The sequence below is a fragment of the Campylobacter sp. JMF_14 EL1 genome, assembly GCF_027737585.1.
GTDB lineage: Bacteria > Campylobacterota > Campylobacteria > Campylobacterales > Campylobacteraceae > Campylobacter_B.
In genome coordinates, this window is sequence record NZ_JAOVTW010000001.1 from 1 (window position 1) to 57299 (window position 57299).

Below are 57299 nucleotides of genomic sequence, written 5' to 3' on the forward strand. Positions count from 1 at the left end.
CGCTACCCTCCCCCTTACCAACCCCCACCCCTGTAAAACCTTAGAAGTGGCTAAATTTAGAAAAACTTCGTTTTTCTAAATTTAGCTGGTTTTATTTTTACGGAAATGCTTCGCATTTCTCGCAATGCAGGTTGTAAGCATTGCGAGAAAAAGTAAATTGAAAGGAAGGATACTTTGAGTTCTCCCGCGCTAGCGGGAGGTTGCTGAAATTTATCAAATTTTAAATTTTGGCGAAATTCAGGGCGAAATTTAGTCAAATTCGCCCCAAATTTCACACTTACGACACTAATTTTGTCGCGTCTTGGATATTTATATCAAGACCTAGTTCTTTATCGCTAAGTCCGAGTGCAAGGCCAACGAGCTGAGATAGGTGGATAATCGGCTTGCGGATTTTGCTACCTTGCGCGTCTTGATAGCGGTCTTGGTAGATATCAAGTTGCATTTGACACAATGGACATGGAGTTACCACGACATCTGCGCCGTTTTTATCGGCGTCGCCGACGATCTCGCTAGACATTTTTTGCACTGATTTTACCGCTGGATAGCTAGCGTGGAAACCACAGCAATCAAGCCTTTTTTCAAATGGCACGATTGTAGCTCCAAGCGCGCCAACTACGGCTTCAAAGCTTTTTGGGTTTGTTGAGCTCTCTTTTTTAAGCACTCGCTCTGGGCGCAAGCTGTGGCAACCATAAAAAAGCGCTACTTTTAGCCCTGAAAGCGGTTTTTTCACCTTTGATTTGAGATTGTCTAAATCCTGATAAAGCTCCCAAAGTAGGCTTGTAACCTCGACCGAGCCTTTATACTCCATATTTCCGACTTTCAAAAACTCGTTTATGCGGTTTTTCGCGCCCATATCTAGGGATTGTTTTGCCTTGCTTAGGGTTAGCATACATGTCGAGCAAGTAGTTAGCACAGGCATATTCATACCCTCTGCAAGGGCTAAATTTCGCGCATTTGCTACTAATGAAGCCTCGGGATCGACGCATTGTGCCTGAGAGGCACCGCAACAGCTCCAACCCTTAATCTCATTTAGCTTGTATCCTAAAATCGGCGCGATTGCTTCGATTGAAATTTTTGACTCTTTTGCTGCTTGGCTTAAAACACAGCCTGGGAAAAATGCAAATTCTTTACTCATAATTTATCCTTTTATTTGCTTTTGTTTTGCGCCGCGCGTGCAGCTTCTACCATTTTGACTAAATCGTCGTGTCCTTCGATTTTTTCGCCACCAAAGACATGGAGCGGATTCATCTTGCCAGCCATCATCAAATCCACTGCAATGCCTGTTTTGCCGACATTGCCCCAGATACTCTCTGAGCGAAGGGCTAGTTTGATTTCATTTAGGCGTCCATCGCCCTCGACCATATCAAGTAAGAACGCCTCAGCGTGTCCTGGACCGCTAACATCTGTCATGATATTTTTTTGCATAGCCATTGCTCTTAGCATTGATATATCTTGCCATGCGCTAATGCCTTTTGGACATCTATCCATACACTCTTGGCAATGCACGCAGTTCCACAAACCGTTTGTAATAGCTGGTTTTAGGTGAGTTAGTGGCTCAGACTCGCGTGAATCATAAGCAGAGCGAAACGCATGAACAAAGACAAATGGTTGCATATAATCATTTGCGTCCGCGCCTAGTTTGTTACACTCTGACGCACAGCAACCGCATAAAATGCAGTCCCAGGATTTTTTGATGAAATTTATCTGCTCTTGGGATTGCTCGACACCTTTTTGGCTGTTGTATTCGCTGCCTGGGTTGATTCCAGGGCGAACCTTGCGCAAATTATCAATGCTAGGCTCCCAATCGACTACTAAATCATTAATAACCGTGAAATTCGCAAGTGGTGAAATTCTAAACTCATCAGCGTTGTCGTATTCTTCGAGTAGCTCTGTCATTTTGGTATCACATGCTAGATACGCATGGCCATTTACTCTCACACCACAAGCGCCACATATCGCCATACGGCACGCTGCTGTGAAATTTAGAGTAATGTCTAAATTTTGTTTAATGTATTGAAGTAGCATTAAAAGCGTCATTTCTTTGGCTTTTTCGTTATCTACTTCGTAAGTGCTTACATATTTTTTGGTGCCGTCAAATCTATCAATGATAATTTTCATTAGTATTTCCTTTCTTGTGGTTGAAATTTAGTTATTCTAACCTCGGTGTAATCAACTTGTGGTTCGCCGTCTTTTAGTGTAACTAATGTGTGTTTTAAGAAATTCGCGTCATCTCGTTTAGGGAAATCCTCTCTTGTATGCGCACCACGGCTCTCTTCGCGTCTTAGAGCGCCGATACAAGCACATCTTGCGAGTGTGATTAGGTTGCCAAGCTCTAAATAATCAATCAAAGCTGTATTAAATTTCAAATTTGGATTTGCGATTTTTAAATTAGCATGGCGTTTTTGGAATTCTTTTAGATCCTCAACATGTTTTTCTAGTTTTTCGCCAGTTCTGAAAATCCCCATATTATCCCAGTTTGCTTTGCCAAATTCTTCTCTTAATGCGTAAAGTTCGTTTGCGTCGCCATTTCCGCTTGTGATCTCTTTGATTTTGGCTCTCCACATATCTGCTAGTTCTTGCGCTTTTTTGCCTGAACCAAATGTAGGATTAGCTGCTGCATAATCAGCCGCACCTTCGCCGCCGATTTTACCAGTTACAGCTGCGTCTGTTAGGCTATTTCCTCCCAGGCGGTTTGCGCCGTGAATCGAAGCACAACTTGTCTCGCCCACAGCGAAAAGTCCTGGCATTTGAGTGCTCATTACTTTATAATCAGCAGTTTCGATTCCGCCCATTGAGTAGTGCGCGGTCGGGCGAATTTTGATTGGTTCTTTTACTAAGTCCATGTTTTCAAAAAGCATTCCGACATGGCGAATTTGCGGTAGTTCGTTCATAATCTTTTCTTCGCCTAAGAAGGATACATCTAGCAATACATACGCGCCCATACCTTCGCCAAATGCTCTACCTTCGCGAATTTCAGTCTCGATTGAACGCGCTACGATATCGCGTGGGGCTAACTCTTTTTTAGCCGAATATCGCTCCATAAATCTCTCGCCTTGATTATTTAGCAAAATTCCGCCTAATCCGCGGGCAGCCTCTGTGATTAGCGCGCCACCGTTTCTAACGCCTGTTGGGTGAAATTGAAGCATTTCAGGATCTTTAAAAGCTAGGCCTGCGCGAAGTGCTGCTGCTATGCCATCGCCTGAGGCGTTAAATGGCACAGAGGTGCGGTTGAAAAACACCCTAGTATAACCGCCAGTAGCCAAAACTACGGCTTTGGCTAGCACTGGGACTACATCGCCGGTTTTGATATCTAGCAAGACTACGCCCTCGCATTTGCCATCTTCCACGCTAATGTCTAGCAAATAGTGATCGAGCAAAAATTTCACTCCGCTTGAAATCGCCTGATCTAGGCATGTGTGCATCATACTAGCGCCTGTTTTATCGGCTGCGTAGTTGCAACGCTCGTATTTCGCGCCACCTGCGAAACGGCGCGCAACTGTGCGGTCAGCCATGCGGTTAAATGGCATACCTGCGTTGTTTAGCTCATGGATTGCCTCTGTGGCTTTGATAGCGAAATTTTCGATTGCGTCTTGATCGCCTAGATAGTCGCCTCCCTTGATAGTATCAAACATGTGAAGTTCGTGGTTGTCGCCGTGCTCGAAGTCGATAATGCCGTTGATTCCGCCCTCAGCCATACAGGTCGCGTTGCGAGAAGGCATACCTTTATTTACGACGACGACGCCAAGATTTGGGTTTTTCTTGCGGACTGCGACCGCTGCTCTTAGACCTGCGCCACCTGAGCCGATCACCAAAACATCGACGCTTGGTAGGCCATTAGCGTTGCCAAGTGGTTTTGGGTTGCCATTTTCGTCTTTTGGTGCGTCGCTAGCTAGGCCATTGCTTGCCATACCAAGCGCACCAACGCCGATACAGGCGGATTTGATAAAATCGCGTCTGCTGAAATTTTGCTCTTTCATTATCTCTCCTTACAGGGAATTTTAAATCAGTCTTAAAAAATAAAACTAATGGGCAAAATTTAGCCTAATATTTAATATAAGTCAAATATTATTAATGATATAATCTCATAAGATTTTTTATATCACAGGGGGTAGAAAATGAGATTTAGACGCATGGAACTCGTGCTAAAAGTGGCGGAGCTTAGAAGCTTCACCAAAGCCGCAAATGCACTCAAAATCCCGCAACCATCGCTTTCTCAAAGCATAGCTGCACTTGAAAAAGAGCTAGGGATTGAGATTTTTAATCGCAAAGAAAATCCCATAGCCTTAACCCAAGCAGGTGAAATTTATCTCGAAAAAACAAGGTTGATTTTGGGAATTTTAGATGATTTACACACTGAAATTTCAAATTTCAACTCTTTAAGAAAAGGTAAAATTTCGCTCGGTTTTTCGCAAAACGGCTATATACTTTTGCCAAATTTGCTTTCAAATTTTGTAAAAAAATACAAAGATATCGACGCCAAAATCACGCAGTATGGCTCGACGCTGAGGATTAGGCAGATGATACTTGACAATGAACTAGATGTAGGCATGCTGATACTGCCTATCGATACGCAGGGTTTGGAATACACTGAAATTTTGACACAAAATGTCTATTTGGCTCTGCCTAGCACCCACCCTTTGTCGCTGAAATTTAGGGACGAAAAATACCCAGAGATTTCGATAAATTTGGTAAAAAACGAGAAATTTATCCTGCCAACGCAAAATTTGCGCTCACGAAAGGGCTATGATGAGCTGTTTGCGCAGTGTGAGATAGAGCCAAAAATTTTGTGCGAAATCGAAACCTTTGAGATAGCCAACACTATCGTCGCAAATGGCGTGGGAGCGTGCTTTACGATACCGCAAATGATAAAAAGCGATAAAGCAAATTTGATAAAACTTTTTAAAATTTCAGAATTTAATGAAACGAAAACTTTGGTTTTGGCCTATAAAAAAGACAAAAAATTAAGCAAAATCGAAAAGGCATTTATTGTTCTTGCCAAAGAGCTAGCGGGTAAAATTTAAAAAATTTTGTCTTTTTTCTTGTTGCAAAGAAAAGCAAAGCATTTCCGTAAAAATCAAACCAGCTAAATTTAAAGCTTCGCTTTAAATTTAGCCACCTTAAAAGCGTCGTCGGGGGTTGGGGGTTTGTAAGGGGGAAGGGGCGCGACCTCGCAATTCAAGCCCCCTTCCCCCTTACAGAGAATTTCACGGCACAGGTTAAATTCATAAAATCGTTCAATGCTAAATTTAAGTAGAATTTTGCTCTAAATTTTTCTGGATTGCTTCACTTACTGCGAAAGCTCGCAATGACAGCGAAAATTTAGCGTTTGGTAATTTTGGCTCGTAGATTGCTTCGATTTACTTCGTAAATCTCGCAATGACAAATTATGCAAAATTTGCTTGCCATTGTCATTGCGAGGAGCTGTTTTACAGCGACGAAGCAATCTACGAGTTTTAAATTCCTTACGCTAAAATTTGCAAAAACACTGACCTTAAATTTTAAATTCGTAGATTGCCACGAATTTTTCTACGCAAAATTCTCGCAATGACAAATCTAACAAATTTTAAATTTTAGGGGCGATTTCGGGGCGGAAGTATGCGAAAACGAGCAAAAACACCATTGCTACGAAAAATACCGCGCTAAACCCCTCTGCGCCGAAAACTTTCATCGCCCCGCCTATGATTATGGGCGAGAAAAACGATGAGAGCGAATACGAAAACAAAAGCGAGGCCGAGATTTGCACGCGCGAGATTGAGGAGCTGTTCGTAAAAGAATCGTTCGCGCGCGCGATTGCGAGCGAGTATAGCGGAAAAACGCCAAATCCTAGCAAAAAGGCTAGGGCGCATTTGACCTCGAAATTCCTGGTGGCAAATAGCCCCAGCGCCGAGCATGCGCCGATTGCGCACACTAGCATTATCGCCTTGCGCCTGCCGAAAAAATCAGACACGGGGCTAGCAAAAATCTGCGAAATGAAGCCTCCGACCATGGCTAGCCCCATGAACCAGCCCACTTGGCTGACATTTCCACTGCTTAGCACATACACGCTCGCCATTGAAAAAAATCCGTTTATCAAAATCCCGCCACAAACTGCCGTCGCAAGCGCAAGTGGCGGTAGAACCGAGATTTTTGGCATGCAGATTGTGGCTTTTTGCGCTTTTGCGGGCGGGTTGAAACGCATAAATTTCAAAGGCACTAGCCCAAAAAGTATGAAAAATCCGCTTAGAAAAAAGATTAAATTTGCACTTAAATTTAGCGCGATTATCCCCACGCCCACGGTAAATGCGCCGTAAAATACGATCTCATACACGGCTAGGACGCGTGAGCGGATAGAATTTGTGATTTTGGAGTTGATCCAGCTTTCGATTATCATCAAAAGTGCGTAGTAGCAAAACCCAAGCCCGAAGCGAAGTATCGCCCAAAATGCCAAATTTGCGCTGATATCGTGGGCTAGGGCGCACAGCGCGAAAACCACGCTAAAAATATAATACGAGCGCACATGGGCGAAGCGGCCGATGATCGTTGGCGTGAAAAACACGCTAGAAATGGCGCCTAAGAAGAAAAACGATGAGATAATGCCGATGATTAGGTCGCTTTGGCCTCGCATTTTGAGTATGACGCCGGCTGATGATAGGGCTAGCGCGTCCCCGATAAACATAAAAAAAATCGCTAGAAATAGCGCACTTAGCGTCCTTGCCGCACGCAGGCTTTTAAACATAAATATCCTAAAAATTGAAATTCAAGCTAGTATTTTACTCGAAATTTGAAAAATTCAAGGTTAAATTTGCAAAATTTGCGATTGTTTTAGCGTAGCAAGCAAGCGCAAAATTTTTGCAATGACAAATTTGACGAAAAATTTGCAAAAATACTGACCTTAAATTTTAAAGTCGTAGATTGCCACGAATTTTGCTAACGCAAAATTCTCGCAATGACAAATTGGGCGCAAAATTCTTGCAATGACAGTGAATTTATCGCAAGGAATTTTAAATTCTCGCAATGACAAATTGGGCGCGAAATTTGGGCAAATTTTGCAAAATTTAATCCTTCGCTAGACCCTTTAAAATCCTGTATTCATCGCAATTCGCGCTTAGTGTTTCATCATCTCCCATTGCGATAATCTCGCCGTTTTTGACCACAGCGATTTGGCTGGCGTTTTTGATAGTGGATAAGCGGTGGGCGATGAGTATGACGATTTTATCGGACTTTATCTTTTCTATGACAGATGAGATTTCCTTTTCGCTGGCGTTATCTAGCGCACTCGTGGCTTCGTCGAAAATGAGAATTTGCGGGTTTTTATACAGCGCGCGCGCAATCGCTATGCGCTGGCGCTGTCCGCCTGAGAGGTTTGCGCCAAACTCGCTTAAAAGCGTGTTTATGCCATCTTCCATCTTGGCGACAAATTCATAAGCATTGGCAAGGCGCAGGGCGTTTATGACGCGCTCTTCGTCAAATTCGGCGCCGTAGCTGACATTTGCAGCGATTGTATCGTTAAAAATATAAATTCGCTGGCTCACAAAGCCGATATTATCCCTCAGGCTTGCGATGTCAAATTCGCTAATCTCGTTGCCGTCAAAAAGTATATTGCCGCTTTTGGCGTCGTAGTAGCGCATTATGAGATTTACTACCGAGCTTTTGCCACCGCCGCTATTTCCCACAAGGGCTAAAATTTGCCCCTTTTTGACGCTAAAATTTATATCTTTTAGCGCGATTTTTTCATCATAGCTAAGCGAGACATTTTCGAAAGTCAGCGTGGATATATCGCCCATTTTTAGGCTTCCGCCGATTATGGCTGGCTCTAAATCAATTAACTCGAAAGTCCGCTCAGTAGCGGCCGTGGCGTCTTGCATTTTATTATGCAGTGATGAGACCTTTTTTATCGGCGTATAGACCATAAAAAGCGCGGTTAAAAAGCTAAAAAAGCTTCCTATGCTCATCTTGCCATCGATGACCTCTTTGCCACCTACGATGATAACCACAGCCACGCCAAGTGCGCCAAGCATTTCCATTACGGGGCTTACGAGCGAGTTTGTAATTATTGCCTTTAAATTTAGCTTGAAAAATTTTGAGTTTTCTTCCTCGAAGTGTTTTACCTCGAAATTTTGGGCGTTGCTGGCCTTTACGATTTCGATATTTGTAAAAATTTGATTTAGAGCCGATGTGATATCAGAGGTCTTTTCTAGCGATTGGCGCGAGACCTTTTTCATGCGTTTGGCTAGGCGCGATAGCGGATAAATCGCAGCCGGAAAGACCACGAGCGCAAAAAACGAAAGCTTAGGGCTATTGTAAATCACCACGCCAAGAAGCCCAAAAATAGTGATGATTTGCGTCACAAAATCAGGTATCATGTTTGAAACCACAGTGCGGATTCGCTCGATATCGTTCATCGTCCTAGAAATCAACTCGCCCGTGCTGTGAGTGTTGAAAAATTTCAAATCTAGCCTAATTAGCTTTGAAACGAGCAAATCGCGCAGTCTGCGCACGGTATCTTGCCCGATAAATGAAGTGTAGTATGTCTGGATAAATGTGCCAGCGCTTTTCATCGCAAACACCGCTATAATCGCAAACGCAAGCGGGTAGAGATAAAGGGTGTTTTTCTCGACAAAGATATAATCAAGCACCGGTTTTACCAAATACGCACTCGCTGATGTCGCAAGCGAGGTCATAATCATACCCAAAAATGCCAGCGCAAACTGGATTTTATAATCAATCAAAAATGGTTTAAATCTTGTCAAAATGGTCTTAAAATCGTTCAAAACTCTTCCTTAAATTTACTTATTGCGCGCTTTTTTCCCAAATCGTGCCACTTGGCGTATCCATAATCTCGATTTTCATCGCTGTAAGTTTGGCGCGAATTTCATCGGCTAGGGCGAAATTTTTCTGCTTTTTAGCTTCGCTTCTTTGCTCGATTAGACGCAAAATTTCGGCTCTCTCATCATCACTTACGCCAAATTGAAAATAGCTAACCTCGTCCATATAAAGCACGCCAAGGGTGTTTTTGACAAATTCTAAATTTGCTAAAATTTGCGCTTTAAAAGCCTTATCTTTTGGGTTTTTATCGAGTGCTTCATTTGCGCAAGACACCATTTCATCGACACAGGCAAGCGCGCCAGATGTGTTTAGATCATCATTTAAAAACTCTAAAATTTTGCCCCTAAATTTGGCTTGCTCGCAAGGCAAATTTTGCGCCATATTCACCCTTTTTTTAAGGCGGTAAATTTTATCAAGGCGTTTTTTGCAGGCTAGCAAATCATCGATTGTGTAGTTGAAATTTGCCCTATAATGCGAACTCATCAAATAAAACCTCAAAGCCTCGCCAGGCACGAGGGCTAGGGCGTCTTTGACAAAAAAGCTATTGCCTAGACTTTTGCTCATTTTTTCGTTATTTACCTGCACAAAGCCATTGTGCATCCAGTATTTAGCCAAGGCTCTATGCTCGCTACATCTGCACTGCGCAGCCTCGTTTTCGTGGTGCGGGAAGAGCAAATCAGCCCCGCCAGCGTGGATATCAATGCAAAATTCGGCGTCATGGCTATCTAAATGGGCTAAAATCATCGCCACACACTCGCTATGCCAGCCAGGTCTGCCACGCCCAAATGGCGCCTCAAACCACGCCTCATCGAATTTCCACAGCGCGAAATCTTTTTCATTTTTTTTCTGCTCGTTTGAAATCACGCGCGCAAACTCGCTGTTTTGATCCTCTGCTTTTTTGCCACTAAGGCTTAAATAATCGCTATCTTTGGTGGTATCAAAGTATATTCCATCGCCTGAAATTTCATACGCATAGCCCAAATTTAGCAAATTTGAAACAAGGGCGCAAATTTCATTAATATTTTCGGTCGCTTTGGGCGAAATGTCGGCGTCACGGACATTTAGCGCGCTCATATCGTCCAAATATCGCTTGGTGTAAAATTCTGTAATTTCGCTTAGAGTTTTTCCACTCTCACTCATTTTTTTTAAAATTTTATCGTCGATATCGGTGAAATTTCTGGCAAATTTCACATTTTTGCCCTGCGCTTCTAACGCGCGCCTAAGCAAATCAAAGCTAATCGCGCTTTTAGCATGCCCCAAATGCGCGTCATCATACACAGTCGGCCCGCAGACATAAATTTTAATCTCATCTTCGTTAAGCGGGATAAATTCGACCTTTTTTTTACTTGCAGTATCATAAATTACCATAATATAAACCTTTTAAAACATATAAAATTCCTATTTCAAGCGCGCAAAGCCCTAGAATTAGAAGGATTTTTTTAGCCTTGATTATAGCTAAAAAGTTATTAAATCCAAAAAAATAGAGATTGAAAACAAACAAAAATCCCCCTGTAATCGAGCTAGCAAGCGCCAAACCCACAGCCCCAAATGGTTTAAAGAATAGTGCGCACAAAACTACATTTATAAACACGCACCAAAGCGAAATTTTCGCACTTAGCTTTTGTTTCATGTGCGCATACAGCCAGTGCGAAAAAATGCGCGATAGCCCAAACGGCAGCAGTCCCACCATATACGCTGCCAAAACAGCCGCGCATTGGGTCGTGTTAGTGGCGGTGAAATTTCCGCGCTCAAATAAAATTTTGGTAATCTCGTGTGAGAGCATGATTCCGCCGATTGTGGAGAGTGCCAAAAGTGCCAAAAGCATGTAAAATCCGCGCTCGATTAAATTTAGTGCCTCTTTTTGGTTGTTTGTTTTGATTTGTTTGGTTAGGCGCGGAAAAATCGCCGTGCTAAGCGCGATTGCAAAAAGTGCGAGCGGAAGCTGAAAAATGCGGTTTGCGTAGTATAGATAGCTGATACTTCCGCTGGCTAAAAAGCTAGCAAAAAATGTATCTATAAATGAGCTAAGTTGCAAAGCGCTAGCCCCTACAACTCCGGCAAAAAAGTTGTTATAAAAGCCCTTAGTTTGCGCTTTTGCGCCGTTTTTTAGCCTAGCAAATCCACCCAATAGCACTCTTAGCATACCGGTAAATTTCAGCGCATACACATGCACCAAAAACTGCAAAAACCCGCCCGCTACGACGCCACAAGATAGATACAAAACGATACTTCGCTCATCTTTGCCACGAGCCAAAAGCAAGGTGGCAATCATAGCTAAATTTAATAAAGCGGTCGAAAATGCCGTAGTGGCGAAATGATCGCGGTATTGCAGCATCGAAGCAAAAAGCGTAACGATAAAAATAAAAGCTAGATATATGAAATTTATGCGCACAAATGGCGTTGCCAAGGTGATTTGCTCGTCCGAAAAACCATAAGCTAAAATTTTAGTAAAAAACGGCGCAAACACCCATACAACCGCAGTTAAAAACAAAATAAAAAGAAAAAATCTAATCAGCACGGAAGCTGCGAAAATCCCCTTTTTTTTCGAAGCGGTAAAATTTGGCAAAAACGCCTGCGTAAAGGCACCCTCACCAAAAAGTCGTCTAAATAAATTTGGCAGTTTAAACGCCACAAAAAATATATCGCTATACACACCAGCGCCCAAAATTGAAGCCGTCAGCAAATCGCGCACAAAGCCCAAAATGCGAGAAGCTAGCGTTCCGACGCTGTTTGTAAAAAACCCTCTAAACATAATTCCTCGTTAAATTTTATAAAATAAAAAGATAGATTATAATATAATTTCGCCTATTTTTTGATTTTGAAAGAGGATATTTTGCAAAATTTGCCATTTTCGCTCGATACGCAAAACTTCATCAAAACCCTAAAATTTGAGGGTAGCTGGACATATCGAAGCGGAAAAAAACAGCTTGATTTACTTAAAAAAACACTATCAAATTTAGACAATTTCGTAGCAGATTTTACAAATGTCGAAAAGCTGGATTATTTCATGGCTTATAGCATTAAAAATTTAATGCGTGGCAAAAGCGTGGAATTTAGGAGCCAAAATCCAAAAATAGAGAAAATTTTCGAATTTATTAGCGATGAGAGCATAGACCATAATTTTATGCCAAAAGTGCATGGTATGGGGATTTTGGCTCAAATAGGGCTGTATTTTTGCGCAGGCTGGGCTGGGATTGTAAATCTAGCCACATTTTTGGGCGAGTTTTTTTGCAAGATATTTTCGCTATTTTTGCACCCGCGCAAATTTCGCCTCAAAGAGACCGTAAATTTTATCAAAGATAACGGCATTGATTCGCTTTTTATCGTGGCTTTGACCGCGTTTTTAATCGGCGTGGTGCTAGCTTACATTGGCGCGGACATGCTATCGCAGTTTGGGGCTAGTATTTATATCATCGATATTATGGGCGCTCTAACTATGCGCGAGATTGCCCCGCTAATCGCAGCGATTGTCATTGCTGGGCGTTCTGCGTCGAGCTTTACGGCGCAAATTGGCGTCATGAAAATCACAGAAGAGATCGACGCGATGAAAACAATGGGTTTTGATCCGTTTTATTTCCTCTCAATGCCACGAATTTTGGCTATGGTGATTTGTATGCCATTTATCATTTTTATCGCAAATTCAATATGTATTTTCGCTCAAATGATAGTTTGCGAGGCGTATTTGGAGATAGGATTTTTGGATTATTTGGATAGATTTAAATCAAATGTCGAAATTCGCCACTTTTTCGCCGGCATGATAAAGGCTCCGTTTTTTGGCGCATTTATCGCAATAATTGGCTGTATGAGAGGATTTGAGGTCAAGGGAAATACTCAAAGTATCGGCGAATACACCACAATTAGCGTGGTAAATGCGATATTTTGGGTCATCGCCATAGACGCGATTTTTGCGATACTCTTCTCGGAGATTGGGCTGTGAGCGAGATAATAAGCGCAAAAAATGTAACCACAGCGTATGGTGCGCGCATAATGCACGATAATGTGAGTTTTAGCGTGAAAAAGGCTGAAATTTACGGCTTTTTGGGCGGAAGTGGAAGCGGAAAAACCACTCTAATGAAGACGCTAATTTACCTAAACCAGCCAAAAAGCGGCGAGATTAAAATTTTTGGTGAGGATATTTGGAGCGCGGGTGAGGATAGGCGCAATGAAATTCGCCTAAAATGCGGTGTGATGTTTCAATTCGGCGCGCTGTATAGCTCGATGAATGTGCTAGAAAATGTAGGCGTGCTACTGCGCGAATACTCAAATTTTAGTGACAAAGAGATTAACGAGCTTGCTATGTTTTGGATACAAAAGGTAGGCCTTAAAAAAGAGAGCGCAATGCTAAATCCAAACGAGCTAAGTGGCGGTATGAAAAAGCGTGTTGCGCTCGCTAGGGCATTGGCATTAAGCCCTGAGATTTTATTTTTAGACGAGCCAAACTCGGGGCTCGATCCGCTTAGCTCACGCGCCCTTGATAGGCTAGTGTGCGAGCTAAGAGATAATCTTGGCGTAACCGTAGTAATGGTAACGCACGATGTGGATAGTATTTTTGATATACTTGATAGATTTTTGATAGTCGATAATAAAAAAATCATCTTCGAAGGGGCTTTGAGCGAAATCGAAAAGCTAGAAAACAACCCGCTTGAAGAGCTATTTAAAATGAGAGCGAAATAGGAGCAAAATTTGGAAAATAGAACCTCATATACAATCGTGGGCGCATTTGTTATGGCGTGTGTGTTTGCGCTTACAGCTTTCGTGTGGTGGATGCTAACTCGCACCGATACTAGGGAGACTTACAGATCGTATTATATCCACACCAAAGAGCTTCCGACTGGAATTCGCGAGAATTCAGATGTCAAATTTATCGGCGTAAATGCTGGAATCATCAAAAAAATAGATTTTGTCGATATCGAAAATGCAATAATCGAAATCGAAGTATCGCTTAAAAGCAAACTCCCTATCTCGCGAGATAGTATCGCCAAGGTCGAAACGCAAGGCATTAGTGGAATTTCGTTTTTAAATATCACAAAGGGAAGTGGCGAGCTATTTAGCGAAAATGAAGAAAGGCCAATCATCGAGCTAGATAAAACTTTGCTTGATAAAATCGGCTCCAAAGCAGAAGTTATCACAGATAGTGTAGGGCAGATGATATTTAAAATCAACTCGCTTTTATCGCAAGATAATATGAAAAAAGTCGATGAAATTTTAACTTCGCTTAATAAATTTAGCGCCGAACTTAGCGATGAGAAGAAATTTAACGAACTAAACGCATTAATGGCGAATTTCAACACCCTAATGACGAATTTAAACGAAAGAGAGCACGAATTAGACGAAATTTTGGATAAATTTAATGCTTTTGCCAGCAGTGCGACGCGCCTTTCAAATTCGCTCGAAAAAACAAGTCAGATTATGGCAAAGCGCGTAGAGCGGGGCGAATACAATCTCAAAGCCATACTAGATCCTACCCTAAACGAGGCCAAAACCACGCTAACCGAGTTTAACAAGGCTTTGCGAGAATTTCAAGGCGCGATGTTTAGGCTAGAAGAAAATCCGTATGAATTCTTTTTTAGAGATACCAAAAAGGACTGAAAATGAGAAAAATTTTATGCGTTTTTAGCGCAGTTTTGGCGGGAGCTTTGCTAGGAGGCTGTTTGGCAAAGAGTGCCAAGCCATATACTTATTACGAGCTTAAATACGACCACAAACACTGCGCCGCGAAGTCAAATTCACGCAAAAATATCTATATCGAGAGTGTAACTGCGACAAATTTAGTCGATAGACGCGATATTTTAATCGTGGATTGGAAATCTCGCACAAGATACGCAAGCGACGCTAAATATATCACAATGCCAAGCGAAATGCTCTATAAAGCCCTAATCGACGCGGCGTTTTCGACATGCGCGCTAAATCCGATTTTTGTGCCACAAGAGAGAGATTTGCGCCTAAAAACCACGCTTATCACGCTTCAAGTCGATGGCGATCACGCTAAAATCACGATTGGCTACGAGTTTTTAAACGCTGTGCAAAGCATAAAATCTGGCGTGATTACAAAGCGAGTTTTCGTGCCAGATCCAAGCTCACAAAGCATTTATAACGCGACAAATTCGGCGTTAAATTTGGCAATTGATGAAATTTTAAAGGCAATTCAATGATAGTAGGATTAGAAGGAATCATCACGCACAAAGAGCCCACTAAATGCGTGATAAAATGCGCTAGTGGCGTAAGTTATGCTGTGGCGATTTCGCTAGGGTGCGGCGCTAGGGTAGAGCGGGGCGAGAAGGTGGAATTTTTGATAACTCAGATTATCAGAGAGGACGCAAATTTGCTCTATGGATTTTTGGAGCCAAAAGAGAAAAATATGTTTGAAATGCTAATCAAGCTAAGCGGAATAGGGGCTAGCACGGCAATGGCTGTGTGCTCATCGCTTAGCGCAGAGAGCTTTTCTCGCGCGATTATCACAGGCGATAGCGCGCTACTAACGAGCGTGCCAGGAATCGGCCCAAAGACAGCTAGGCGCATAATCGCCGAGCTAGGGGACGCGAAATTAATGGAGTTTGGCGAGAGCGAAGTGTATAAATCAGAGGCGATGAGCGCGCTTGAAAGTTTAGGCTTCAAACGCGATAGAATCAGTAAAATTTTGCTTGATTGCGTCAGCACAAATACGGCTGATTTGATCAAAGAGGCATTGAAAAAACTAGCATAAATTTAAAATTTACAAGGAGAAATAATGAAATACGGTATAGTTTTTGGTGGTCAAAGTTACGAACACGAGATTAGTATAATCTCTGCAATCGCGGTCAAAGACGCGTTAAAGGGCGAGAATTTGGCGTTTGTTTTTTGCGACAAAGATAGGAGATTTTTCTTAATCGAAGAGAAAAATATGCGCGCAGTGTATTTCAAAAACGGCGAATACACAAAATCAAAAGAGCTAAATATCTCAAACGGCGGATTTTATATGAGCGGGGGTATGTTTGGCAAAAAAAGCATGCTTGAAGTGAGCGTTTATGTGAATTTGATCCATGGTTGCGACGGCGAGGATGGAAAATTCGCAAGCCTTTTTGAGTTTTTCTCAATCCCTTATATCGGCCCTAGAATCGAGGCTAGCGTGCTAAGCTACAACAAAATTTTAACCAAATACCTAGCGCAAATCGCAGGTGTAAAAACCGTGCCATTTGAAATCGTCAATCGCAACAGCTTGCCGAATTTCAACTTCCCAGTCATCATCAAACCCGCTCATTTGGGTTCTAGTATCGGTATTGGCATAGCAAAATCAGAAAAAGAGTTTGACTACTGCATAGATAAGGTCTATGAGCTAGATGATAGCGCAATCGTCGAGCCATATATGGAAAATATCAAAGAATACAACCTAGCAGGGGCTAAAATCGACGGCAAAATCGAATATTCCTTCATCGAAGAGCCGAAAAAAGAGGGATATTTGGATTTTGGTAGAAAATACCTTGACTTTTCGCGCACTGGCGTGGTCGAAGAGGCGCAAATCGGTATGTCAGTCGAGGATAAGATGAAAGACGCGTTTGCCAAGCTTTATAATGTCGGTGGATTTGAGGGGGCGCTGATTAGGTGTGATTTTTTCGTGCAAAATAACGAAGTGTATCTAAACGAGATAAATCCAAATCCAGGAAGTATGGCAAACTACCTATTTAGCGACTTTGCAGAGGTTTTGAGCAAGCTAGCTACTTCGCTTCCGGCGGCTAAGGAAATTCCGATTTCGTATGATTTGATAACAAAAATTTCAGCGAATAAATAAGCTAAATTTAAAAATTTTACGCTAAATTTTGCGTAAAATTTTACATAAGGATTGTTTATGTTAAATAAAGACGAAATTTACACAGCGACGGAAATGGCGAGAAATTTTAGCTCAATTTTAAAAAAACTAAATAGCCAAGAGATTAAAAAGGCTATGATTGTCAAAAATAATAAATTTGAGGCCGTAATGCTTAGCATGAGCGAATACGAGCGCCTAGAAAAGGCAGTCGAGCTACTCAAAGCGATTTATGGTAAAAAGGGTCAAGATGGCCAGTAAAACCATAAAATTTGGTGGCAACGAATACAAAATCAGCTACGAAATCGAAAATTTAAGCGTCGAGCCGTATATTTTGGTTTTGCACGGCTGGGGCGCGAAAAAAGAGCTTATGCAGAGGGTTTTCGAGGCGAAATTTTTCCCAAATTATAGGCTAGTTTTCGTAGATTTGCCCGGATTTGGCGCTAGCTCGCAACCAAAATTTGCGCTTACAAGCGAGGATTATGCGGGCATTATGCGTGAGTTTATCACTGCGCTTGGAGGCGCACCAGAGGCCATTATGGGGCATAGTTTTGGCGGCAAGGTCGCCACACTGCTTGCGCCAAAAAGGCTGATTTTGCTAAGCTCGGCTGGGATAATCGAGCCAAAGCCTTTGAAGGTGAGGGCGAAAATTGCGGTGTTTAAGTGCCTAAAATATATTGGGCTCGCGAAATTTTGGCGATTTTTTGCCAGCAAAGACGCTTCTGGTATGAGCGAAGAGATGTTTGGGACGCTAAAAAATGTGATTCGCGAGGATTTCGAGCCGATTTTTGCCGAGATTAAACTCGAAAAAACGCTGATTTTTTGGGGTATTAGCGATACAGCCACTGCGCTTGGTAGCGGAGAGAAAATCCACTCGCTCATCAAAAATAGCAAATTTTACCCGCTTGACGGGGATCACTTTTTTTTCATAAAACACGCGAAATTCATCGCAGATACAATCACGGCTGAATTCAAATAATCCAAATTTAGTTATTTCTCACTATTTGTCATCGCGAGCGAGCATTGCTCGCATGGCAAAGTGGATTTAAATTTGAAATTTTTACGCTTTCCATTGTCATTGCGAGGAGCAAGGCGACGAAGCAATCCAGAGAAATTTAAAGAAAATTTAAAATTTACTAAAATTTATCTAGAAATGATATTCGCAAAAGTGAAAACGAGAGGATACAACTATGATTTTACAAGCAATTATTGAAAAAGATGAACTTTAAAATAATGAGATCGGATATAAAAGTAAAAATGAAAATTGCAGTTTTCAATACTAAAAATAAAATTTAAAAATACATAAACCTAAAATGTAATCACGCTTCTAATTTTATATTAAATTTATTGCGCTATAATGCCTAGACCAATCAGATGAGAAAGGTTTGACATGCTTTTTGATATCAGTTTAATTGGCGATACAAAAAATTTATATTTAAAGCGGTTTGGTCGCTCGAACCTAAACGGCGTCCCGCACTACCTGAAATTCGACTTTTCTGCGATGTCTTTCGTCAAACTAAACAACAAACTTTCTATCAAATCCACAGGTTGCAAATCTGATTTGGACTACGGATTTTACCTCGTTTTCGAGGACAATAAATTTTTTATAAACAACAAAACCCACCTTTCCAAAAAAGAAATTTTTTATATGCTAAGCTATCTTTTTGATAAAATTTATGACAAAAATGTCAAATACCCGCGCGACAGCTTGCACGCAAAAATAAAAAAAACGATTGAATTTTTAAACAAAATTTACAATTTTACCAAAGAAAAAGACCATAAATTCAACATGCACGCGCAGTATCGCAATGTGTTTGTGGGGTGTTTGAGTATCGATCATCGCGAAAATTTGGCGCAAAATTTAGTTTAAATTTCATTGAAAATTGTGAAATTTGGCTTACAAATTTACCGAGTTTTTACCCAAATTTATTAAAATTATGAATTATATATATGATAAAGGTTTGATATGCTTTTCGATGTTGTAATAATCGGCGATAACAAAAATTTATATTTAAAGCAATTTGGTGGGCGTTCGAATTTCAGGGGCGTTCCGAACTATTTTCAATTCGATTTCAACGAAATGAAATTCGTGCAAATCAAAGAGAAAATTTATGTCAAATTTGACTACAACGAAACCGAGCAAAACACCGATCCTAACTATGGTTTTGTGTTGATTTTCGACGAAAAAGAGTTTTTCAAAAACAAGCAAAATTTAACGCGAAAAGAGGCGTTTATCTTGCTGAATTATATTTTTAACAAAATGTATAGCAAAGATGTCAAGTATCCGCGCGACAGCCTACATTTCAGGATAAAAAAGGCGATTGATTTATACAAGGCCGTCTATAAGGACGATGATTTCGACGGATACAACCTCCACGCCCAATACCGCAATCTCTACGCCGGACAGATAAGTATCGACAAAAGAGAGCGAACGCTCGGCGCAGCGGAATAGTCCGCGTTGCGAGATTTTGCGAGATAAAATTTATAAATTTAAACGCCAAAAACGGCGTTTAAATTTAAAATTCACTCTCTACTGCCATAGCCCATTTATCAGCCCTATTTTTCCAGTTTTCATCACCTTTGAAATCAATAGTTAGACCTAGAAATTTCCCATTTACAAATGCCCTTGAATAGCTAAAATTATATCCATCGGCATCTGTTAGCCCTACGAGTTTTGCGTTGCGCAATATCGGCAAAAACGCACTAAGCCCACTACAAAAATCATCGCCGTGTCGTTCGCAGTTTCCCACGCCCACGAGCCCGACAGGTTTGCCCTTTAAATCAATGCTGTTTAATAGCTCTAATTTGTTTTCAAAATTTGCGAAAATTTGCCCCTGAGCATGCGTAGAAACCGCTAAAATCAGCGCACTAGCCTCCTCGATATCTGCTTGGCAAATCTCTTTTGCGTCCATTATCTTAAAGTCTAGTTTTTCTGCGATATACTCAGCCACAGCCTTTGTATCGCCACTTTTTGAGGCATAAACTAACAATTTTGACATAATTCTCTCCTTTTGTAAAAATTTATTTTAAATGCAAATTTGGATAATCAAAAAGCAAAACTTTCCCGCTATGCTCGCTAATCTCGGCGAAATTTTCAGCTTCAAATTCTAGTCCGAAAATCGCACAAGTTGGAAATTTTTCGATTACTGAGTTGCTGAAATACTCGCACACTGCGCCGATTGTGGGGTTGTGGCCCACTATGAAAACCACTTTGTATTTTTCATCGAGCATGCGCACAAACTCTGCTAGCTCTCGCGCGCTAATGTCGTAAAGCTCTTTTTTTTCTTTTAAAATATCTTTGGCGCCAATATTTTTGGCTATGATTTTGGCGGTTTTTAGTGCGCGTTTGGCAGGGCTAGCGATGATGATATCAGGCATTATGCCCTCTTTTGCCAAAAGCTCCCCTAGCCTGCCTGCGTCATCTTCGCCCTTTTGGCTTAGTTTGCGCTCGAAATCTGTCTGTGCGAAAGCCTCGGCTTTGGCGTGTCTGATAAAATAAATTTGTTTCATAAATTTCCTTTTCGTATAATTTTACGCAAAATTTTACAAAATTTTAAATTTTTGTTGTATCTTGCCGAATCCAAACCCTGCCCCAAACCCTATCAAATGCGCATACCATGCTACATTTGAAGCTAGCAAAAGCGGAGCAAAGCTAATAAGCGCAACCATAGCCAAAACGCTTTTTAAATTTTGCCTCTCATAGCACAAAATCACGCCCAAAAGCGCGCAAATTACGCCACTTGCGCCGATTAAATTTATATTTTGTCCCATAAATTTGTAAGCGCAAAAAATGTAAATCAGGCAGATTAAATTTGTAAAAATTCCAAGCCCGAAATATAAAATCGTAAATTTAACACTACCGAAAAATCGCTCTAAAATAGAGCCGAACTGATACAGCACAGCCATATTCATCGCCAAATGCGCAATTCCAGCGTGCATGAAAAATGATGATAAAATTTGCCAAAAAAATCCGTCAAAAAATAGCAAATTTAGCCCCAAATACGCGCCCAAATTTGGGATTAAATTTGCTAGGACAAAAAGCACGCAGTTTGCGATGATGATAGCTAGCGTGACCTTGCCTGCCTGCCCGAAATTCGCCCTTTGTCCGAAATTTGCCATTTGCATAAATTTCCTAAATTTATTGTTTTACGCGACCATATCCTGCGAAGCGATTTGAAGCTAGGCAAGAAACTTTGTTGCTTCCGCAGCGCACGATATAGCTATTTTCGATTTTTTTGCCGTTTTTGTGAGTATTTTTTTTGTTTAAATTTACAAAATCGACCTTGTTTCTACCGCGCGAATTATGCACGAATTTTATCCTGCCGTCTGCGTAAATTTCGCGGATCACGCCGATATGGCTGATTTCGTTATTTATGCGTTTTTTGTTTGATTGAAGGGTGTTTTGGAAAAATATCAAATCCCCTACTCGCGGGTTTTTGTGCGCGATTAGGTCGCGTTTTTTGTAGTAATTATAAATCGCTTGTGATTTTCTGCCGTTTGTGAAATACTTAGGCAGCTCTTTTGAGTTGAAAAAAATCTCTTTGTTTTTAGAATTTAGCGCTGTGATAAACCCGCTACAATCCCCGCCTACCTTGGTTCCGGTGTATTTATCGACCCATGAAATTAGCGTAGCGTTGTAGGTATTTCCTGGGATTTGCGATGAGCCAGAGTTATCTTCATAAACCTCATAATCCCCTTGCGTAGTGGGGTTTGCAGGCGATGAAAACGGAGCCAGCCACGAGCAGCCACTCATCAAAAACGCCCCTAAAAATAAAGCAAAAATTTTTTTCATAAACTACCTTAAAAAATACAAAATGTGTTTTCATTTTAGCAACCAAATGTAATAAAATAGTAATTTTAAAGCAAATTTATGTATAATCACGGCGAAATTTTTGCAATCAAAACGGAGAGAAAATGCACTATTTACAAATCAAAGGCGAAGCCAAGCTTAGTGGCGAAATAAAAATCTCAGGCGCCAAAAACGCGGCATTACCGCTAATCGCGCTAATTATACTATCCAAAAACCCAGTCACAATTAAAAATTTACCAGATGTTTCAGATATCAAAACCCTAATCCAGCTTTTGGCAAATTTAGGCGCAAAATGCGAGTATCTAGACGCTCACACCGCCATAATTGATCCAAGAGGGATAAACTCAACTAAGGCAGTTTATGACATCGTGCGCAAAATGCGCGCTTCGATTTTAGTTCTTGGTCCATTGTTAGCGCGTTTTGGTAAGGCAGAAGTTAGCATGCCAGGCGGATGTGCGATAGGGGCAAGGCCGATTGATTTGCACCTAAAAGCAGTCGAAAAAATGGGCGCACAGGTAAAAATCGAAGAAGGCTATGTCGTGTGCGAGGGCGCATTAAAGGGTGCGAATATTTCGTTTGATAAAATCACCGTTACAGGCACCGAAAATGTCGTAATGGCGGCCGCGTTAGCGCATGGGGAGACTTGCATAATCAACGCCGCCAAAGAACCAGAGGTCGTGGCTGTGTGCGAAGCCCTAGCCAGTGCTGGCGTAAAAATCGAAGGAATCGGCACTGACGAGCTTAAAATCACAGGCACAGCGGGCGAACTTTTAAATATCAATAAAATCACTGTAATCCCCGATCGTATCGAGGCTGGGACATATCTATGCGCTGGGGCGATAACGAACTCAAAAATTAGCGTTACAAGCGTAAATCCTGCGCATTTGGGCGCTGTGCTAGCGAAATTTGAGGATATGGGATTTAAATTTGAAATTTCAGGCAGCGGTAACGACTCTAAAATCACCATTTTGCCAGCAGACGAAATCAAAGCGACCAAAATCATCACTACCGAATACCCAGGCTTTCCAACCGATATGCAAGCGCAGTTTATGGCGCTAACCTGCGTCGCGCAGGGCACTAGCACGGTCGAGGAAAGGCTGTTTGAAAATCGCTTTATGCATGTGAGCGAACTAAACCGCATGGGCGCAGATATCAAATTAAACGGCAATATCGCTACAATCAATGGTGGCAAACTCGCAGGCGCAGATGTCATGGCGACGGATTTGCGCGCTAGCTCGGCTCTTGTTTTAGCTGCTCTTGCAGCAAGTGGCATTACGCGCGTGCATCGCATATATCACTTAGACCGCGGATATGAGAGCTTGGAGGCTAAATTTAGCGCACTAGGCGCGCAAATTCTAAGGCTAGAAGAATGATTGATATAAACACTGCGCTGGAGTTGATTTTTAGGCAAAATTTAGGTCTTTTTGGCGAAAAAAAGATTGAAATTTCACGCTCTCTTGGGGCTATTTTAGCGCAAGATATAAAAGCGCGAAAAAATGTGCCAAGCTTCGATAATAGCGCACTTGATGGCTATGCGTATAACAGCGAAAAAATCGGCGAGAGTTTGCAAATCGTAGAGCCAACTATCTTTGCTGGTGATCAAAAATTTTATGAAATTTCGCCAAATCAAGCGCAAAAAATAATGACAGGCGCACCTATGCCAAAGGGCGCAAACAGCGTGCTTCGCGTAGAGGACGCGTACATTAAGGACGGGTTTTTGCAAATTCCAGCTATCGCAAAAGCAGGCGATGGACTTCGCAAAATGGGCGAGGAAGTGCGCGAGGGCGAGGTGTTACTTAGCGCAGGAGAGCGGATAAATGCTGCTAAAATCATGCTTTTAGCAGCGCAAGGCATAAATGAAATCCCCGTACGCACCACGCCAAAAATCGCCGTGCTTTCGAGTGGCGATGAGTTAAAAGAGCCGTGGGAAAGCGCAAATGAGCGCGAAATTTACAACGCAAACGCAAGTGGAATTTGCGCACTTTTGCAGAGTGAAAATTTCGCAAACGACTATCTTGGAATTATCAAAGACGAAGCGGACGCAGTGCGAGAAGCCCTAAAAAACGCAGCGCAAAGCTATGATGTGATAATCACAAGCGGTGGGGCAAGTATGGGCGAGGCTGATTTCATGGCGCAAATTTTGTGCGAGCTTGGATTTAGCCCAGTGTTTGAGCATATCGACATAAAGCCAGGAAAGCCGATTAAATGCTACCATGCGGGCAAAAAGCTTGTTTTTGTAATGCCAGGAAACCCGCTAGCGGCGTTTATTCTAGCAAAAATCATAATCTTACCGGTGCTTAAAAAAATGGTTGGTGAAAATTTTAAGGCGCGTGAAATTTTAGCCAAATTTAATGGTGAGCTAAAATTTCGCCCAAATCGCATAAATTTAAGCCTAGGCGTGTATGAAAACGGCTATTTTACGCCGATAAAATCAAACTCGGCTATGATTAAGCCACTATGCGGGGCGACGCATTTTATGCTTTCAAAATTTGAGCAATGCGAGCAAAAAAATGGCGAAATTGTAAAAATTTATGAAATTTAAGCAAAATGGTATTGACAAATGAGAAATTTTAAGCTAAAATCCAAGTTCTTTTTTACTTCGTGCGGGAATAGCTCAGTGGTAGAGCGCAACCTTGCCATGGTTGATGTCGCGAGTTCGACTCTCGTTTCCCGCTCCACTTTTTTAAATCCAAATCAAAAAGTTTGCTTATGAAAATCCTAGTTTGTGTAAGCGGTGCTAGTTTTTGCGAAATTGGGTTAAATTTAATCAAATTTTTATCGACCACGCCAAACGAAATTTACGCAATCATAAGCGAAAATGCAAAAGTCGTCTTAAAATCCGAAAATAATATAAATTTTGCAAATTTCATTAACGAAAATCAAGCTGTGAAATTCTTCGATGATAGCGATATCGGCGCGAGTGTGGCGTCTGGTTCGTTTGGCATAGATGCTACGATTTTTGCCCCCTGCTCTATCAACTCATTAGCGAAAATTCACGCAGGTATCGCCGATACTCTTAGCACTCGCGCAGCAGCCGTCGCGCTAAAAGAGCGCAAAAAACTAATCCTTGGCGTGCGCGAAATGCCCCTTTCGCCTATTTCGCTTCGTTCAATGAGCGAGTTAGCAAATCTCGGCGTCATCATCGCTCCGCCCATTATCGGCGGATACAGCGGTGCGAAAAATTTAGAAGATATGCAAAATTTCATAATCGGCAAATGGTGCGACGCTATGGGCGTGGCAAACAATCTCTTTAAAAGGTGGCAAAAATGAGAAAATGTATCTATCCTGGTACTTTTGATCCTATCACAAATGGTCATTTAGATGTAATCAAACGCGCGCTCGGGCTTTTTGACGAGGTCGTCGTCGCAATCGCGCTTAGCGAGAGCAAAAGCCCTTGTTTTTCGCTAGAAAAGCGCTTAGAGATGACAAGGCTTGCCCTTAGCGATCTAAAAAATGTCAAAGTTGAGCCGTTTTCGAACCTGCTAGTCGATTTCGCTAAATCACACGGCACGAATTTTTGCATTAGGGGACTGCGCGCGGTGAGCGATTTCGAATACGAATTACAGCTTAGCTACACAAATACATCGTTATGGAATAAATTTGAGAGTGTGTTTTTGATGCCAAGCCTGAAAAACGCCTTTATTTCGAGCTCTATGGTTCGCACGATACTGCGCCACGACGGCGATGTTTCGCAGTTTGTGCCAAAGCAAATTTTGCCACTGCTTAAAAAGGAAAATTGATGTTTGTAGCCTTCGAAGGGATTGACGGAGTTGGCAAAAGCACGCAAATATCGCGCCTAGCAGAAATTTATCCTGGTGCGATAGTTACCAAAGAACCGGGTGCTACGAGGTTTGGCGAAATTTTGCGTAGTATAATTTTAAACGAAAATTTCAAATTTAACGGCGATAATCACATAAATTTAGGTCAAATTTGCGGAAGTATCTCAAAAACTGCCGAGATGTTTTTGTTTTTAGCTGATCGCGCCGAGCACCATGAGAAGGTTATTTTGCCAAATTCGCACAATCTAATCCTAAGTGATAGAAGCTTCATCTCAGGTATCGCTTACGCCCTAGCCAACGATGAAAACGCTAAATTTGACGAGCTTGTAATGCTAAATAAAATCGCGCTTGGTGGTGAAATTTATGGTAAATTTGTATTTTTTGAGATTGGTAAAGATGATTTGATTTCTAGGCTAAATACTCGCGCGGGATACGATAAAATCGAGCTTCGTGGCGTGGAGTATCTGCTTAGGGTGCAAGAAAAGATAAAATTTACCTTACAAAAGCTAAAATTAAATTTTTTAATCGTCAATGCAAACGATGATATTGATAAAATAACAAAAAAAATAAAGGAATTTATAGATGATTAAAGCACTGCGTGGTATGAACGACCTAATGGGCTATGAAGCCGAACTTTTCGCAAAAATCGTGCGTGTGTGTGAAAGTGTGGCGAGGAATTATGGATTTGAGCTAATCGAAACCCCAAAACTCGAACAAACTGCCCTATTTCGCCGAAGCGTGGGCGAGAGTAGCGATATAGTCGGCAAAGAAATGTATGAGTTTAGCGATAAAAGTGGCGATAGCGTCTGCTTGCGCCCAGAGGGCACGGCTGGGGTCGTTCGCTCATTTATCGAGAATAAATTTGACAAGGCTGGTGGCGTGCGCAAATTTTACTACACCGGCTCGATGTTTCGCTACGAACGCCCGCAACGAGGCAGACTACGCGAATTTCACCAATTTGGCGTAGAGTGTTTTGGCGAGGGAAGCGTGTATGAGGACGCGAGCGTGATTTTGCTTTTAGCCGAAATTTTGCGCAAACTAGGCGTAAAAACCACGCTCAAACTAAACTCCCTGGGCGATAGCTCGTGCATGCCAGAGTATAAAAACAAACTAATCAAATTTTTAAATGAGCGCGAGGATAGGCTTTGCGAGGATTGCAAAAGGCGCATTATCACAAACCCAATCCGCGTGCTTGATTGCAAAAACGAAGCCTGCCAAAGCGAGCTCGCCACCGCTCCGCTAATCACCGATAATCTAAGCGATGAGTGTAAAGGCGAATTTGAAAAATTGCAAGAAATTTTGCTTGCAAATGGGCTAAATTTCGAAATCGACAAACGATTGGTTAGAGGGCTAGATTATTACTGCAAAACCGCATTTGAGTTCGTCAGCAGTGAGCTTGGCGCACAAAGCGCAGTCGGTGGCGGCGGCAGATACGATAGACTAGTCGAGTTTTTGGGTGGCAAAAGCACATTTGGCGTGGGTTTTGCGATAGGAATTGAAAGGCTAATCGAAATTTTAAAATTAAAAGAAACCCCTAACTCTCGCAATGGAATTTACATCGGCGCAATGGACGAAGCAATCGTGCCTTGTGCGTTTGCTATCGGACAAAAACTGCGCGCAATCACCAAAACTCATATCGCATACGAGCCAAAAAATTTACAAAAACACCTAAAAAGCGCAGATTCAAAAATGGCTAAATTTTGCCTATGTATCGGCGAAGATGAGTTTAAAAACGCTAGCGTATGGTGCAAAAATTTAGAGGATAAAAGCCAAGACATGGTTAAATTTAACGAAATCGAAGACTTTTTTAAGGATAGAGTATGAACGATTATGGACTAAATATTTGGGGAAATTCAAATTTCGTCATTGATTCTGGCAAGTTGTGCGTGAATTCTGACTTCAAACAGCCTCTTGTCGATATGGTTAAAGAAATCAGGGCTGATGGCATTAGAGGCCCTATTTTGCTTCGTTTTCCGCACCTTATCAAAAAACAAATTGTCGAAATTTACTCGAATTTCAACCGCGCGATAAAAGAATTTGACTACAAAGGCAAATTTAACGCCGTCTATCCGCTCAAAGTAAATCAATTCCCAGGATTTGTGAAAAATTTGGTCGAAATCGGCAAGCCTTACGGGTATGGCTTGGAGGCTGGATCTAAGCCAGAATTGCTTCTAGCCATGGCGTATAATAACGACAACGCGCCAATCACCGTAAATGGCTTTAAGGACAAAGAGCTTATCAATATCGGCTTTATCGCCGCTGAGATGGGGCATAATATCACGCTTACAATCGAGGGGCTAAACGAGCTAAAAACCATAATCGAAACCGCCAAAGAGCGCTTTGCGCCAAAGCCATTTATCGGGCTTCGCATAAGGCTTCATAACTCAGGTAGCGGAATTTGGGTCAAAAGTGGCGGAATAAACTCCAAATTTGGCCTTACTTCGACCGAGTTAATCGAGGCTGTAAATTTGCTCAAAAAAAATAATCTAATCGAGCAATTTACGATGATTCATTTCCATATCGGTTCGCAAATCACTGAAATTCACCCGCTCAAAAAGGCGTTAGTCGAGGCTGGAAACATCTACGCCGAACTTCGCAAAATGGGCGCTATAAATCTAAATTCGATAAATTTAGGCGGTGGTTTGGCGATAGAATATTCGCAAGTGAAGGAAAATTTCAGCAGAAATTACACCCTCAAAGAATACGCAAACGATGTTGTTTTCCTTTTAAAATCAATCGCACAGGATAAGAACGAGGTTGAACCAAACATTTTCATCGAAAGTGGCCGTTATGTCGCAGCTAGCCACGCTGTGCTGGTCGCGCCTGTTTTGGAGCTTTTTACCCAAGAATACACAGAGGCCAAACTGGCTTTGAAAAAGGAAAATCCGCCAGTCATCACCGAGCTTTACGATCTTTATACTTCGTTAAAGCCCTCAAACGCCCTTGAATACCTGCATGACGCTATGGCGCACATGGAAAGCGTGCTGACGCTATTTGATTTGGGCTATGTAGATCTCACAGATCGCTCAAATGGCGAAATTTTGGTGCATCTAGTCGTGCGCAAGGCTTATGCGCTTTTGGGAAATAAGCAAGAGTATGGAAATTTCTTAAATTCACTCGGAAACGCGCAAGAGCGGTATTTGGTAAATTTCTCACTTTTCCAATCCTTGCCTGATTTTTGGGGCATTAAACAGCATTTCCCAGTCATGCCACTCGAACACCTCGACGAGCGCGCTACGCTTTCAGCTACGCTGTGGGATATCACCTGCGATAGCGACGGCGAGATTACATTTGATAAAGAGCATAATCCTTTGTTTTTGCACGATATCGACCCAGAAGAAGAAGAGTATTTCCTCGGATTTTTCTTAGTCGGGGCGTATCAAGAGGTGCTTGGTATGAATCACAACCTCTTCGCTCACCCAAATGAGGCAACCGTGATTTTAAAAGACGGCGGATTTGAGATTACGGATTTTATCGAGTCGCAATCTGTCATTGATATTTTAGATGATATGGATTATGATGTAGTCGATATCAGAGAGAGCCTAAATGAACGAATCGCAAACTCGCCATTGCTTTCAGAAAAAGAGAAAAAGCATGTCCTAGGCGAGCTGTATTTGTTCCTAAACGATAATAGCTATTTAAAAACTATCCAATAAGGCGGGATTATGACTTTTTGGCAAACTATAAAACACGATTTTACCGAGCCATCTCGCCAAGATCCGGCGTGCAATAGCGTATTTGAGGTGATTTTTTGCTATCCGGGTGTGTGGGCGCTGATAAATTATCGTTTCGCACACTGGTTTTATGAGCGCAAATTTCGCCTTATCGCGCGCATAATCTCAGGCATTACGCGCTTAATCACCGCTGTGGATATCAACCCAGGGGCGAAAATCGGCAGTGGCGTGTTTTTTGACCATGCGGCTGGTTTGGTTATCGGCGAGACGGCGATTATCGGCGATAATTGTTTGATTTATCAAAATGTAACCCTAGGTGGCGTTAGCTTGGAAAAGGGCAAACGACACCCTACCCTAGAAAACGGCGTAGTCGTGGGAGCCGGGGCGAAAATTTTAGGCAATATCACAATCGGAGCGCACTCTAAAATCGGCGCAAATTCTGTCGTGATAAAAGATGTCCCCGCAAACTCCACAGCTGTGGGCGTGCCAGCTAGGATTTTAGGCGAGTGCGACAGCGATCCGCTAGCGCATAACAAACTCCCAGATATCAACAAAGAGCTGATGAAATATCTAATCAAACGAATTGAAATTTTAGAAGATTGCATACAAAATGGCGATAAAAATCTCTGCGACAAAGAAAAAGAGATCAACCAAGAGTATGAAAACTATCTAAAATCACTTAAATAATTAGGGGGAATAATGAGAAAAATTTTGATTTTGCTTGGAATTTGCGGTGCGTTAAACGCTGGGGAATTTAATAATCTTAAAATAGAAACAGTTAAAAAAATATATCAAAATCAAGAAAATTTTGATAAAATTTGTGGCGAAATTTGCACAAATTCTTTAAAAATCGCATTTTTGAAAGATGAGGAATTCGCAAACGGAGAGATTGGTTGCCTAGATTATGCTCCTACAATCTCTGGGCAAGATGTTTGCGATAACCCAGAATATAAATTTGAAATTTCAAAATTTGGCGATGTAGAGGTGGAGCAAATTTGCAAAGGTTGGACGCCAGAAAGTCAAAAAATAATCTATAAATTAGAGTGCGGTGAAGATGATTGCAAGATAAGTGATATTTACAATACCGCAAACTACGAAGGCAAAGACGAAACTTTCAGCGTCAAAGAGATGATTTATGATTGTTTAAAAACACACCAAAAGGAGAAAAAATGAAACTTGCTTCACGCATAAACAGACTAAGCGAAAGCCTAACAATCGCCATTAGCACACGCGCAAAAGAGCTTAAAGCTAGTGGAAAAGATGTGATTATTTTTAGCGCAGGCGAGCCTGATTTCGATACTGCACAAGCTGCGAAAGACGCAGTAATCGAGGCTATGGAGAGGGGTTGTGGCAAATACACTCCAATCCCTGGAACAAATGAAATTTTAAATGCAGTCGCACACAAACTAAAACGCGATAATGGCCTGGATTACAAACCTAGCCAAATCATCACAAATGTAGGGGCAAAACACTCGCTTTTTAATATTTTTTCATGTTTGATAGATGATGGTGACGAGGTTATAGTGCCAGCGCCATTTTGGGTAACATATCCTGAGATTGTTAAATTTTGCGGCGGCAAACCTGTCATAATCGACACAAAGCCAAAAAATAAATACAAAATCACAGCAGATGAATTAAAAGCAGCTATCACTCCACGCACGAAAGCGCTTAGCCTTTGCTCTCCGTCAAATCCAGCAGGAGCTGTGTATAGCAAAGATGAGTTGGTGGCGATCGCTGAGGTGCTAAAAGGCACAGATATCGCTGTAATCGCAGATGAAATTTACGAAAAAATAATTTTTGATAAAGAATTTGTAGCTTGTGCAAGTATCAGCGAGGATATGTTTAATCGCACTATCACCGTAAATGGCCTTAGCAAATGTGGCGCAATGCCTGGGTGGAGATTTGGCTATACAGCGTGTGCGAACGACGAGCTAAACAAAGCTATGAAAAAACTTCAAAGCCAAAGCACGAGCAATATTTCAAGCATAGTCCAAGCAGGTGCCGTGGCTGTGCTAGAAGGCAAGGCCGATGAGTATATCGCTATGATGAATAAAGAGTATCAAAAACGCCGTGATTACGCCGTAGATGCGATAAATGCGATAGATGGTCTTAGCGTAGTCAAACCTGACGGCGCGTTTTATCTATTTATCAACTGCGCCAAGGTAGAAAAAGATAGCATGAAATTTTGCACAAAACTGCTAGATGAGGCACTTGTAGCGACCGTGCCGGGCGTGGGATTTGGTATGGACGAGCATTTTAGGATTAGTTATGCTTGCTCAATGGACGAGATAAAAGAGGGAATCGCGCGCATAGCAGAATTTGTGAAAAATTATAAATAAGCTAAATTTGCGAAATTTAAAATTTCGCAAATTTTGTAAAATTTGGGAGAAAATATGGCAAATTTTAAAAATTCACTTATGATGACTTTGGTAAATACAGAGACAATCCCTGGAAAAGAGATCGAGCAGGTTTTCGGCGTGGTGAGTGGAAGCACAGTCAGAGCTAAGCACTTCGGACGCGATATCATGGCGAGCCTGAAAAATATCGTAGGTGGCGAGCTAGTAGGATATACCGAGCTACTCGAAGAATCGCGCGAACAAGCAATCGAGCGCATGTGCTCTCAGGCCAGAGCCATGGGGGCAAATGCGATTGTAAATTTGCGATTTTCCACTAGTTCGGTTGCGGCTGGTGCGAGTGAAATTTATGTCTATGGCACGGCAGTTTTGGCAAGGTAAGCTATGAGCGATATTATAATATTTCTTATTTTGCTTGGGGTTGGATATATCTTTGGCAAGCAAGCTGAGGTGCGCCATTTCGCTAGAATTCGCAAAAAAGAGACTCTGTTTTTACACATACCCACCACAAACTCAAAACACCCATTGCTAAATTCGGGCAAAATCGAAAGGGTGAGATTTGTAAGCGGAAATGTGGTTATAAGTATTGATTATTTCAAGCGAATTTACGCCAGCGTGATAAATTTTTTCGGTGGCGATGTTGTGCCGTATGAAAGCCTGCTAGACCGCGCTAGACGCGAGGCTGTGATTAGGCTAAAAGAAAAGGCCTTGGGCGCGGACGAGATTATAAATTTGCGCATAGAAACAAGCTCGATAAATCAAACCACGAAAAATGTCGGAAGCGTGGAAATCCTAGCCTACGCTACGGCGATTTATTACGCCAAAGAGCCAAAACAGGCGAATTTCAATGGCTAAATTTATTCTCTCGCAAAACGAGGGCGAACAAAATTATTCCAAAGAAAATCATGCTATAAATTTCCTAGCCCTTGGCGTGGGGCTTGTCGCAGTTATCGCGTGCGCGTTTTTCGCGCTAAATATTTTCGTGGGCGTGGCTGTGAAATTTATCCCAGAGGGCAAAGAGTATAAAATTTTCAAAGCCAGTGAAAGCGAGCGTGTAATCGAGCCAAAACACGAGAAGCTCGTCAGGCAAATCCGCACCCTAACCTCACGGCTAAATTCATGCGCCAAGGTCAAAAACGAATATTTCATCGTGATAAACGAAAGCAAAATCCCAAACGCAAGCGCAGCCCTAAATGGCGCACTCACGGTTAATACCGGGCTTTTTTCGCATATTAAAAGCGAAAATGGGCTAGCCTTTGTTTTAGCCCACGAGCTAGCGCATTTTAAGCACCGCGATCACATAAAAGGTCTAGGAAATGGCGCTGTAATGGCGATTTTGTTCGGTTTTAGCGATGAGAGACTAAGCCAAATTTTAGGCGGAGCGATTGCTGGCAAATACTCGCGCTCGCAAGAAGCCGCTGCCGATAGCGAGGCGCTTAGGATTTTAAACTGCGCTTATGGGCATATCGGCGGTGCAGATGAGTTTTTCGCTAGCGCAAAAAAGCTTGGTGATAGCGATACCTTTATCAATCTTTTTGAATCGCACCCACTTTTGCAAAAGCGCATTGACGCGATAAAATCATCAAATTTTGGCACGCAAAATACAATCAAACTCAATGAAAATTTAAGCGAAGTAGTGAAATTTAAAAGATAAATTTGGCGTTAAATTTGCAAATTTAACGCCGTTGAAATTTAGCTAAATTTATTGTTTTTTGAAGAGTGCGCAGCTTTTTTCGTTGCCAAGAGAGCAGGCTTTTTGGTGAAAAGCTATGGCTTTTTGATTGTTTTGTTGCAAATACTCGCCTTTGGCAAACATATTTCCGATTAGTCCGCACGCTGGGGCGTAGTTTAGATCGCAGGCTTTTTCGTAGCTAGCTATGGCCTCTGGTATGTTTTGGCGGTATGCGTTGCCTTTTAGATAATAAAACCCTAGATTATAGCACCCGCTTCCCTCGCCTAAATCGCAAGCTTTTTTGGCTAATTCGATAGCTTGGGTTGTGTTGCTATAAACTGAGCTGTCGTAGTAAATGTAGCTTAAATTTACACATGCTGGGGCGTAGCCACTATCGCAGGCTTTGGTATAATACCTAATCGCCTCTGGCTCCATTTTAGCCACGCCAAAGCCGTTGTCAAACATAACGCCTAGATTGTAGCACGCATACGCGCTTTTTAAATCACAAGATTTTTTGAAATACTTTTGCGCTACTGGGTCGTGGCTGTTTTCGAAGTATTTCATACCGACATTTAGGCAGCTTTGAGCATCTTTTGCGTAGCATTTAAGCTCGTCTTTTTTAGCCACGCCCAAAAGCGCTCCCACAGCGCAGAGCGCTAGCAAAACCAAGATAAAAACATATTTTTTGTTCATTTTTATTCCTTACAAATCAAATTTGATAATTTTTTCATATCGCGCGCTAGGCGTTTGTTTAGCCAAATAGCGTTGTAAATCCCATCTTCGCTTAGCGCACCGCGATTGATTGCACGAAAGCTCTCACCCTCACCTATTTCGCGCGGTATTTTACCGCTCTCATCAGCCTCGTAATCACTTAGCCAAATTTTACTAGAATAATATCTGCTAAGTTTTTTGATAAGTTTTTGCGAATTTTTATACTCATCAAGGGCGAGTTCAAATGCGTCTAGGCATCTTTGCACTTTTGCCAAAACCTCGCTCATCTGCTCTACTCGCTCTACTCGTTTTATCGCTTAGCCTAAATTTATTCTACCGGGACAGTGTATTTGCGAGGAGTGCCATTATCCACCTTTGGCTTTTTTTCCGTAGCTGGTGGCTCTTCTCTTTTTAGAGAGTCGATATCCACAACCCAACGCTTCTCTGAATTTTGCGCGATAGGTTTTTTCGTGCTATCTTGTTTGGAGGCGTTTTGTTTTTTCTTAATTCTTTTTGTTTTTTTAGGCGGTTGTTTGGAGCTGTCTTTGACTATCGGATATGGCTCCACGCGCGGTTTTGGCTTGTTTTGGACACACCCTGCTAGCCCTAAACAAACGGCAAAAATAACAAAGGAATTTAAAATTTGACTTCTCATATTTTCTCCTTTTAAAAAGCCTTGATTTTACAAAAAAAGAATTAAAAATTTAATAAGATTATAGCGAGAAATAGAATAAATTTTGCAAATTTAAGAGGGAATTGCCCCTCTTAAATTTGCCTTTTAAATTTGCGCTAGGCAAGCTTACATCATACCGCCCATACCGCCCATGCCACCCATATCTGGCATTGGAGGAAGAGCTGGTTTGTCCTCTTTGATTTCGCTGACTGTCGCTTCTGTGGTTAGTAGCATGCTAGCGACTGAAACCGCATTTTGCAAAGCTACGCGCTCTACTTTTAGCGGATCGATGATTCCAGCGCTATACATATTTGTAAATTCGCCACTTGCAGCATTAAAGCCTTGCGCCTCATCGCTTGCGTTTTCGACTGCGTTTGCGATTACGCCTGCGTCATATCCAGCGTTTTCTACGATTTGGCGAAGTGGAGCATAGAGAGCTCGTTTGACGATATCTGCGCCGATTTTTTGATCGCCACTTAGATCTAGGCTGACATTTTTGCTAGCTTTGATTAGCGCAGCGCCACCGCCGATTACGATACCCTCTTCGACAGCTGCTTTTGTTGCATTTAGTGCGTCATCGACACGATCTTTTTTCTCTTTCATCTCAGTTTCGGTTGCTGCGCCTACTTTGATTACGGCTACGCCACCGCTTAGTTTTGCAAGGCGTTCTTGCAATTTTTCTTTATCATAATCGCTTGTTGTCTCTAAAATTTGAGCTTTGATTTGTGCAATTCTAGCATCTATTGCGCTTTTTTCGCCTACGCCATTTACGATTGTAGTGTTGTCTTTGTCGATTACGATACGCTCAGCCTGACCAAGATCAGCCATATTTGCGCTTTCTAGCGTTCTGCCTAGCTCTTCGCTTACGACTGTTCCGCCTGTAAGGATAGCGATATCTTCTAGCATTGCCTTTCTTCTATCGCCAAATCCAGGGGCTTTTACCGCTGAGATATTTAGCACGCCACGAAGTTTATTTACGACCAAAGTCGCAAGCGCTTCGCCCTCGATATCCTCTGCGATGATTAGAAGTGGTTTGCCTGTTTTTTGCACTTGCTCTAAAACCGGAAGCAAATCTTTTAAATTTGTAATTTTTTTATCGAAAAGTAAAATTAGCGGTGAGCTAAGCTCTACTAGCATTTTTTCAGGGTTTGTGATGAAATATGGGCTTAGATAGCCTCTGTCGAACTGCATACCCTCGACCACATTTAGCTCGTCGTTGATTGATTTTGCTTCTTCGACTGTGATTACGCCGTCTTTGCCGACCTTTTCCATAGCCTCAGAAATCAAATCACCCACGCTCTCATCGTTGTTAGCTGAGATTGTAGCGACTTGGGCGATCTCTTTTTTGCCACTTACTGCTTTTGCAGATTTTTTTAGCTCTTCGATTACGGCTGCGCTAAATTTATCCATACCGCGTTTTACTTCGATAGGATTTGCGCCAGCTGTTACATTGCGTAAGCCCTCTTTGAAAATCGCGTGAGCTAGCACTGTCGCAGTAGTTGTGCCGTCGCCTGCCTCGTCGTTAGTTTTACTTGCGACCTCTCTAACCAAGCTTGCGCCCATGTTTTCGAGAGTGTCTTTAAGCTCGATCTCTTTTGCTACGCTTACGCCGTCTTTTGTGATAGCAGGTGCGCCAAAGCTTTTTTGAATAAGCACATTGCGACCTCTTGGTCCCATTGTTACTTTAACTGCGTCGTTTAGTTTTTTTACGCCTGAGTAAAGTTTGTTTCTAGCTTCGTCTGAGAAAAAAATTTCTTTTGCCATTTTGATTCCTTTTATTTAAGTATTCCTAAAACATCTTCTAAATTTAAGATAAGATATTTCTTATCATCGATTGTGATATCCGCGCCAGCGTATTTTGCGAACGCTACAACATCGCCAAGTTTTACGCTATCGCACTCTGTGCCGACAGCCACGATTTTGCCAGTTGATGGCTTTTCTTTTGAAGCGTTATCTGGGATAATGATACCGCTAGCTGTGGTTTTGGTCTCTTCCTCGCGCTCGATTAAAACGCGTTTTCCAAGTGGTTGAAAATTCATTTTCGTCCTTTCTAAATTAGTTTTGATTTTCTAAAAGTTGTCACTCTGTATCTTTGAGTGCTAGATTATATGCAAAATTTGATTTTTTGTCAATAGTTTTAGGCTAAAATTTTGCTTAAATTTTAGCCTAAATTGCGAATTTTAAATTTTAGTTTAAAGCCGATTTTACCGCTTCGCTTAGGCGTTTGCCATCGACACTGGCGCCGAATTTTTCTTTTGCGGCTTTCATCACGCGCCCCATATCTTTGGCACTCGTTGCGCCAAGCTCGCCAAGCAGTGCGCTCAAAGCCGCGCTAAGCTCGTCATCGCTAAGTTGTTTTGGCAGATACGCGCCGATAATTTCGGCCTCGCCAAGCTCTTTTTGCGCTAAATCCTCGCGCCCACCGGTCTTGTATTGCGCTGCGCTTTCGTTTCTGCGCTTGATTTCGGTTTGCAAAACACTAAAAACCCTCTCATCGCTTAGCGTAATTCTCTCATCAACTTCGATTTGTTTAAGCGTAGAATTTAGCATACGCAAAGCGTCTCTGCGCACCGTATCACCGGATTTCATAGCGGTTTTGATATCTTCTAGAATTTGCTCTCTTACCATTTTTTCTCCTTGATAAAATTTGGGTATGATACTATTTTTGGTTTTAAAATTTAATTCTTAATCGCCAAATTTTGCATTAAATTTATACACACGCCCTCTCGTAATCCATCATCAACGACTATAAAATCCGCGCCGCTACCGCTAAAATCGCTCAAAATCGCTTCTAAAAGTAGCGCCCCAGCCACGATAACCTCCGCCCTATTTTCGCCCATTGCCTCATCGGCTTCGCGCTTTGAGAATTTCAAAATTTGCCCTATTGCCCCAGCAAAATCGCTAAATCTCAAAACGCTTCCATTGATTTTGTCTGCGTCGTAATCTTTGGCACAAATTCCCAATTTAAGGGCGCTTATCGTGGTTGGCACACCGCTTGTGAGCACGATTTTTCCTGCACCAAAACTGCGCAAAAACTCCCTTGCGCTTCTTGTCTGTTCTCTTGCGATTTGGCTAAATTTGGCGTAATTAAATTTTTGTAAAATTTCAGGATTTTCGTTACAAAATCTCACAATGCCAAATTTAAAGCTTTGTCCAAATTTAGCACTGCTTATCTCTGTGCTAGCCCCACCAAGGTCGATACTGACGGCATTTTGCGCTTTGATACCTAAAATTTGAAGTCTGTTTTCGATACCAAGCCTGGTCAAATTTGTCTCTCTTTCGCCGTCGATTATGCTAAATTTTACGCAAAATTCTTTGTAAAGTTTTTCGAAAAATTCTACGCTATCGCTGGCGACACGAAAGGCTTCCGTCGCCACAGCGGCGTAAGGCAGGCTAAATTTGGCATTTTTAAAATTTCGCGCGCAAGTATCATCAAAATCCAAATTTCGCGCGCAGGTATCCCCGCTCTCTAAATTTTTAGCACAACTATCCAAAATCTCTAAATTTCGCTCATAAATCAAATCCGAAAGTTCTTCTAAAATTTCGCCCAAAGCCCGCCAAATACGCTCTTTGGCGTCATTTTGCAAAGGTTTGTTTGCCACTAATCCCCTAGCCGAGCCGACTATGCGCTCGCTAGATTTAACTATCTCAAAGCCCACCCCAGCGCGCTTCATCACGCATGCGCGCAGTGTATTCGAGCCCAAATCAAAGCCTAAAACCATAAATTTCTCCTTACCTTTTTTGGTTATAATAGCGAAAATTTTCTTAGGAGTTAAAATGCTACTTGGAGTAAATATCGATCATGTCGCGGTTTTGCGCGAGGCACGGGCGATGAACGACCCTGATATCTTGATGGCGGCATACACCGCAATCAGCGCGGGTGCAAATCAAATCACACTTCATTTACACGAGGATCGACGCCATATCAACGAAGATGATATCGCCGATATCGTGCGCCACTCAAAGGTGCCTGTAAATGTCGAGTGTAGCGGTGGGAGCGAGCTTTTGGAGATTTTGGTCAAGGCTAAACCATATCGTATCACGCTAGTGCCACACTCTGGCGAGGATTGTGGGCTAAATCTGCACTCTGAGCAAATTGCGAGCGATATCGAGTTTTTGCAACACTCGGGCGTGCGCGTGGGGCTGTTTATCGAGCCTGTGCGCGAAGTAATCGACATGGCAAATGATTTTAATGTCCGCTCGATCGAGCTTCGCACCGGCACATACTCTGCGTTGTTTGCGACGATTAGGTCAAATTTAGCTTTTACGCCACATGCGATAAAGGCGTATAATCTCCCGCTTGATACGCTAAAATCGATGTTAAAAGATGAAATCTCCAAGCTTCGCCACATGAGCGCGTATGCCAAAGGGCTAGGTATGAATGTAACTGCTGGTGGGGGTCTGAACTACCAAAATGTCTCTGCGCTCGTAAAAAACAGCGAAATTTCGCTCGTAAATATCGGTCAAAGTATCATTTCGCGCGCGATTTTCGTAGGGCTTGAAAATGCGATAAAAGAGATGAAAGAGGTGATAAGGTAGCCAAATTTAGGTTACCTTGATTTATAGAATTTTATTCTAAATTTAAAATTTTATTCACCCCAAGCTTTTCGTTCAAATTTGCCATAAAATGGTTTGATTTGCTGTTTGTTAAGTGGGATATCCAAGTCGATTTTGAACAAAATTGCCTCTTTTTTGCTAAAACCTTCGGTTATAATCTCGTGATTTAAGATTTTTTGCGAGATGTCATTATAATAACTTTCGCCACCAATCAAAACACCATTATCTATATTTGCAGTGCAGTTTATTTTGGTATCTGGTGGATAAGCACTACTTTTAATTTCATTTAGTAGATTTCCGTTTAGATCAAATTCTTTAAAATCAAATCTGCCTTCCGTTTCATCATCAAATCTTTCCAAAAATGTAATCAACAAAAAACCGTTTTTAAATTTGGCTATTTTAAATTTTGCAAACTGTCCATGAACTCTATTTTCAGGCACAAATAAAGCGAGTTGTTTTTGTAAAATTTGATTAAAATTTTTATCATAAACTATTAGGTATGGAAAAAATTTATTTGGCGCGGTATATTTGTGTGCAAGAAGCAAAATATGATTATTTTGGCAAATAGCGTCATCTACAATAAATTCTTTATCTAAATTCAGGCTTTTTATCAAAACATTTTGTCTAAACAATTTTTTGGATTTTATATCAATGCGTGTATCGTCGCATAATCTGAGAATATCAAAAATTTTAGGAAATTGAAAATTTTTTGAGATTTTTTTGGTTGAAATAGAAATTTGATTTCCGATTTTGTCTAGTTTGATTGTTTTTTCTTCGCCATTTTCATAATCTGTGATAATCTCGTAGCCTTCATCGTTTGATATTATACTTTTAATAGAACTATAAGAATATCGTTTTTGGTTCCAAAAGATTTTTTTTTGCAATTTTTCTGTTTCTTTTTGTTTTAAAACTATGATTTTTTGCTCAATCTCCTTTTGTTTTAATTCTTGCTCTTTTTGCTTTTGTATTGCAATTTGATTACTATAAAACGAGAAAAAATTAGTTATCAAAATAGCCATAACAGCCAAAATAGATAACAAAATTAGCCCAAATTTTTTGTTTTGATCTTTCATTATCTTATGCTAACTGCGCTTACATAATATGTTCTACCGCCCAAAAATCCGACAAAAAATCTTTGTTTGTCATCGGATAATGCGATATGAGAAGCGTATGCTTGTGGAAAAAGATATGTTTTTAAGACTTCGTTATTTGAATTGAGTAATTCGAGTGCCTCGCTTTCGTATTCATCTCCTACATCATAATGCGAAACATAAAAATAAAAAAGATCTAAATTTTCCAAAATGCCAAATTCTTGATACATAAAACGGTATTTATCTCCAAAAGTCTGTATAATCTCAAATTTATCGATATCAAAAATAACAAATTTACCTATTTCTGCATAATACGCTTTTTTGCCGTCTTTTGAAATTTTCATCTTCCACGGTGAAGATTTGTTTTGTAAATTTTGCTTGACGCATTTTATGTTGTTTGGATTTGAGACATCAAAAATATAAGCTCCACCGTATGTCATAAATAAAATTTCATAATTATTGATGAATTGCAAATCACCATTTGCGATTTCTTGGAGGTTAATCATCAATTTCATGTGGAAATTTTCGCTATCAACATACGAATTTCCGTTTAAATCTGCGCCTGCGTGATATTCATCGAGTTTAATGATATCGTTTTGGATATCCAAGCTAATAAGTCCATTATTGCTCATAGCAAATGCTGTTTGATTATCGTTTGATAATATCACTCTGTGTGCAGTATAAATCGGATAAGACGACACGATTTGCATATTGGCAAAATCTGTTGTATCGATTTTGTAAATTCCACTTTCTGGATCTGCCATAATGATAAATTTACCATCACTAGATGGCGCCAAATCAATACTTGCAATGCGACCGTTGTGTTTGTATTTGAAAAATCCAAGTGGCTGTATATCATCGGGATTGGCAATATCAATTACAGCAAAGCCATCTTTGTTGCTACCTGAAACATATAAAATATCGCCTATTTGCGTAAATTCTCGTGGGTGAAAATGGACTTGGACTGAATTTGCAATTAGCTCTTTGTTGTAAATTTTGGTATAAATTGTTTTGTTTTCTTTTGTGTTTTTACTTAAACTTTCTAACTCTTTTTTTATGGTTTCAATTTCATTTTTTGTATTTAAAATATCATCTTTTGTTGCAGGATTTATAGGAATTTGTCTTTCATAGATTTTTTCGTTATTTTGCTCGTTTTCTTGCACAAAGTATTTGAAAAACAAAAATCCAAACGGCACTATAACTAAAACAAATATCACAAAAAAGACAAATTTTTTAAAAATTAATCTATTTTTATCCAACATAACTAACCTTTAAATTTGCAAATCTAACTCAGCTTTATATTTAGCAATTTTTTCATTTAACTTTGTTTTTTCTTCTAATTTGTGGGTTAAATCTTTGAAATTTGCAATTTCTACTTTTAGTTTTTCGTTGGCAGAATTTTTTAATTCGTCCATTTTATTTATTGCTTGTTCTATTTGTTCAAAAGCCGATTTTAGGGTTTCTAAACTAAGTGTCGCACTCGAAGATAGATTAAAAATTTCCTCTGTTTGTTCGTTCATTGTCTTGGCATTTTGCAAGATTATCTCATTTGCCAAATCAGCACTTTGTTTGGTAGCCGTTGCGACTTGTTTTTGATTTTCTAGCGATATTGCCGTCGCAACACCGATTTCAAGGGCTCTTTTGGTTACAATTTTGATATTTGAGATTGCATCGATAAGCTCTAAATTTGTGTTTATAATTTGATCACTACTTAACAGACCTTGTTGCGTTACGGCTAGTATCTCATAAATACTTCTTGTTTTTTTTCTCAAATTTAAAAGAACATTATTTTCATAAAATTTGCGCTCATCTAGCGAAAATTTATCCAAATTTTCACTTATTGCATCGATTAATTTTCCAAATACAAAACCTTTTCTTTGGAGAGAAATTGCACGGTTTTTGTAAAATTCCCTATCGTTTAGAAGTATCAAATTATCATCTTTTAAGAGTTTCGCTCCATTTTGCAAATTTTCGCAAATTTCTTCTATCGCACCTTTTGCGCTTTGGAATTTTTTAAGATAACGATTTATTGGATTTCCGATAAATGGGATTAAAGATAGAATTTTACTTGGTTTAAATGTGCTTGGATTTAGTTTTGATAATTGTTCATTTAGCTTAATTATTGATTTGCCAATATTCGAAACATCGCTATTTTCTATATTTTCTAGTTTGCCGATTTTAGAAAGCAAAATTTCTGATTGATTTTCCAAATTTGAAACATCATCAATAATCAAATTTTCTAAAATTTGGTGAATTTCACCAGAACTTTTTCCTGATAAAAATGTCAAAAGTTCGGTAGCTTTTTCGTTGATTTTAGCTTTTTCTTCGCTATTTAATTTGTCTTCAAAAACAAAATTTTTATCATCAATCTCTTTGTTTAGTAAATTTTGTTTGATTAATTCTAATTGCATTATTTCTCCTCATTTATTTTTTTCAAAATTTCAGCAGTTCGTTCAAGCTCTATTTCGGTGATTTTTTGCTCTTTTTTATTATTATTCATCTTTAAAAATTCATCGATATAAATATCTAAAAGAGATAAAAACTTTTCATTTTGTTTTTTTATATCATTTGAGGCATGATTTGTTTGACCGACTATACTTTCGCCTTTTGATACAACTATTTTGCGAGATAAATTCGAAATGTAGATTTTTAGTGTTTTGTTTAGCAAAGATAAAATTCTCAGCGAAGCAAGGCTTAATTGAGAAAAATTTTGATTAACAAAAGTGCTAATAATTTCAATTTTTTCAAAAATATTATTGTTTCTATCAAGATTAAAATCATTTATTATTTGATTTTTATAAAGTTCAAATTTTTCTTTTTCTCTTTCAAATTTATATGTTTTTAAAGTCGATTTAAATTTGATATAAAATACAATCAACCAAATCAAACATAGCATTAATAAAATTGTAAAAATATCTTGTCCTAAATTTGTTTTTTCTATGAAATATAGCCACATAAGATAACTATATAAACAAGCAAAAACCACAAAAAAAGTCCAAAAGAAAAATGGCTTTTTTCGCAGAAAAAAGATAAATTGATCAAAAAACATAAAACCACCTTTTTTTTAATACAAATTTTAAAACATCAATCCGTCTTCTGCATTTGTTTCAACCCTTCTTGGAAGTGGGGAAATTTTGGTGTAATACTCATCGCCAGCGCCGTATCTGCGGGTAAATACTCCACTTGGGACGCTGAAATTTCGCTTAGCTTGCGGGTATTCTTTAAGATAATTTTCCAAAAATTTCGCAAACACAGGCGCAGCTGTTCTACCGCCACCTTCTACCTTGCGCATAGGCTTGTAATCGTCGTTTCCATACCAAACAATGATTTGCAAATCAGGCGTAAATCCGCAAAACCACGCATCAATGCTGTCGTTTGAAGTGCCTGTTTTGCCCGCGATTTCGATGCCTTGCACGCGCGCTCTGGTGCCAGTTCCTCGCTGGACGATATTTTTCATCAGCGTCGTCATCAAATACGCCTGTTCTGGGCGCAAAATGCGTCTGCGCTCAGGCTCGATATAGTGCGTAGTGCCGTTATTATCGGTGATTGCGGTGATGAATTTGGACTTCGTGCTAATGCCAAGACCAGGAAACATCGAATACATAGTCGAGTATTCAAGTGGCGAAATGCCATAACTTCCGATCGCCACGGACAGCGCTGGCGGGACATTTTTAAAGCCGTATTCGTTTAGTTTGCGAATCGTGCGCTCAATGCCGATTGATTGCATTAAATTTATCGAAGCGAGGTTGCGAGAGCGTTGCAAGGCCTCTTTTATCGTGATATAGCCGCTGTATGTGCTATCGTAATTTTTCGGTTTCCAGCTTTTGTTGCTTCCATCGTCAAATTCGCGCGCGATATCAGGGACCTCTGTCATCGTCGAATACCCGCTATCTAGGGCGATTTGGTAGATAAATGGCTTGAAGCTTGACCCTGTTTGGCGTCTGCTTTGGCTAGCGCGGTTGAAATTTGACTTGGCATAATCCACGCCACCAACAAGTGCGATAATCTCGCCACTTTGTGGGTGAGTAACGATGATTGCGCCATTTACGTTGCTTGCGTTTGCGTCTTTGTTGCGTTTGAGGATCTCATTATAGCCAAAAATAAGTGCTTCTTGTGCCATTTCTTGCGCTTTTAAATCTAGGCTTGTTTCGATTTTGTATCCACCTGTGCGCACATCTGGCAAAATTTTCTCTGCCTCTTTGACGATCTCATCGACGGCGTATGGAGCTACATTTTGGGTTAGGGTTTCATCATAGACAAACGGCTCTTCTGCCATTGCGATTTCATACTCGGTTTTGTTTATCCAGCCAAGCTCGTGCATACGGTAAATTACATTGTTTGCGCGAGAAAGTGCCAAATCTAGGTGCTTGGTAGGGTCATACTGGCTAGGGGCTTTTGGCAAACCCACCAATATGGCGATTTCTTTGATACTAAGGTCGGCTAAATCCTTTTTGAAATACCCAAGCGCGGCAGTTTTGACGCCGTAATACCCGTGTCCGAAATACACTTCGTTAAAATATCTTTCTAAAATTTCCTCTTTGCTTAGGGTGTTTTCGATTTTTAGCGATAAAATCATCTCTTTGATTTTTCTATCTATCTTTTTTTCGCTAGATAAAACCAAATTTTTGACAAGTTGTTGCGTGATAGTCGAGGCTCCCTCCACAAATTTCATCGCTTTTATATCTTTTACAATCGCGCGAAAAATCGCCTCTGTATTGATACCCTGATGCTCGAAAAACGCGGTATCCTCGATAGCTACTAGGGCTTCGACCATACGGCCTGGAATTTCGTCAAATCTAGTATAAAGGCGGTTTTGTTCGTTGAAAATATTGGCAAGCAAGTTGCCGTTGCGATCGTAAATTTTGGTCGTTAGCTCCGGGTGATAATCTATAATGGAGTTCGATTCTAGGCGAATTTGCGTATAAAAATACATAAACACACCGCACCCTGCGAAAAAACAAACCGTAATAAAACTAAATAAAATTCTTACCATCTAAATACCTTTTTAAAATTTCCACATTTAAACCCATAGCGGTGCTGGTATCGCCACGAAAGCTTTGGATATATTTTTGATTAAACCCCTCGATACTCATAGCCCCTGCTTTGCCGCGCCAATCGCCACTTTTTAGATACGCTTCTAAATCTGCCTCGCTAAATTTGGCGAATTTATAACTAGCCACCAAAAGCGTGCTTATCTCAAAACCCTCGCCCACAAAAATCATCGCCGTATAAACCTCGCTAATAGCGTCAGATTGGGCGTTTAGCATAGCTCTTGCGTGGCCAATGTCCTTTGCTTTGCCTAAAATTTTGCCACCTACCAAGACCGAGCTATCGCAAAAAAGCAAATTTTTTGCATTTTTGTTTTTGGCTAAAAACTGCGATTTTTTCGCGCTTGCCACGCGGTAAGCGTATGTTTTGGCATCGGCTATGTCGCCTACATTTTCGTCAAATTCAAAGCTAATTTGCTCGAATTTTATCCCAGCCTCCCGCAAAATCTGCGCCCTTGTCGGCGAAGATGAAACCAAATAAATCAAAATCTACCCACCGCTACACAAAGATAGGTGCAAAGCACCGATACAGCGATATTTAGCGGGACAAAATATCTAGCGATGATAATCAAATGCTCGCTAGCTTCAAATTTATCGCCTGCTAAAAGCGCCTTTTTAAACGAGTAAAATTTAAAATAAACATAGCCAAAATTTATCAAAATAAACACCGCCAAAACCCACAGCGTAACGATTACAGCATTTATCATAGGATCTGCGAATTTGAAGTTGTTACCTATGCTTAGAAAAAATCCACTCACAATTATAATCAAAAAAAACGAGCCGAAAAAGAGATTAAATTTTGAAAGATAAAATTTGATTTTTTCGAAATTTGAGTTTGTGATGTTTGTTTTATCACTGAAAATTCGAATCAGCATGATAATGCAAACATGCGCGCAAATAAAGCAAATCGCCCCTAAAATGTGAATTAGGGGCAAAATTTGATCGCTTCTGGCAAAGCTCGTTTCTAATTCGTTCAACCTAGCTTACCTTTTGCAAATTCTAGTGCCCCAGCTAGCGCGCTAGAAACCATGCTAGTATCTTTTCCGCCAGCAGTAGCGAAATCATCGCGTCCGCCGCCGTTACCGCCTAAAATTTGAGCCGTCATCTTGACCCACTCGCCAGCCTTGATTGGGGCGTTTTTCGCTCCGGCTGCGACTGTGATTTTATCATTTTCGCCCACTTGCATTAGCAAAATCGCAGCCTTTTCGTTCGCGTTTTTAAACTCATCAATCATGGTTTTAATTTCGCCGTTTTCTACCACTGCTACGCAAAGCTTCACGCCTGAGATTTCTTGGCAAGGCAGGGACTTTTGATCGCCTGCGTGTTTTAATTTTTCTTTTAAGCCTTTGATTTCATCTTTTAGCTTTTTAATTCCATCTAGTGGGTTTGCACCTTTGAATTCAGCTTCAATTTCGTTAATTTGCGATCTTAAATTTAGCGTGAAATTTAGCACTTCTTGCGAACAAATCGCCTCGATTCTACGCACGCCAGCACTTACGCCACTCTCTTTTGAGATCAAAAACGCTCCGATTTCGCTTATGTTTTCGACATGGGTGCCGCCGCAAAGCTCCTTGCTTACATCGCCAAAGCTCACCACACGCACTTTCGCGCCGTATTTTTCGCCAAAAAGCGCAATCGCACCTGATTTTTTGGCCTCATCTATATCTAAAATTTCGGTTTTATTCTGTGCGCCCGCGCTAATCCAGTGATTTACGATTTGCTCGACTTTGGCGAGTTCTTCGCTACTCATCGCTTTTGGGTGCGAAAAGTCAAATCTAAGTCTGTTTGCCTCTACAAGCGATCCAGCCTGCGCGATATGATCGCCTAGCACCTCTCTTAGCGCAGCGTGAAGCAGGTGTGTCGCGCTGTGATGACGCGCTATCATCGCTCTTTTGCCAGCGCTAACCACGCATTTTACGAGATCGCCGGTTTTAAGCAGGCTTTTTACTTTGATTTGAGATAAATTTAAATCAAAGAATTTTTGCGTGTCGATAACCTCGCTTTTTTCGATAGTGCCGGTATCTGCGCACTGACCGCCACTTGTAGCGTAAAATGGCGTGATATCTAGCATTACCCAGCCAGTGTGTCCTGGCTCTAAACTATCGCAAATTTTAAAATTCTCGTCCAAAAGGGCTAAAATTCGGCTTTCAGTTTCTTGGCATGAATACCCCACAAACTCATTTTTGCCAAATTTTTCGATAAGTTGTGCGAAATCGCCTTTGGCTTGTGCTTTATCTCCTGAGCCTTTCCAACTGGCTTTGGCTCTGCGTTTTTGTTCCGCCATTAGCTCATCAAATTTAGCCTCATCGACTTTAAGATTTTTCTCTCTTAGCATATCGGCTGTGAGATCGAGCGGAAATCCATAGGTATCATAGAGCTTAAATGCGACATCGCCGGAGAAAACATTGCCTGAGGTTTTGGCTAATTCTTCGTTAAATAGCTCGATTCCGTTTGCCAAAGTGGCGAAAAATCGCTCTTCTTCGAGTTTTACTAGCTCTTTTACAGCTTCTTTTTTCTCGTTTAAATATGTGTAGTGAGAGCCCATACTAGCGCAAACATCATCGACTAACTTATACATAAATGGCTCTTTTATACCTAGCAAATATCCGTGTCTAACCGCCCTGCGTAAAATCCTTCTAAGCACATAGCCTCTGCCCTCTCTATCAAAGTTCGTGCCTTGGGCTAGCAAAAATGTAACCGAGCGGATATGATCTGCGATGACGCGGTAGCTCGCGCCAGTTTCATACTCGTATTTTTTGCCACATAGCTTTTCTACTGCGCCGATTAATGGCATAAATAGCGAGCTGTCGTAATTGCTAAATTTACCCTCTTTTATCGCTGTTACGCGCTCTAAACCCATGCCTGTGTCGATTGATGGTTTTGGAAGTGGCGAGAGTTTGCCGTCCGCGCTTCGCTCGTATTGCATAAAGACTAAATTCCAAATCTCTAAGAAACGATCGCCGTCTCCGCCCATATAATCCTCATCGCTATGGAAATGCTCGCTTCCTTGATCGTAAAAAATCTCGCTACATGGCCCGCAAGGTCCAGTATCGCCCATAGCCCAGAAATTATCGTGATCGCCGAAGCGATAAATTCGCTCTTTTGCGATATGGCGCGACCAAATTTCAAACGCCTCATCATCGCTATCATGGACGGTAACATAAAGTTTTTCTTTTGGGAGTTTTAAAATTTCGGTTACAAACTCCCATGCGTAGGCTATCGCGTCTGTTTTGAAATACTCGCCGAAACTGAAATTTCCAAGCATTTCAAAAAATGTGTGGTGGCGCGCTGTGTAGCCGACATTATCAAGGTCGTTGTGTTTGCCGCCTGCTCTAATGCAGGTTTGGCAACTCGTGCGAATCGGTGGAGTTGGGCGTGGTACCGCACCTGTAAAAATGCTTTTAAACGGCACCATACCGGCATTTGTGAATAATAAACTATCATCATCTGGCACAAGCGGTGAGCTTGGCATAACCTCGTGTCCTTTTGACGCAAAAAAGTCTAAATAAGCTTTTCTAATATCCATTAACTATCCTAAATTTAGTAAAATTTAGTGCCCATTTTAGCAAATTTTGATTTTAAGAAATATAAATTTTTACTCTTATTCGTTATAATGAAAAATATGCAAAATTTACAGGATTAATTAATGAAGAAAAAAATAGCCATAATAGGCTTAGGGGAGCTTGGCGCAAAACATTTCAAAGAGCTTAGAAGAAGCGATTATTTCGATTTGGTCGCGCTTTATGACAAAGAAAAAACCGAGGATTTTGGCCCTAGATATCCACTTTATAATGATTTAGCTAAAATGTTCGAAAGTGCCAAACCAGACGCTGTGGTCATCGCTACACCGCCTGCGACGCACAAAGAAATCATTTTAAAATGCATACCTTTTACCAAAAATATCTTTGTAGAATCCCCGCTCGCTGGGAATTTAGCTGAGGCTAGGGAGATAAATTACTCTATTTCGATTAATGGCGCGAAGCTTGGCGTGGGATATGCTGGGCGCTATAATCCTGTCATAATCTCGCTGTGTAGGGAGCTGGCTAAGGACGAGAAAATTTATTCGATAAATTTCGTAGATGGATTTAGCTCTGAGAGTGCGAATTGCTTACAAAATGCGCTGATTAGGGATTTGGATTTGATTGCCCTGCTTAGCAAATCTGAAATTTCATCACAAAATATCTGCAAAAATGGCGATTCTAATGGCATTGGCGTCGCATTTCGCACAAAGTCAATGAGTAATTGCACGATTTTGCTATCAAATTTATACCCGCTCAAACGCCACGGCGTGGAGATTTGCACAAATTCTGGCGTTTATTTTGGTGATTTAGAATCGCTAAATTTATTCAAGGTTACAAACGACGGACGGATAAATCAGCGCGTCGATCGCGATGATTACGCGCTTAGATACCAGCACAAAGCGTTTTTAAATTTAATCGAAAATTCTAAATTCGAGGGGATTGCGACCCCTGATGAAGCAATCAAACTAAGAGAGTTAATCTCGTGAAAAAAGCCTTAATTCTCCTAAATATGGGCGGTCCAAATAGCCTAGACGAGGTTAGTGTATTTTTAAAAAATATGTTTTGCGATCCAAATATTTTGGGTGTTAAAAACAATATTTTGCGCAAAATTTTAGCTAGTTTGATTACCAAAATGCGCGCCAAAGAAGCGTGCCAAAACTACGAAAAACTTGGCGGAAAGTCCCCTATCGCCGGGCTTACAAAGCGACTTTGCGATAAGATAAATTTATACCAAAATGAGTTTGTTTGCGATTTTGCTATGAATTACACTGCCCCTTTTACTCGTGATGTTTTGGCAAAATATGCGAAATTTGATGAAATTTTACTTTTTCCACTTTATCCGCATTTTTCGCAAACGACGGTGAAATCGAGCATTGACGACGCTAAAAAAGCCCTAGTGGATTTAGAAATTTCAAATTTTAAAATAGTTGATATTTTTTATAAAAGCGAAATTTACAACCAAATTCTGCTAAATTTAATCAAAGAAAAAATTAAAAATTTAAGCGTTGATGAAATTTCGCGCACAAGCTTAGTTTTCTCGGCTCACTCACTGCCTGTAAAAATCATCGCCGCTGGCGATCCTTACGAGGCGCAGGTTAATGAGCATGTCAAAATTCTAAGTGAAATTTTGCAAAAATCTGGCATAAAATTTAAAGATATTTCGCTCGCCTATCAATCCCGCCTAGGCCCCGTAAAATGGCTAGAACCAAACCTAAACGAGCATTTGGCAAATTTGCAAAATGAGCGCGCGCTGATTTTTCCGATTTCGTTTTGTATAGATAATTCTGAGACGAAATTTGAGCTTGATATGTATTTTAGAAATGTGGCAAAAGAGCTTAAATTTAGCTATTTTGAGGTTTGCGAGTGTCCGAATTTCGGCGAAGAGTTTGCCTCATTTATCATAACTCACGCCCAAAAAACCCAGGGCTAAATTTAGCCCCAGATTATAGCTTATTACAGCCTTCCTTGCGCGCCTTCGTAGATATTTTTCACATCATATACTAGTGAGCCAGAGTAGTCGAATTCTTTAAATTGATTGTGCGCCACAGCGATTACAACGCAGTCGAAATCGCCTAAATTTGGCTTTTCGATTAGCTCGATATCGTAGTAGCGTTTCGCGTCGTCCTTGCTCGCCCATGGATCATACACACTGACCGCGCAACCGAAATTTTTAAGCTCGTCAATCATATCAATAACGCGCGTATTGCGTATATCTGGGCAGTTTTCTTTAAAGGTAAGACCTAAAATCAAAATTTTGCTATGTTTGATTTTTTTGTCAAATTTTATCATCATCTGCACGACCTGCGTGGCGACATATTTGCCCATATTGTCGTTGATACGGCGACTTGCGAGTATGATTTGCGGGTGATAGCCTACCTCTGTGGCTTTTTGGGCTAGGTAGTATGGATCTATGCCGATACAATGCCCTCCCACAAGCCCTGGGCGGAAGCTTAGGAAATTCCATTTCGTCGCGGCTGCGTCGATGACATCATTGGTATCGATTCCTAGTTTGTTAAACAAAATCGCAAGCTCGTTGATAAAGCCGATATTTATGTCGCGCTGTGTATTTTCGATGACTTTGGCAGCTTCTGCTACCTTGATACTTTTGGCGCGAAAAGTGCCGTTTTCTAGGATAGAAGAGTATGTTTCATCGACGATATCGAGGGTGTGCTCATTGCTACCTGAGACGATTTTTTTGATTTTTGTTACAGTGTGAATTTTATCGCCCGGATTTATGCGCTCTGGCGAGTATCCGCAGAAAAAATCCTCGTTAAATTTAAGCCCGCTAGTGCGCTCTAAAACAGGCACGCAGTCCTCCTCAGTAGCCCCAGGATAGACCGTGCTTTCATACACTACGATATCGCCCTTTTTAAGCACCGAGCCCACACTCTGGCTAGCTTTGATTAGTGGCGTGATATCTGGGCGGTTGAATTTATCCACAGGCGTTGGGACGCAAACAACATAAAAGTTGCAATCTTTTAAATCATTTATATCGCAGGTAAATTTAAGCCCGTTTTTTAGCGCAGTGGCAAGTTTGTCATCTTCTAATTCTAGGGTCTTATCATGGCCCCCGTTTAGCTCGTCTATGCGAGATTTCATTATATCAAAGCCCACTACGCTGTGTTTTGCGCTAAATGCCGCTGCTAGGGGAAGCCCCACATAACCAAGTCCGATAATTCCTATTTTCATCGCTTATCCTTTAATCTTTGATTTCATTTAAATCTTTAATATCTACATGATTTATCTTGTCGCTATCGCCACTAGGGGTTAAAAATCCTTTTTCGACTAGCAAATCAACTATGCTTTTAAACACAGGTAAGGCGTTTTGCGCCGCGTAATAACTGCCTTTTTTAGGCTCTCTAACCAGCACGCCTATGGTGTAGCTAGTGTGAGCGTCGTTCGCAAAACCAAAAAACGAGCTATTATACGCGCTAGAATATCCGCCGCCTTTGGCAATCCTAGCAGTGCCTGTTTTGCCCCCTACTTCGATACCGCTCGTGCGCCCCTTGCGCCCTGTGCCGCCCTCTACTACCTTGATTAAAATTTGTCGCATAACATCTGCTGTTTGCGGGCTTAGCACGGTGCGTGTTTCGCTCTCATTTACAGGGTAAATTTTACCGTTCATTTCTAAATTTTCGACCAGCCTTGGACTAATCCAAACTCCGCCGTTATTAAAAACTCCATACGCGCTCAACATCTGCAAAAATGTCATCTGCGCGCCATAACCATAGCTAATCGTAGCCTTATAAACCTTGCCTTCCAAGCTTCGCACGCTAGGGATATTTCCAATCTGCTCGTAAGGCAAATCAATACCGGTTTTTTGCGCCATACCGAAATTTAAAAGCCCGTCATAAATCATCTGCCCACTCATGCGTTCTGCGATTTTAATCATACCGATATTTGATGAATGCACGATGATTTCTTCGCCACTCATTGACTTTGCTGGGTGAGTGTCGCGGATAGTGCGCGAACCTAGCTTGTATGCGCCATTATGGGTGTTTATAATCTCGGTTGGTTTGACTAAATTTCCCTCATAAGCGATTGAGAAAATTATCGGCTTCATAATCGAGCCGACCTCGTAAGCATACTCGCTAGCGGTCGAATTTAGATTTTTCACATCTTGTTTTGTGATATTTTCGGGATTATACCTAGCGTTTGTGGCAAGAGAGAGAATTTTGCCTGTTTTTGAGTTCATTATGCCTACGACTATCTCTTTGGCATCGTAAGCTAAGCTCGCTTTATCAATTAGCCTTTCAACATCTCTTTGTAGCGCCAAAGGCACGCTTAAATGGACATTATATCCGTCGATTTTGTTTGTTTTTTTGGTGCTTTTTTCTAGAATAATATTGCCTTTTAGATCCCTTGGGCCCGTGATAAACTCATCTTTTAGTGGGGTTAGATAATACTCATAGTATTTCTCCACGCCCTTAATGCCGACTACTTTGGTAATCCCTGAAACCTCTTTTTTGTTGATATAGCCTAAAAGCGGGGTTAGGGAGTTTTGGATATTGTAAGTGCGCTTTTCGCCACTTTCGCTTACGCTCATACGCACTGGCGGATTTACACGCCCGCTAGCTGTCTCAAAGGCTACGAAAAATTTCTTTAAATTTAGCTTGTAGGCTAACTCTTTTAAATGCACGGCTGTTTTGGCGTCGATTTTGTATGATAAAACCGTGGTGCCCTTTGAGCTTTGGATTGTTTTTTTGACCCGTTTTTCGCTATCGCCTGTGTAAATGCAGTAGAGTTTGACAAACAAATCGAGCTTGTGTGGATCAAGAGAGCGAGAGTCTATGCTGACCTTGTAGAGTTTGGTCGAGTTTGAGACGACATATTTGTCTTTGGTGATGATTGAGCCTCTGATTGCGCTGTTTGTTTCGTTTATGTCAAGGCGTGGAAGCCTGCGATCGCTACTAGCTGAGTAAAACATCATCCACACAAACACGCACATTAGTAGCCCCAGCACAGCCGCAAGCACGCAAATACCGATATTTGAGTTTTTATCCCGTAAAATCATATCAACTTTTCTAAATCTTTAAATTTTTCAAATCCGCTTGGCAAGTTTTGCAAAATTTGAAATTTGGCTAAAAATTCGCCCCTTGGCATATCTTGCGCCCCCATAAAGCGCAAATGCTCGTTCATAATCTGACAATCAATCAAAAAGTCAAATTTTTCCAAAACCCTACAAAGCGTGATTAAAGCGACCTTCGACGCGCCTGTTTTTAGGCTGAGCATACTCTCGCCACAAAACACCTTGCCCAAAATCAGCCCGTATAATCCGCCAATTAAAACGCCTTCTTCATAGACTTCCACGCTGTGAGCGACGCCTAAATTTGCTAAATTTACATACGCCTCTACAATCTCATCGCTAATCCAAGTCCCATCATCTGAGTTTTGGCGGGTTTGTTTGCAAAGGGTGATAAATCCAGCAAAATTTTGGTCGAATTTTACTTCATATCGTTTTAAATATGGCTTTATCGACTTTTGGGTGCGCACAGCCTTTGGCTCTAAAATCGCGCGCGGGTTTGGCGACCACCATAAAATCGGCTCTGTCTCGCAAAACCACGGGAAAATCCCCTGCGTGTATGCGCTTAGCAAACACTCTGCGCTCAAATCTCCCCCGCTAGCTAACGGGGCGAAATCTGGCGCGGTTTTTGGGTTTGGGAATGCGTAGAATTTCGACATTTTTATTTTATGACCGTAGCGTTTTGGGGTTCGTCTGGACTTTTGGTTAAACCGCCGTTCTCATCTGCGCTAATTTGGGCAGTATTTGATACCTTCGCATCTAGCATTGGCACACTTTCGAAGTCAAATTTAAGCTTTTCATCAGCGAAATCCACAAAAACCCTACCGCCATTTTGCAACGCTCCAAATAAAATTTCCGAGCTAATCTCATCTGAGATTTGCAACTGCACCTCTCGTTTGAGATTTCTTGCGCCAAATTCTGCGCTATAACCTTTTTTTATCAAATACTCTTTTGCGCCTTTGCTTAGCGAAATTTCGATATTTTTGAGCCCTGATTGTATTTCGCGCACTGTTTTATCGACGATTTTTTCTAAAATTTCGCCTTTTAGTGGGTTGAAATTTATGATTTTATCTATGCGATTGCGAAATTCAGGGGCAAAAAAGCTCTTCACAGCGTTGTCGATTTTATAGCTTTCATCTTTGGTAAAGCCCACTTGTGGCGCTTCTTTGGTGCCTAAATTCGAGGTCATAATGATAATGGTGTTTTTAAAATCGCTACTCGTGCCGTTTGTGTCAGTTAGCACGCCATTATCAAAAATACCCAAAAATATATTTGTCATGCTAGGGTGAGCCTTTTCGATCTCGTCGAAAAGCACGACGCTGTAAGGGTGTTTTTTGATCTGATTTGTCAAAATTCCGCCGTTTTCAAACCCCACATATCCCGGAGGCGCGCCGATTAGGCGGCTCACGCTGTGAGCTTCCATATACTCGCTCATATCAAATCGCTCGAAATTTACACCTAAATTTTTAGCCAAAACCTTGGCTAGCTCGCTTTTGCCCACGCCTGAGCTTCCTGTGAATAAAAACACGCCAATTGGCGAATTTTCGTGCCTAAGTCCCGCATAAGAGCGCAAAAGTGCCTTGCTTAGGCTAGAAACCGCTTCGTCTTGACCGAAAATTTCTCTTTTGATATTTTCCTCTAAATTTCGCAAAGTCTCTTTATTATCGACGCTCTGGCTTAAATTTGCGATATTTGCGCTAGCACTTAGCACATTTACCAAATCCTCTTTGCTGACATTTATCGCCTCGCTATGCTCCTTAAATGCGTAGCTCGCGCCCACTTCGTCAATCAAATCAATCGCACTATCTGGCAAAAATTTGTCGCTTTCGTAGCGTTTGGCTAAATTCACAGCCTCGCGCAAAATTTCATCGCTAAATTTGACATTGTGAAATTCCTCGTATTTTTTCACAATTCCTTTTAAAATTTCCACGCTATCTTCGATACTAGGCTCGTTTATGTCGATTTTGCATAGCCTTCTAGCAAGCGCTTTGTCTTTGCTTAGATTGCGAAATTCAGCGTAAGTCGTGGCGCCAATTAGGCTAAGCGTGCCGTTTGCAAGGCCCGGTTTTAGCAGATTTGACATATCCAAATCCTCGCGCGATCCTGCACCTGCACCCGCAATCGTGTGAATTTCATCGATGAAAAGTATAGCTTTACCATTTTTGCTAAATTCATCGATTACATTTTTTAATCTCTCCTCAAACTCGCCTCTTAGCGTCGTCCCAGCCACGAGCGCGCCCATATCAAGGGCGTAAATCGTCTTTCCAGCTAGCTTTGCTGGAACCTCGCCATTTGCGATTTTTAGCGCGATTCCCTCGATTATAGCCGTCTTTCCCACGCCTGCTTCGCCCACAAGGACTGGATTGTTTTTTTTGCGGCGGCAAAGGGTTTGCAAGGTCTTTTCGATCTCTTTTTCGCGCCCGATTAGCGGGTCGATTTTGCCACTTTTTGCCATTTCGTTTAAATTCGTCGTATATAGCTCGCTAGCTGGCTTTTTTTTCTTTTTGCTCTCGTCATCTTCGCCTAAAAAATCGTTAAAAAGCCCCTCGTCCATCTCGCCATTTTCGCCGTTTTGCGCCATATCGCGGTTATCAAACCACTGCAAATATCGATCTCTAAATTTATCAAAATCGTAAGAATTTATCCCGTAAAATTCAAAAATTTTAGCCGCGTCTGTATCCTTGCTAGCAAGGACATAAGATATAAAATCTAGCTCGTTTTCGTTGTCAATGCTTTCCTCGAAAAGCCCCATAATGCGCGCCAAATCGGTTGTCGCTGCGACCTTGGTGCGGTTTTTTTCATCTGATTTTGGCATTGAAGCAATTAGTTCGCCAATGCTGGTTTTGAAATTTTCATACTCAAAATTTGAAAACTCGTTTTCAAAAAAATTTCTAAAATTTTTATCTGAGAAAATTTCATATATCACGCTTGCTATGCTAACATACTCAAACCCGCCTTTTACGGCGTTTCGCACAGCGTTATCAATATCTTTTTGTAAATAAAATCCTATCATTTATCCTCCTCTATAATGCATTTTAGCGGGAAGCCCTCTCTCGCAGCTGCCTCTAAAACGGCTTCTTGCTTGCTTTTGGCGATCTCTTTGGCATACACCCCACAAATCCCGCGCCCGTTTTTATGGACATTTAGCATGATTTTGACTGCGTTTTGCGTGGTGTGAGTGAAAATTTCGATTAAAATTATCACCACAAAATCCATTGGCGTAACATCGTCATTTAGTAGCACCACGCGATACGGCGAGGGTTTGAAGGTCTTGACTCGCACCTTTGTGCTGGTTTTAGTTGCCATTTTTTATCCTAAGCATATCTTTTTCTATCACCTTAGTAGAGACCATACCCAAATAATACGGCTTTCCGCGCTCGTCGCCCTCGTTTATGTCGGTTAGTGTCTGATACTCACCGTCCTTAAAAACCACCTTAAATGGGATTGAAAGTGCGTGGCGGTAGTTGATATCGGTTAAAATTTGCTCCACGATACGGGAATTTTGCTTGTCGTTTGCTATGAAATAATACGCATTGTATTTTTTGGTGAAATTCTCCACGACCTGCGCGTCTGTGATATCCTCAAAATGTATAAGACCTACCATCATAAAATCATCTGCGTTTTTTAGCTGATAGTCCATTAGATGCGGAGCCTCGATTTTGCACGGCTCGCAGTATGTCCCAAAGATATCAAACATCAAAATTTTATCGCTTCCAGCTAATTTAAAGCCTTTGTTTGTGCGCTCGATCACCACTTCGCCACCCACGACGCTTTTTAAGCTAAATTTTTCGCCCACGCTAA

59 protein-coding genes and 1 tRNA gene (1 of these 60 running past the window's edge) are annotated in these 57299 nt (G+C 41.1%); 28 read left to right on the plus strand and 32 right to left on the minus strand.

All coding sequences use genetic code 11. From position 1 onward, the window contains the following. Positions 1-277: 277 nt before the first annotated feature. The 3 genes from sdhE to OFN73_RS00015 are packed head-to-tail and all read right to left on the minus strand — an operon-like array spanning position 278 to position 3977. A complete protein-coding gene (gene sdhE, locus OFN73_RS00005) occupies positions 278-1135 on the minus strand; it encodes an 8-methylmenaquinol:fumarate reductase membrane anchor subunit (protein ID WP_270861670.1) in 858 nt (285 codons plus the stop codon). Positions 1136-1146: 11 nt separating this feature from the next. After that, entirely contained in the window at positions 1147-2118 is a 972-nt protein-coding gene (locus OFN73_RS00010) for a succinate dehydrogenase/fumarate reductase iron-sulfur subunit (protein WP_270861671.1), read from the minus strand. Further along, positions 2118-3977 (minus strand): FAD-dependent oxidoreductase, encoded by a 1860-nt coding sequence (locus OFN73_RS00015; protein ID WP_270861672.1) that lies wholly within the window; start codon positions 3975-3977, stop codon positions 2118-2120. The genes OFN73_RS00010 and OFN73_RS00015 overlap by 1 nt, the downstream gene beginning before the upstream one ends. A gap of 138 nt (positions 3978-4115) precedes the next feature. On the opposite strand from OFN73_RS00015, the gene OFN73_RS00020 reads away from it, so the two are divergent. Further along, the gene (locus tag OFN73_RS00020; RefSeq protein WP_270861673.1) at positions 4116-5021 is read left to right on the plus strand and encodes a LysR family transcriptional regulator; all 906 of its coding nucleotides are present in this window, start codon (positions 4116-4118) and stop codon (positions 5019-5021) included. Positions 5022-5563: 542 nt separating this feature from the next. Here OFN73_RS00020 and OFN73_RS00025 read toward each other — a convergent pair. From OFN73_RS00025 to murJ, 4 genes are all read right to left on the minus strand, one after another. Beyond that, complete coding sequence (locus OFN73_RS00025) at positions 5564-6715, minus strand: MFS transporter (RefSeq protein WP_270861674.1); 1152 nt, start codon at positions 6713-6715, stop codon at positions 5564-5566. 319 nt (positions 6716-7034) lie between these two features. Beyond that, a complete protein-coding gene (locus tag OFN73_RS00030) occupies positions 7035-8750 on the minus strand; it encodes an ABC transporter ATP-binding protein (RefSeq protein WP_270861675.1) in 1716 nt (571 codons plus the stop codon). A gap of 19 nt (positions 8751-8769) precedes the next feature. Beyond that, complete coding sequence (gene cysS, locus OFN73_RS00035; protein WP_270861676.1) at positions 8770-10173, minus strand: cysteine--tRNA ligase; 1404 nt, start codon at positions 10171-10173, stop codon at positions 8770-8772. After that, on the minus strand, positions 10160-11557 hold the full coding sequence (gene murJ, locus OFN73_RS00040) for a murein biosynthesis integral membrane protein MurJ (protein ID WP_270861677.1): 1398 nt from the start codon (positions 11555-11557) through the stop codon (positions 10160-10162). Before murJ ends, cysS begins: the two co-directional genes overlap by 14 nt. A gap of 81 nt (positions 11558-11638) precedes the next feature. Here murJ and OFN73_RS00045 point away from each other — a divergent pair, with 81 nt between their 5' ends. From OFN73_RS00045 to OFN73_RS00090, 10 genes are all read left to right on the plus strand, one after another. Then, the gene (locus OFN73_RS00045) at positions 11639-12742 is read left to right on the plus strand and encodes an MlaE family ABC transporter permease (RefSeq protein WP_270861678.1); all 1104 of its coding nucleotides are present in this window, start codon (positions 11639-11641) and stop codon (positions 12740-12742) included. After that, complete coding sequence (locus OFN73_RS00050; RefSeq protein WP_270861679.1) at positions 12739-13479, plus strand: ABC transporter ATP-binding protein; 741 nt, start codon at positions 12739-12741, stop codon at positions 13477-13479. Before OFN73_RS00045 ends, OFN73_RS00050 begins: the two co-directional genes overlap by 4 nt. Before the next feature lie 9 nt (positions 13480-13488). Beyond that, positions 13489-14394 carry an MlaD family protein gene (locus tag OFN73_RS00055; RefSeq protein WP_270861680.1) on the plus strand — a complete coding sequence of 302 codons (906 nt, stop codon included), beginning with the start codon at positions 13489-13491 and terminating at the stop codon, positions 14392-14394. Positions 14395-14396: 2 nt separating this feature from the next. Further along, positions 14397-14957 (plus strand): hypothetical protein, encoded by a 561-nt coding sequence (locus OFN73_RS00060; protein ID WP_270861681.1) that lies wholly within the window; start codon positions 14397-14399, stop codon positions 14955-14957. Beyond that, positions 14954-15508: a Holliday junction branch migration protein RuvA gene (ruvA, locus tag OFN73_RS00065; protein WP_270861682.1), complete on the plus strand. Its 555-nt coding sequence runs from the start codon at positions 14954-14956 to the stop codon at positions 15506-15508. Before OFN73_RS00060 ends, ruvA begins: the two co-directional genes overlap by 4 nt. Before the next feature lie 24 nt (positions 15509-15532). After that, the gene (locus tag OFN73_RS00070; protein WP_270861683.1) at positions 15533-16570 is read left to right on the plus strand and encodes a D-alanine--D-alanine ligase; all 1038 of its coding nucleotides are present in this window, start codon (positions 15533-15535) and stop codon (positions 16568-16570) included. 51 nt (positions 16571-16621) lie between these two features. Next, entirely contained in the window at positions 16622-16846 is a 225-nt protein-coding gene (locus OFN73_RS00075) for a prevent-host-death protein (RefSeq protein ID WP_442867895.1), read from the plus strand. After that, the gene (locus OFN73_RS00080) at positions 16836-17564 is read left to right on the plus strand and encodes an alpha/beta fold hydrolase (RefSeq protein ID WP_270861684.1); all 729 of its coding nucleotides are present in this window, start codon (positions 16836-16838) and stop codon (positions 17562-17564) included. Before OFN73_RS00075 ends, OFN73_RS00080 begins: the two co-directional genes overlap by 11 nt. A gap of 411 nt (positions 17565-17975) precedes the next feature. Next, positions 17976-18455 (plus strand): hypothetical protein, encoded by a 480-nt coding sequence (locus tag OFN73_RS00085; protein ID WP_270861685.1) that lies wholly within the window; start codon positions 17976-17978, stop codon positions 18453-18455. A 96-nt stretch (positions 18456-18551) separates the two neighbouring features. After that, positions 18552-19037, plus strand: coding sequence for a hypothetical protein (locus OFN73_RS00090; RefSeq protein ID WP_270861686.1), 486 nt, complete (start codon positions 18552-18554; stop codon positions 19035-19037). A 64-nt stretch (positions 19038-19101) separates the two neighbouring features. On the opposite strand, the gene OFN73_RS00095 is transcribed toward OFN73_RS00090, so the two are convergent. Genes OFN73_RS00095 through OFN73_RS00110 form a run of 4 tightly spaced genes read right to left on the minus strand, consistent with a single transcriptional unit; the run spans position 19102 to position 21377 of the window. Continuing rightward, a complete protein-coding gene (locus OFN73_RS00095) occupies positions 19102-19584 on the minus strand; it encodes a flavodoxin domain-containing protein (RefSeq protein ID WP_270861687.1) in 483 nt (160 codons plus the stop codon). 22 nt (positions 19585-19606) lie between these two features. Continuing rightward, positions 19607-20095 carry a SixA phosphatase family protein gene (locus OFN73_RS00100; RefSeq protein WP_270861688.1) on the minus strand — a complete coding sequence of 163 codons (489 nt, stop codon included), beginning with the start codon at positions 20093-20095 and terminating at the stop codon, positions 19607-19609. Positions 20096-20128: 33 nt separating this feature from the next. Then, positions 20129-20704, minus strand: coding sequence for a rhomboid family intramembrane serine protease (locus tag OFN73_RS00105; RefSeq protein ID WP_270861689.1), 576 nt, complete (start codon positions 20702-20704; stop codon positions 20129-20131). 19 nt (positions 20705-20723) lie between these two features. Next, positions 20724-21377, minus strand: coding sequence for an NlpC/P60 family protein (locus OFN73_RS00110; RefSeq protein WP_270861690.1), 654 nt, complete (start codon positions 21375-21377; stop codon positions 20724-20726). A gap of 122 nt (positions 21378-21499) precedes the next feature. On the opposite strand from OFN73_RS00110, the gene murA reads away from it, so the two are divergent. The 14 genes from murA (at position 21500) to OFN73_RS00180 (ending at position 32856) form a co-directional block, all read left to right on the plus strand. Continuing rightward, positions 21500-22768: a UDP-N-acetylglucosamine 1-carboxyvinyltransferase gene (gene murA, locus OFN73_RS00115; protein WP_270861691.1), complete on the plus strand. Its 1269-nt coding sequence runs from the start codon at positions 21500-21502 to the stop codon at positions 22766-22768. Then, a complete protein-coding gene (locus OFN73_RS00120) occupies positions 22765-23937 on the plus strand; it encodes a molybdopterin molybdotransferase MoeA (protein WP_270861692.1) in 1173 nt (390 codons plus the stop codon). Before murA ends, OFN73_RS00120 begins: the two co-directional genes overlap by 4 nt. A 61-nt stretch (positions 23938-23998) precedes the next feature. Further along, positions 23999-24073 (plus strand) — tRNA-Gly (locus tag OFN73_RS00125). Positions 24074-24104: 31 nt separating this feature from the next. Further along, positions 24105-24665, plus strand: a complete 561-nt coding sequence (locus OFN73_RS00130; RefSeq protein ID WP_270861693.1) for a UbiX family flavin prenyltransferase — start codon at positions 24105-24107, stop codon at positions 24663-24665. Beyond that, positions 24662-25135 carry a pantetheine-phosphate adenylyltransferase gene (coaD, locus tag OFN73_RS00135; protein WP_270861694.1) on the plus strand — a complete coding sequence of 158 codons (474 nt, stop codon included), beginning with the start codon at positions 24662-24664 and terminating at the stop codon, positions 25133-25135. Before OFN73_RS00130 ends, coaD begins: the two co-directional genes overlap by 4 nt. Beyond that, the gene (tmk, locus tag OFN73_RS00140) at positions 25135-25764 is read left to right on the plus strand and encodes a dTMP kinase (protein ID WP_270861695.1); all 630 of its coding nucleotides are present in this window, start codon (positions 25135-25137) and stop codon (positions 25762-25764) included. The genes coaD and tmk overlap by 1 nt, the downstream gene beginning before the upstream one ends. After that, a complete protein-coding gene (gene hisS / locus OFN73_RS00145; protein ID WP_270861696.1) occupies positions 25757-26998 on the plus strand; it encodes a histidine--tRNA ligase in 1242 nt (413 codons plus the stop codon). The genes tmk and hisS overlap by 8 nt, the downstream gene beginning before the upstream one ends. Further along, positions 26995-28830 (plus strand): biosynthetic arginine decarboxylase, encoded by a 1836-nt coding sequence (speA, locus tag OFN73_RS00150; protein ID WP_270861697.1) that lies wholly within the window; start codon positions 26995-26997, stop codon positions 28828-28830. Before hisS ends, speA begins: the two co-directional genes overlap by 4 nt. 9 nt (positions 28831-28839) lie before the next feature. Continuing rightward, complete coding sequence (cysE, locus tag OFN73_RS00155) at positions 28840-29535, plus strand: serine O-acetyltransferase (RefSeq protein ID WP_270861698.1); 696 nt, start codon at positions 28840-28842, stop codon at positions 29533-29535. Positions 29536-29547: 12 nt separating this feature from the next. Beyond that, positions 29548-30021, plus strand: coding sequence for a hypothetical protein (locus tag OFN73_RS00160; RefSeq protein ID WP_270861699.1), 474 nt, complete (start codon positions 29548-29550; stop codon positions 30019-30021). After that, on the plus strand, positions 30018-31187 hold the full coding sequence (locus OFN73_RS00165; protein WP_270861700.1) for a pyridoxal phosphate-dependent aminotransferase: 1170 nt from the start codon (positions 30018-30020) through the stop codon (positions 31185-31187). Before OFN73_RS00160 ends, OFN73_RS00165 begins: the two co-directional genes overlap by 4 nt. A 54-nt stretch (positions 31188-31241) precedes the next feature. Continuing rightward, entirely contained in the window at positions 31242-31583 is a 342-nt protein-coding gene (locus tag OFN73_RS00170) for a YbjQ family protein (protein WP_270861701.1), read from the plus strand. 3 nt (positions 31584-31586) lie between these two features. Continuing rightward, on the plus strand, positions 31587-32057 hold the full coding sequence (locus OFN73_RS00175; RefSeq protein ID WP_270861702.1) for a YbjQ family protein: 471 nt from the start codon (positions 31587-31589) through the stop codon (positions 32055-32057). Continuing rightward, positions 32050-32856: a M48 family metallopeptidase gene (locus OFN73_RS00180; protein WP_270861703.1), complete on the plus strand. Its 807-nt coding sequence runs from the start codon at positions 32050-32052 to the stop codon at positions 32854-32856. The genes OFN73_RS00175 and OFN73_RS00180 overlap by 8 nt, the downstream gene beginning before the upstream one ends. Positions 32857-32904: 48 nt before the next feature. Here the strand turns inward: OFN73_RS00180 and OFN73_RS00185 are convergent, their stop codons facing one another. The 7 genes from OFN73_RS00185 to OFN73_RS00215 all read right to left on the minus strand — a co-directional run bounded on the left by OFN73_RS00185 (position 32905) and on the right by OFN73_RS00215 (position 37980). Beyond that, positions 32905-33567, minus strand: coding sequence for a tetratricopeptide repeat protein (locus OFN73_RS00185; protein ID WP_270861704.1), 663 nt, complete (start codon positions 33565-33567; stop codon positions 32905-32907). A 2-nt stretch (positions 33568-33569) separates the two neighbouring features. After that, the gene (locus tag OFN73_RS00190) at positions 33570-33872 is read right to left on the minus strand and encodes a DUF4298 domain-containing protein (protein ID WP_270861705.1); all 303 of its coding nucleotides are present in this window, start codon (positions 33870-33872) and stop codon (positions 33570-33572) included. A 41-nt stretch (positions 33873-33913) separates the two neighbouring features. Next, positions 33914-34240 (minus strand): hypothetical protein, encoded by a 327-nt coding sequence (locus OFN73_RS00195; protein ID WP_270858876.1) that lies wholly within the window; start codon positions 34238-34240, stop codon positions 33914-33916. Between the two features lie 144 nt (positions 34241-34384). Further along, positions 34385-36022, minus strand: coding sequence for a chaperonin GroEL (groL, locus tag OFN73_RS00200; protein WP_270861706.1), 1638 nt, complete (start codon positions 36020-36022; stop codon positions 34385-34387). An 11-nt stretch (positions 36023-36033) separates the two neighbouring features. Next, positions 36034-36297 (minus strand): co-chaperone GroES, encoded by a 264-nt coding sequence (gene groES / locus OFN73_RS00205; RefSeq protein WP_270858878.1) that lies wholly within the window; start codon positions 36295-36297, stop codon positions 36034-36036. Positions 36298-36445: 148 nt separating this feature from the next. Further along, complete coding sequence (locus OFN73_RS00210; RefSeq protein ID WP_270861707.1) at positions 36446-36886, minus strand: GatB/YqeY domain-containing protein; 441 nt, start codon at positions 36884-36886, stop codon at positions 36446-36448. A gap of 50 nt (positions 36887-36936) precedes the next feature. Next, entirely contained in the window at positions 36937-37980 is a 1044-nt protein-coding gene (locus OFN73_RS00215; protein ID WP_270861708.1) for a Ppx/GppA phosphatase family protein, read from the minus strand. 55 nt (positions 37981-38035) lie between these two features. Between OFN73_RS00215 and OFN73_RS00220 the strand changes: the two genes are divergently transcribed. Beyond that, on the plus strand, positions 38036-38797 hold the full coding sequence (locus tag OFN73_RS00220) for a pyridoxine 5'-phosphate synthase (protein ID WP_270861709.1): 762 nt from the start codon (positions 38036-38038) through the stop codon (positions 38795-38797). 50 nt (positions 38798-38847) lie between these two features. Here OFN73_RS00220 and OFN73_RS00225 read toward each other — a convergent pair whose 3' ends face one another. The 8 genes from OFN73_RS00225 to alaS are packed head-to-tail and all read right to left on the minus strand — an operon-like array spanning position 38848 to position 48480. Then, positions 38848-39888, minus strand: coding sequence for a hypothetical protein (locus OFN73_RS00225; RefSeq protein ID WP_270861710.1), 1041 nt, complete (start codon positions 39886-39888; stop codon positions 38848-38850). After that, positions 39888-41168, minus strand: coding sequence for a hypothetical protein (locus OFN73_RS00230; protein WP_270861711.1), 1281 nt, complete (start codon positions 41166-41168; stop codon positions 39888-39890). Before OFN73_RS00230 ends, OFN73_RS00225 begins: the two co-directional genes overlap by 1 nt. Before the next feature lie 9 nt (positions 41169-41177). Next, positions 41178-42317 carry a toxic anion resistance protein gene (locus OFN73_RS00235; RefSeq protein WP_270861712.1) on the minus strand — a complete coding sequence of 380 codons (1140 nt, stop codon included), beginning with the start codon at positions 42315-42317 and terminating at the stop codon, positions 41178-41180. Continuing rightward, positions 42317-42955, minus strand: a complete 639-nt coding sequence (locus OFN73_RS00240; RefSeq protein ID WP_270861713.1) for a hypothetical protein — start codon at positions 42953-42955, stop codon at positions 42317-42319. Before OFN73_RS00240 ends, OFN73_RS00235 begins: the two co-directional genes overlap by 1 nt. A 27-nt stretch (positions 42956-42982) precedes the next feature. After that, positions 42983-44899, minus strand: coding sequence for a transglycosylase domain-containing protein (locus tag OFN73_RS00245; protein ID WP_270861714.1), 1917 nt, complete (start codon positions 44897-44899; stop codon positions 42983-42985). Further along, positions 44880-45440: a septum formation inhibitor Maf gene (gene maf, locus OFN73_RS00250; RefSeq protein ID WP_270861715.1), complete on the minus strand. Its 561-nt coding sequence runs from the start codon at positions 45438-45440 to the stop codon at positions 44880-44882. Before maf ends, OFN73_RS00245 begins: the two co-directional genes overlap by 20 nt. Further along, the gene (locus tag OFN73_RS00255; protein ID WP_270861716.1) at positions 45437-45931 is read right to left on the minus strand and encodes a hypothetical protein; all 495 of its coding nucleotides are present in this window, start codon (positions 45929-45931) and stop codon (positions 45437-45439) included. The genes maf and OFN73_RS00255 overlap by 4 nt, the downstream gene beginning before the upstream one ends. After that, positions 45928-48480: an alanine--tRNA ligase gene (gene alaS / locus OFN73_RS00260; protein ID WP_270858887.1), complete on the minus strand. Its 2553-nt coding sequence runs from the start codon at positions 48478-48480 to the stop codon at positions 45928-45930. Before alaS ends, OFN73_RS00255 begins: the two co-directional genes overlap by 4 nt. 120 nt (positions 48481-48600) lie before the next feature. On the opposite strand from alaS, the gene OFN73_RS00265 reads away from it, so the two are divergent. Both OFN73_RS00265 and hemH read left to right on the plus strand, forming a co-directional pair. Beyond that, entirely contained in the window at positions 48601-49461 is an 861-nt protein-coding gene (locus OFN73_RS00265; RefSeq protein WP_270861717.1) for a Gfo/Idh/MocA family protein, read from the plus strand. Continuing rightward, positions 49458-50405 (plus strand): ferrochelatase, encoded by a 948-nt coding sequence (gene hemH, locus OFN73_RS00270; RefSeq protein WP_270861718.1) that lies wholly within the window; start codon positions 49458-49460, stop codon positions 50403-50405. Before OFN73_RS00265 ends, hemH begins: the two co-directional genes overlap by 4 nt. Before the next feature lie 23 nt (positions 50406-50428). On the opposite strand, the gene OFN73_RS00275 is transcribed toward hemH, so the two are convergent. The 6 genes in view from OFN73_RS00275 to OFN73_RS00300 are tightly spaced (at most 10 nt apart) and all read right to left on the minus strand, a layout consistent with a single transcriptional unit that may run on beyond the window. Continuing rightward, on the minus strand, positions 50429-51664 hold the full coding sequence (locus tag OFN73_RS00275; RefSeq protein ID WP_270861719.1) for a nucleotide sugar dehydrogenase: 1236 nt from the start codon (positions 51662-51664) through the stop codon (positions 50429-50431). A 10-nt stretch (positions 51665-51674) separates the two neighbouring features. Then, positions 51675-53489 (minus strand): peptidoglycan D,D-transpeptidase FtsI family protein, encoded by a 1815-nt coding sequence (locus tag OFN73_RS00280; RefSeq protein WP_270861720.1) that lies wholly within the window; start codon positions 53487-53489, stop codon positions 51675-51677. After that, on the minus strand, positions 53486-54157 hold the full coding sequence (aat, locus tag OFN73_RS00285; protein ID WP_270861721.1) for a leucyl/phenylalanyl-tRNA--protein transferase: 672 nt from the start codon (positions 54155-54157) through the stop codon (positions 53486-53488). Before aat ends, OFN73_RS00280 begins: the two co-directional genes overlap by 4 nt. Before the next feature lie 2 nt (positions 54158-54159). Next, on the minus strand, positions 54160-56511 hold the full coding sequence (locus OFN73_RS00290) for an AAA family ATPase (RefSeq protein WP_270861722.1): 2352 nt from the start codon (positions 56509-56511) through the stop codon (positions 54160-54162). Further along, positions 56508-56804 carry an ATP-dependent Clp protease adaptor ClpS gene (locus tag OFN73_RS00295; RefSeq protein WP_270861723.1) on the minus strand — a complete coding sequence of 99 codons (297 nt, stop codon included), beginning with the start codon at positions 56802-56804 and terminating at the stop codon, positions 56508-56510. Before OFN73_RS00295 ends, OFN73_RS00290 begins: the two co-directional genes overlap by 4 nt. Then, positions 56794-57299, minus strand: the 3' portion of a protein-coding gene (locus OFN73_RS00300; RefSeq protein WP_270861724.1) for a TlpA family protein disulfide reductase. Its footprint extends 109 nt past the window's final position; the window shows 506 of its 615 coding nt (coding positions 110-615); its start codon lies beyond the right edge, outside the window; it ends in the stop codon at positions 56794-56796. Before OFN73_RS00300 ends, OFN73_RS00295 begins: the two co-directional genes overlap by 11 nt.

What these genes read in the sequence shown, in the direction of transcription:
- sdhE (WP_270861670.1), bottom strand. Translation starts at nt 1,135, where the DNA reads ATGAGTAAAGAATTTGCATTTTTCCCAGGCTGTGTTTTAAGCCAAGCA.
- OFN73_RS00010 (WP_270861671.1), bottom strand. Translation starts at nt 2,118, where the DNA reads ATGAAAATTATCATTGATAGATTTGACGGCACCAAAAAATATGTAAGC.
- OFN73_RS00015 (WP_270861672.1), bottom strand. Translation starts at nt 3,977, where the DNA reads ATGAAAGAGCAAAATTTCAGCAGACGCGATTTTATCAAATCCGCCTGT.
- OFN73_RS00020 (WP_270861673.1), top strand. Translation starts at nt 4,116, where the DNA reads ATGAGATTTAGACGCATGGAACTCGTGCTAAAAGTGGCGGAGCTTAGA.
- OFN73_RS00025 (WP_270861674.1), bottom strand. Translation starts at nt 6,715, where the DNA reads ATGTTTAAAAGCCTGCGTGCGGCAAGGACGCTAAGTGCGCTATTTCTA.
- cysS (WP_270861676.1), bottom strand. Translation starts at nt 10,173, where the DNA reads ATGGTAATTTATGATACTGCAAGTAAAAAAAAGGTCGAATTTATCCCG.
- murJ (WP_270861677.1), bottom strand. Translation starts at nt 11,557, where the DNA reads ATGTTTAGAGGGTTTTTTACAAACAGCGTCGGAACGCTAGCTTCTCGC.
- OFN73_RS00060 (WP_270861681.1), top strand. Translation starts at nt 14,397, where the DNA reads ATGAGAAAAATTTTATGCGTTTTTAGCGCAGTTTTGGCGGGAGCTTTG.
- ruvA (WP_270861682.1), top strand. Translation starts at nt 14,954, where the DNA reads ATGATAGTAGGATTAGAAGGAATCATCACGCACAAAGAGCCCACTAAA.
- OFN73_RS00070 (WP_270861683.1), top strand. Translation starts at nt 15,533, where the DNA reads ATGAAATACGGTATAGTTTTTGGTGGTCAAAGTTACGAACACGAGATT.
- OFN73_RS00080 (WP_270861684.1), top strand. Translation starts at nt 16,836, where the DNA reads ATGGCCAGTAAAACCATAAAATTTGGTGGCAACGAATACAAAATCAGC.
- OFN73_RS00085 (WP_270861685.1), top strand. Translation starts at nt 17,976, where the DNA reads ATGCTTTTTGATATCAGTTTAATTGGCGATACAAAAAATTTATATTTA.
- OFN73_RS00090 (WP_270861686.1), top strand. Translation starts at nt 18,552, where the DNA reads ATGCTTTTCGATGTTGTAATAATCGGCGATAACAAAAATTTATATTTA.
- OFN73_RS00095 (WP_270861687.1), bottom strand. Translation starts at nt 19,584, where the DNA reads ATGTCAAAATTGTTAGTTTATGCCTCAAAAAGTGGCGATACAAAGGCT.
- OFN73_RS00100 (WP_270861688.1), bottom strand. Translation starts at nt 20,095, where the DNA reads ATGAAACAAATTTATTTTATCAGACACGCCAAAGCCGAGGCTTTCGCA.
- OFN73_RS00105 (WP_270861689.1), bottom strand. Translation starts at nt 20,704, where the DNA reads ATGGCAAATTTCGGACAAAGGGCGAATTTCGGGCAGGCAGGCAAGGTC.
- OFN73_RS00110 (WP_270861690.1), bottom strand. Translation starts at nt 21,377, where the DNA reads ATGAAAAAAATTTTTGCTTTATTTTTAGGGGCGTTTTTGATGAGTGGC.
- murA (WP_270861691.1), top strand. Translation starts at nt 21,500, where the DNA reads ATGCACTATTTACAAATCAAAGGCGAAGCCAAGCTTAGTGGCGAAATA.
- OFN73_RS00120 (WP_270861692.1), top strand. Translation starts at nt 22,765, where the DNA reads ATGATTGATATAAACACTGCGCTGGAGTTGATTTTTAGGCAAAATTTA.
- OFN73_RS00130 (WP_270861693.1), top strand. Translation starts at nt 24,105, where the DNA reads ATGAAAATCCTAGTTTGTGTAAGCGGTGCTAGTTTTTGCGAAATTGGG.
- coaD (WP_270861694.1), top strand. Translation starts at nt 24,662, where the DNA reads ATGAGAAAATGTATCTATCCTGGTACTTTTGATCCTATCACAAATGGT.
- tmk (WP_270861695.1), top strand. Translation starts at nt 25,135, where the DNA reads ATGTTTGTAGCCTTCGAAGGGATTGACGGAGTTGGCAAAAGCACGCAA.
- hisS (WP_270861696.1), top strand. Translation starts at nt 25,757, where the DNA reads ATGATTAAAGCACTGCGTGGTATGAACGACCTAATGGGCTATGAAGCC.
- speA (WP_270861697.1), top strand. Translation starts at nt 26,995, where the DNA reads ATGAACGATTATGGACTAAATATTTGGGGAAATTCAAATTTCGTCATT.
- cysE (WP_270861698.1), top strand. Translation starts at nt 28,840, where the DNA reads ATGACTTTTTGGCAAACTATAAAACACGATTTTACCGAGCCATCTCGC.
- OFN73_RS00160 (WP_270861699.1), top strand. Translation starts at nt 29,548, where the DNA reads ATGAGAAAAATTTTGATTTTGCTTGGAATTTGCGGTGCGTTAAACGCT.
- OFN73_RS00165 (WP_270861700.1), top strand. Translation starts at nt 30,018, where the DNA reads ATGAAACTTGCTTCACGCATAAACAGACTAAGCGAAAGCCTAACAATC.
- OFN73_RS00170 (WP_270861701.1), top strand. Translation starts at nt 31,242, where the DNA reads ATGGCAAATTTTAAAAATTCACTTATGATGACTTTGGTAAATACAGAG.
- OFN73_RS00175 (WP_270861702.1), top strand. Translation starts at nt 31,587, where the DNA reads ATGAGCGATATTATAATATTTCTTATTTTGCTTGGGGTTGGATATATC.
- OFN73_RS00180 (WP_270861703.1), top strand. Translation starts at nt 32,050, where the DNA reads ATGGCTAAATTTATTCTCTCGCAAAACGAGGGCGAACAAAATTATTCC.
- OFN73_RS00185 (WP_270861704.1), bottom strand. Translation starts at nt 33,567, where the DNA reads ATGAACAAAAAATATGTTTTTATCTTGGTTTTGCTAGCGCTCTGCGCT.
- OFN73_RS00190 (WP_270861705.1), bottom strand. Translation starts at nt 33,872, where the DNA reads ATGAGCGAGGTTTTGGCAAAAGTGCAAAGATGCCTAGACGCATTTGAA.
- OFN73_RS00195 (WP_270858876.1), bottom strand. Translation starts at nt 34,240, where the DNA reads ATGAGAAGTCAAATTTTAAATTCCTTTGTTATTTTTGCCGTTTGTTTA.
- groL (WP_270861706.1), bottom strand. Translation starts at nt 36,022, where the DNA reads ATGGCAAAAGAAATTTTTTTCTCAGACGAAGCTAGAAACAAACTTTAC.
- groES (WP_270858878.1), bottom strand. Translation starts at nt 36,297, where the DNA reads ATGAATTTTCAACCACTTGGAAAACGCGTTTTAATCGAGCGCGAGGAA.
- OFN73_RS00210 (WP_270861707.1), bottom strand. Translation starts at nt 36,886, where the DNA reads ATGGTAAGAGAGCAAATTCTAGAAGATATCAAAACCGCTATGAAATCC.
- OFN73_RS00215 (WP_270861708.1), bottom strand. Translation starts at nt 37,980, where the DNA reads ATGGTTTTAGGCTTTGATTTGGGCTCGAATACACTGCGCGCATGCGTG.
- OFN73_RS00220 (WP_270861709.1), top strand. Translation starts at nt 38,036, where the DNA reads ATGCTACTTGGAGTAAATATCGATCATGTCGCGGTTTTGCGCGAGGCA.
- OFN73_RS00225 (WP_270861710.1), bottom strand. Translation starts at nt 39,888, where the DNA reads ATGAAAGATCAAAACAAAAAATTTGGGCTAATTTTGTTATCTATTTTG.
- OFN73_RS00230 (WP_270861711.1), bottom strand. Translation starts at nt 41,168, where the DNA reads ATGTTGGATAAAAATAGATTAATTTTTAAAAAATTTGTCTTTTTTGTG.
- OFN73_RS00235 (WP_270861712.1), bottom strand. Translation starts at nt 42,317, where the DNA reads ATGCAATTAGAATTAATCAAACAAAATTTACTAAACAAAGAGATTGAT.
- OFN73_RS00240 (WP_270861713.1), bottom strand. Translation starts at nt 42,955, where the DNA reads ATGTTTTTTGATCAATTTATCTTTTTTCTGCGAAAAAAGCCATTTTTC.
- OFN73_RS00245 (WP_270861714.1), bottom strand. Translation starts at nt 44,899, where the DNA reads ATGGTAAGAATTTTATTTAGTTTTATTACGGTTTGTTTTTTCGCAGGG.
- alaS (WP_270858887.1), bottom strand. Translation starts at nt 48,480, where the DNA reads ATGGATATTAGAAAAGCTTATTTAGACTTTTTTGCGTCAAAAGGACAC.
- OFN73_RS00265 (WP_270861717.1), top strand. Translation starts at nt 48,601, where the DNA reads ATGAAGAAAAAAATAGCCATAATAGGCTTAGGGGAGCTTGGCGCAAAA.
- OFN73_RS00275 (WP_270861719.1), bottom strand. Translation starts at nt 51,664, where the DNA reads ATGAAAATAGGAATTATCGGACTTGGTTATGTGGGGCTTCCCCTAGCA.
- OFN73_RS00280 (WP_270861720.1), bottom strand. Translation starts at nt 53,489, where the DNA reads ATGATTTTACGGGATAAAAACTCAAATATCGGTATTTGCGTGCTTGCG.
- aat (WP_270861721.1), bottom strand. Translation starts at nt 54,157, where the DNA reads ATGTCGAAATTCTACGCATTCCCAAACCCAAAAACCGCGCCAGATTTC.
- OFN73_RS00290 (WP_270861722.1), bottom strand. Translation starts at nt 56,511, where the DNA reads ATGATAGGATTTTATTTACAAAAAGATATTGATAACGCTGTGCGAAAC.
- OFN73_RS00295 (WP_270861723.1), bottom strand. Translation starts at nt 56,804, where the DNA reads ATGGCAACTAAAACCAGCACAAAGGTGCGAGTCAAGACCTTCAAACCC.